The organism is Blastococcus sp. SYSU DS0552 (genome assembly GCF_054050815.1).
In genome coordinates this window covers 1-57671 of the sequence record NZ_JBJHAB010000009.1, presented here as the reverse complement: position 1 = coordinate 57671, position 57671 = coordinate 1, and the positions used below count along the sequence as shown (strand labels likewise).

General features: G+C 73.7%; 51 protein-coding genes (1 of these 51 running past the window's edge). 17 read left to right on the top strand and 34 right to left on the bottom strand.

Annotated features, from left to right (window positions below):
• Positions 1-252: the end of a helix-turn-helix domain-containing protein gene (locus tag ACI8AG_RS11050; protein WP_456597084.1), read on the top strand. Its footprint begins 594 nt before the window's first position; only the last 252 of its 846 coding nucleotides appear in the window; the start codon falls outside the window, past its left edge; it ends in the stop codon at positions 250-252.
• A gap of 340 nt (positions 253-592) precedes the next feature.
• Here ACI8AG_RS11050 and ACI8AG_RS11045 read toward each other — a convergent pair whose 3' ends face one another.
• From ACI8AG_RS11045 to ACI8AG_RS11015, 7 genes are all read right to left on the bottom strand, one after another.
• The gene (locus tag ACI8AG_RS11045; RefSeq protein ID WP_456597083.1) at positions 593-1516 is read right to left on the bottom strand and encodes a GmrSD restriction endonuclease domain-containing protein; all 924 of its coding nucleotides are present in this window, start codon (positions 1514-1516) and stop codon (positions 593-595) included.
• 91 nt (positions 1517-1607) lie between these two features.
• Positions 1608-2783 (bottom strand): mannose-6-phosphate isomerase, class I, encoded by a 1176-nt coding sequence (gene manA, locus ACI8AG_RS11040; protein WP_456597082.1) that lies wholly within the window; start codon positions 2781-2783, stop codon positions 1608-1610.
• A 184-nt stretch (positions 2784-2967) separates the two neighbouring features.
• Entirely contained in the window at positions 2968-3912 is a 945-nt protein-coding gene (locus ACI8AG_RS11035; RefSeq protein ID WP_456589937.1) for a DUF808 domain-containing protein, read from the bottom strand.
• Positions 3913-3987: 75 nt separating this feature from the next.
• Positions 3988-5133, bottom strand: coding sequence for an SIS domain-containing protein (locus ACI8AG_RS11030; protein WP_456597081.1), 1146 nt, complete (start codon positions 5131-5133; stop codon positions 3988-3990).
• A complete protein-coding gene (locus ACI8AG_RS11025; protein WP_456597080.1) occupies positions 5130-5342 on the bottom strand; it encodes a Trm112 family protein in 213 nt (70 codons plus the stop codon). Before ACI8AG_RS11025 ends, ACI8AG_RS11030 begins: the two co-directional genes overlap by 4 nt.
• A complete protein-coding gene (locus ACI8AG_RS11020) occupies positions 5339-6718 on the bottom strand; it encodes a phosphomannomutase/phosphoglucomutase (RefSeq protein WP_456597079.1) in 1380 nt (459 codons plus the stop codon). Before ACI8AG_RS11020 ends, ACI8AG_RS11025 begins: the two co-directional genes overlap by 4 nt.
• A gap of 96 nt (positions 6719-6814) precedes the next feature.
• Positions 6815-7165: a DUF3499 domain-containing protein gene (locus ACI8AG_RS11015; protein WP_456589941.1), complete on the bottom strand. Its 351-nt coding sequence runs from the start codon at positions 7163-7165 to the stop codon at positions 6815-6817.
• 220 nt (positions 7166-7385) lie between these two features.
• Between ACI8AG_RS11015 and ACI8AG_RS11010 the strand changes: the two genes are divergently transcribed.
• Both ACI8AG_RS11010 and ACI8AG_RS11005 read left to right on the top strand, forming a co-directional pair.
• A complete protein-coding gene (locus ACI8AG_RS11010; protein WP_456589942.1) occupies positions 7386-7853 on the top strand; it encodes a metallopeptidase family protein in 468 nt (155 codons plus the stop codon).
• A 13-nt stretch (positions 7854-7866) separates the two neighbouring features.
• Complete coding sequence (locus ACI8AG_RS11005) at positions 7867-8757, top strand: hypothetical protein (RefSeq protein ID WP_456597078.1); 891 nt, start codon at positions 7867-7869, stop codon at positions 8755-8757.
• 3 nt (positions 8758-8760) lie between these two features.
• Here ACI8AG_RS11005 and ACI8AG_RS11000 read toward each other — a convergent pair whose 3' ends face one another.
• Together ACI8AG_RS11000 and ACI8AG_RS10995 are read right to left on the bottom strand one after the other, a co-directional pair.
• Positions 8761-9573: a GNAT family N-acetyltransferase gene (locus ACI8AG_RS11000; RefSeq protein ID WP_456597077.1), complete on the bottom strand. Its 813-nt coding sequence runs from the start codon at positions 9571-9573 to the stop codon at positions 8761-8763.
• 115 nt (positions 9574-9688) lie between these two features.
• A complete protein-coding gene (locus ACI8AG_RS10995) occupies positions 9689-9919 on the bottom strand; it encodes a WhiB family transcriptional regulator (RefSeq protein ID WP_456589959.1) in 231 nt (76 codons plus the stop codon).
• 382 nt (positions 9920-10301) lie between these two features.
• Here ACI8AG_RS10995 and cofD point away from each other — a divergent pair, with 382 nt between their 5' ends.
• Genes cofD through rfbA form a run of 3 tightly spaced genes read left to right on the top strand, consistent with a single transcriptional unit; the run spans position 10302 to position 13256 of the window.
• On the top strand, positions 10302-11249 hold the full coding sequence (gene cofD / locus ACI8AG_RS10990) for a 2-phospho-L-lactate transferase (protein WP_456597076.1): 948 nt from the start codon (positions 10302-10304) through the stop codon (positions 11247-11249).
• Positions 11250-11307: 58 nt separating this feature from the next.
• Positions 11308-12360 (top strand): coenzyme F420-0:L-glutamate ligase, encoded by a 1053-nt coding sequence (locus ACI8AG_RS10985; protein WP_456597075.1) that lies wholly within the window; start codon positions 11308-11310, stop codon positions 12358-12360.
• Positions 12361-12389: 29 nt separating this feature from the next.
• Positions 12390-13256, top strand: coding sequence for a glucose-1-phosphate thymidylyltransferase RfbA (gene rfbA, locus ACI8AG_RS10980; RefSeq protein ID WP_456589947.1), 867 nt, complete (start codon positions 12390-12392; stop codon positions 13254-13256).
• Here the strand turns inward: rfbA and ACI8AG_RS10975 are convergent.
• The 4 genes from ACI8AG_RS10975 to ACI8AG_RS10960 all read right to left on the bottom strand — a co-directional run bounded on the left by ACI8AG_RS10975 (position 13253) and on the right by ACI8AG_RS10960 (position 17101).
• Positions 13253-14119, bottom strand: a complete 867-nt coding sequence (locus ACI8AG_RS10975) for a DNA-3-methyladenine glycosylase family protein (protein ID WP_456597074.1) — start codon at positions 14117-14119, stop codon at positions 13253-13255. The two genes, rfbA and ACI8AG_RS10975, sit on opposite strands and share 4 nt — an antisense overlap.
• Before the next feature lie 83 nt (positions 14120-14202).
• On the bottom strand, positions 14203-14973 hold the full coding sequence (locus ACI8AG_RS10970; RefSeq protein ID WP_456589949.1) for an SDR family NAD(P)-dependent oxidoreductase: 771 nt from the start codon (positions 14971-14973) through the stop codon (positions 14203-14205).
• A gap of 81 nt (positions 14974-15054) precedes the next feature.
• Positions 15055-16155, bottom strand: a complete 1101-nt coding sequence (locus tag ACI8AG_RS10965; protein ID WP_456597073.1) for a mannose-1-phosphate guanylyltransferase — start codon at positions 16153-16155, stop codon at positions 15055-15057.
• Between the two features lies 1 nt (position 16156).
• Positions 16157-17101, bottom strand: a complete 945-nt coding sequence (locus ACI8AG_RS10960) for a glycosyltransferase (RefSeq protein WP_456597072.1) — start codon at positions 17099-17101, stop codon at positions 16157-16159.
• A 160-nt stretch (positions 17102-17261) separates the two neighbouring features.
• On the opposite strand from ACI8AG_RS10960, the gene glf reads away from it, so the two are divergent.
• Both glf and ACI8AG_RS10950 read left to right on the top strand, forming a co-directional pair.
• A complete protein-coding gene (glf, locus tag ACI8AG_RS10955; RefSeq protein WP_456589952.1) occupies positions 17262-18449 on the top strand; it encodes a UDP-galactopyranose mutase in 1188 nt (395 codons plus the stop codon).
• Between the two features lie 7 nt (positions 18450-18456).
• Entirely contained in the window at positions 18457-20406 is a 1950-nt protein-coding gene (locus ACI8AG_RS10950; RefSeq protein WP_456597071.1) for a glycosyltransferase, read from the top strand.
• Here the strand turns inward: ACI8AG_RS10950 and glfT1 are convergent.
• The 5 genes from glfT1 to ACI8AG_RS10925 all read right to left on the bottom strand — a co-directional run bounded on the left by glfT1 (position 20390) and on the right by ACI8AG_RS10925 (position 26429).
• Complete coding sequence (gene glfT1 / locus ACI8AG_RS10945) at positions 20390-21295, bottom strand: galactofuranosyltransferase GlfT1 (protein ID WP_456597070.1); 906 nt, start codon at positions 21293-21295, stop codon at positions 20390-20392. The two genes, ACI8AG_RS10950 and glfT1, sit on opposite strands and share 17 nt — an antisense overlap.
• Positions 21292-22056, bottom strand: coding sequence for a galactan export ABC transporter ATP-binding subunit Wzt/RfbE (wzt, locus tag ACI8AG_RS10940; protein ID WP_456597069.1), 765 nt, complete (start codon positions 22054-22056; stop codon positions 21292-21294). Before wzt ends, glfT1 begins: the two co-directional genes overlap by 4 nt.
• A 2-nt stretch (positions 22057-22058) precedes the next feature.
• A complete protein-coding gene (gene wzm / locus ACI8AG_RS10935; RefSeq protein ID WP_456589956.1) occupies positions 22059-22892 on the bottom strand; it encodes a galactan export ABC transporter permease subunit Wzm/RfbD in 834 nt (277 codons plus the stop codon).
• Between the two features lie 100 nt (positions 22893-22992).
• Positions 22993-25827, bottom strand: coding sequence for a hypothetical protein (locus ACI8AG_RS10930; protein ID WP_456597068.1), 2835 nt, complete (start codon positions 25825-25827; stop codon positions 22993-22995).
• Complete coding sequence (locus tag ACI8AG_RS10925) at positions 25824-26429, bottom strand: hypothetical protein (RefSeq protein WP_456597067.1); 606 nt, start codon at positions 26427-26429, stop codon at positions 25824-25826. Before ACI8AG_RS10925 ends, ACI8AG_RS10930 begins: the two co-directional genes overlap by 4 nt.
• A 1380-nt stretch (positions 26430-27809) precedes the next feature.
• On the opposite strand from ACI8AG_RS10925, the gene ACI8AG_RS10920 reads away from it, so the two are divergent.
• Together ACI8AG_RS10920 and ACI8AG_RS10915 are read left to right on the top strand one after the other, a co-directional pair.
• On the top strand, positions 27810-29369 hold the full coding sequence (locus ACI8AG_RS10920; RefSeq protein WP_456597066.1) for an LCP family protein: 1560 nt from the start codon (positions 27810-27812) through the stop codon (positions 29367-29369).
• Positions 29370-29437: 68 nt separating this feature from the next.
• Positions 29438-30235 (top strand): TIGR03089 family protein, encoded by a 798-nt coding sequence (locus ACI8AG_RS10915; protein ID WP_456597065.1) that lies wholly within the window; start codon positions 29438-29440, stop codon positions 30233-30235.
• 115 nt (positions 30236-30350) lie between these two features.
• Here the strand turns inward: ACI8AG_RS10915 and ACI8AG_RS10910 are convergent, their stop codons facing one another.
• From ACI8AG_RS10910 to ACI8AG_RS10895, 4 genes are all read right to left on the bottom strand, one after another.
• Positions 30351-31616, bottom strand: a complete 1266-nt coding sequence (locus tag ACI8AG_RS10910) for an NAD(P)/FAD-dependent oxidoreductase (RefSeq protein ID WP_456597064.1) — start codon at positions 31614-31616, stop codon at positions 30351-30353.
• The gene (locus ACI8AG_RS10905; RefSeq protein ID WP_456597063.1) at positions 31613-32032 is read right to left on the bottom strand and encodes a GtrA family protein; all 420 of its coding nucleotides are present in this window, start codon (positions 32030-32032) and stop codon (positions 31613-31615) included. The genes ACI8AG_RS10910 and ACI8AG_RS10905 overlap by 4 nt, the downstream gene beginning before the upstream one ends.
• Positions 31992-33026, bottom strand: coding sequence for a glycosyltransferase family 2 protein (locus ACI8AG_RS10900; protein ID WP_456597062.1), 1035 nt, complete (start codon positions 33024-33026; stop codon positions 31992-31994). Before ACI8AG_RS10900 ends, ACI8AG_RS10905 begins: the two co-directional genes overlap by 41 nt.
• 132 nt (positions 33027-33158) lie before the next feature.
• A complete protein-coding gene (locus ACI8AG_RS10895) occupies positions 33159-36239 on the bottom strand; it encodes an arabinosyltransferase domain-containing protein (RefSeq protein ID WP_456597061.1) in 3081 nt (1026 codons plus the stop codon).
• A gap of 406 nt (positions 36240-36645) precedes the next feature.
• Here ACI8AG_RS10895 and ACI8AG_RS10890 point away from each other — a divergent pair, with 406 nt between their 5' ends.
• Positions 36646-37467, top strand: coding sequence for a DUF1028 domain-containing protein (locus tag ACI8AG_RS10890; RefSeq protein WP_456597060.1), 822 nt, complete (start codon positions 36646-36648; stop codon positions 37465-37467).
• A gap of 15 nt (positions 37468-37482) precedes the next feature.
• Here the strand turns inward: ACI8AG_RS10890 and ACI8AG_RS10885 are convergent, their stop codons facing one another.
• Both ACI8AG_RS10885 and ACI8AG_RS10880 read right to left on the bottom strand, forming a co-directional pair.
• Positions 37483-37893: a hypothetical protein gene (locus ACI8AG_RS10885; RefSeq protein WP_456597059.1), complete on the bottom strand. Its 411-nt coding sequence runs from the start codon at positions 37891-37893 to the stop codon at positions 37483-37485.
• Between the two features lie 215 nt (positions 37894-38108).
• Positions 38109-38486, bottom strand: coding sequence for an ArsR/SmtB family transcription factor (locus ACI8AG_RS10880; RefSeq protein WP_456597058.1), 378 nt, complete (start codon positions 38484-38486; stop codon positions 38109-38111).
• A gap of 258 nt (positions 38487-38744) precedes the next feature.
• Here ACI8AG_RS10880 and ACI8AG_RS10875 point away from each other — a divergent pair, with 258 nt between their 5' ends.
• On the top strand, positions 38745-39341 hold the full coding sequence (locus ACI8AG_RS10875) for a DUF305 domain-containing protein (protein WP_456597057.1): 597 nt from the start codon (positions 38745-38747) through the stop codon (positions 39339-39341).
• A 67-nt stretch (positions 39342-39408) separates the two neighbouring features.
• On the opposite strand, the gene ACI8AG_RS10870 is transcribed toward ACI8AG_RS10875, so the two are convergent.
• From ACI8AG_RS10870 to ACI8AG_RS10825, 10 genes are all read right to left on the bottom strand, one after another.
• Complete coding sequence (locus ACI8AG_RS10870; RefSeq protein WP_456597056.1) at positions 39409-40563, bottom strand: acyl-CoA dehydrogenase family protein; 1155 nt, start codon at positions 40561-40563, stop codon at positions 39409-39411.
• 36 nt (positions 40564-40599) lie between these two features.
• Positions 40600-41766, bottom strand: coding sequence for a polysaccharide pyruvyl transferase family protein (locus ACI8AG_RS10865; RefSeq protein WP_456597055.1), 1167 nt, complete (start codon positions 41764-41766; stop codon positions 40600-40602).
• Positions 41767-41849: 83 nt separating this feature from the next.
• Positions 41850-42380 carry a 5-(carboxyamino)imidazole ribonucleotide mutase gene (purE, locus tag ACI8AG_RS10860; protein WP_456597054.1) on the bottom strand — a complete coding sequence of 177 codons (531 nt, stop codon included), beginning with the start codon at positions 42378-42380 and terminating at the stop codon, positions 41850-41852.
• Between the two features lie 10 nt (positions 42381-42390).
• Positions 42391-43602: a 5-(carboxyamino)imidazole ribonucleotide synthase gene (locus ACI8AG_RS10855; protein ID WP_456597053.1), complete on the bottom strand. Its 1212-nt coding sequence runs from the start codon at positions 43600-43602 to the stop codon at positions 42391-42393.
• A 29-nt stretch (positions 43603-43631) separates the two neighbouring features.
• Positions 43632-44354, bottom strand: coding sequence for an SGNH/GDSL hydrolase family protein (locus ACI8AG_RS10850; protein ID WP_456597052.1), 723 nt, complete (start codon positions 44352-44354; stop codon positions 43632-43634).
• A gap of 71 nt (positions 44355-44425) precedes the next feature.
• Complete coding sequence (locus ACI8AG_RS10845) at positions 44426-47386, bottom strand: AAA family ATPase (RefSeq protein WP_456597051.1); 2961 nt, start codon at positions 47384-47386, stop codon at positions 44426-44428.
• Positions 47383-48531, bottom strand: coding sequence for an exonuclease SbcCD subunit D (locus tag ACI8AG_RS10840; protein WP_456597050.1), 1149 nt, complete (start codon positions 48529-48531; stop codon positions 47383-47385). Before ACI8AG_RS10840 ends, ACI8AG_RS10845 begins: the two co-directional genes overlap by 4 nt.
• A 76-nt stretch (positions 48532-48607) precedes the next feature.
• On the bottom strand, positions 48608-49183 hold the full coding sequence (locus ACI8AG_RS10835; RefSeq protein ID WP_456597049.1) for a PH domain-containing protein: 576 nt from the start codon (positions 49181-49183) through the stop codon (positions 48608-48610).
• Positions 49184-49229: 46 nt separating this feature from the next.
• Positions 49230-50654, bottom strand: coding sequence for an acyltransferase family protein (locus ACI8AG_RS10830; RefSeq protein ID WP_456597048.1), 1425 nt, complete (start codon positions 50652-50654; stop codon positions 49230-49232).
• Positions 50655-50772: 118 nt separating this feature from the next.
• Entirely contained in the window at positions 50773-51630 is an 858-nt protein-coding gene (locus ACI8AG_RS10825) for a biotin--[acetyl-CoA-carboxylase] ligase (protein ID WP_456597047.1), read from the bottom strand.
• A 185-nt stretch (positions 51631-51815) separates the two neighbouring features.
• On the opposite strand from ACI8AG_RS10825, the gene ACI8AG_RS10820 reads away from it, so the two are divergent.
• The 5 genes from ACI8AG_RS10820 to ACI8AG_RS10800 all read left to right on the top strand — a co-directional run bounded on the left by ACI8AG_RS10820 (position 51816) and on the right by ACI8AG_RS10800 (position 57548).
• A complete protein-coding gene (locus ACI8AG_RS10820; protein WP_456597046.1) occupies positions 51816-53444 on the top strand; it encodes an acyl-CoA carboxylase subunit beta in 1629 nt (542 codons plus the stop codon).
• On the top strand, positions 53441-53722 hold the full coding sequence (locus tag ACI8AG_RS10815) for an acyl-CoA carboxylase subunit epsilon (protein WP_456591145.1): 282 nt from the start codon (positions 53441-53443) through the stop codon (positions 53720-53722). Before ACI8AG_RS10820 ends, ACI8AG_RS10815 begins: the two co-directional genes overlap by 4 nt.
• Positions 53719-54327: a Maf family protein gene (locus ACI8AG_RS10810; RefSeq protein WP_456591146.1), complete on the top strand. Its 609-nt coding sequence runs from the start codon at positions 53719-53721 to the stop codon at positions 54325-54327. Before ACI8AG_RS10815 ends, ACI8AG_RS10810 begins: the two co-directional genes overlap by 4 nt.
• 82 nt (positions 54328-54409) lie before the next feature.
• Positions 54410-55693 (top strand): hypothetical protein, encoded by a 1284-nt coding sequence (locus tag ACI8AG_RS10805; protein WP_456597045.1) that lies wholly within the window; start codon positions 54410-54412, stop codon positions 55691-55693.
• 94 nt (positions 55694-55787) lie between these two features.
• Positions 55788-57548, top strand: coding sequence for an acetyl/propionyl/methylcrotonyl-CoA carboxylase subunit alpha (locus tag ACI8AG_RS10800; RefSeq protein ID WP_456597044.1), 1761 nt, complete (start codon positions 55788-55790; stop codon positions 57546-57548).
• Positions 57549-57671 lie beyond the last annotated feature (123 nt).

Here is a 57671-nt window from a genome sequence, read left to right as displayed (position 1 = left end):
AGCTCCGCGTTCCGCCACCTGTGGGCCAAGCACGACGTACGCGGCAAGACGCACGACTCCAAGGCGTTCCGCCACCGCGACGTCGGCGACCTCGTCCTCGACTACCACACGCTCGACGTCAAGGGCTCACCCGGCCGCCAGCTCATCGTCTACCACGCCGCGCCCGGCTCGCCCAGCGCGGACAGGCTGCAGCTGCTCGCCTCCCTGCACGCCACGCCTTTGGCAGCGCCCGCGACCCCGGACGCCCCGTAGGCAGGCCAACCGTCCTCACCCCGACAGCACACCCAGCACCGGTCCCCACGGGTTCGGGGCCGGGCCGGTGCGCCCGGAGCTCCTGCGCCAGCCCGGTCGCGCCTTCGGCTCGCCGTCCTGAACCACCCGCGAGACGTTCACCTGGCCCGAAGCCGACAGGGCCGCGTGGATGCCTCAGTGGCACGCCGACTGCAGCCCCGGCTCGACATCGAGGAACCGCGCCCGACCGGCGTGAGCCTCGTGGAGTGGCCTGCAGTGCTCGACGCGCCGCGAGCGGCGCGCCGGGCACGCGACGTCCCGGGAGCCAGGCGGCGGGCCCACCGGATCGTCGCGGCACACGTCAGGACTCGCAGCCCACCCCGTCCCCGTCGCCGTCGAACGCCTCCGAGAAGCCGGGCTCACCCCGGTGGATGGGCGCCGCTCCGGCGGCCCGTACCGCCGCGCAGTCGGCGTAGCGGGGCGCCGACGCGGACCGCGGGTCGGCTTCGGGAACGGTCGCCGCCGGCTGCGGGACGGGCAGCGGTGAATGGTCGGCGGACGGCAGCGGCTCGTCCGGACACCCCGCGAGCACCCCGGCCATGGCGTCGTGCTCGGCCGGAGTCACCCAGAGCCCGTGCGCGGCCTTCACGGCGATCTGCCGGGCCACGTAGGCGCACCGGTAGCCGCGGTCCGGCGGCAGCCAGGTGGCGGCGTCGCCGTCGCCCTTCTGCATGTTGAGCGGGCCGTCGACGGCGAGCAGGTTGAGCGGGTCGTTGGCGAACCGGACCCGCCGTGGCTCGTCCCAGCCCTGGGCGCCCTTCTGCCACGCGTCGGAGAGCGCGACCACGTGGTCGATCTGCACGTCGGCGCTGGTGTCCTGGCCGCGGAGGAAGGGGATCGTCTCCCCCGAGTAGGGGTCGGCGAGGGTGCCGGTGGCGACGACGCAGTCCCGGGTACCCGGCTGGAAGGTCTCCCCGGTCAGATCCCGGGCCAGGACGTCGTTGCGCGTGTCGCAGCCGTTGCGGTCGGTGTCGACCCAGCCCGCGCCGAACTGGTCCCGGTCGTAGCCGGTCTTCGGGGCGCGGCCCTTGACGTCCAGCTCGTCCAGCGCGGCGAGCGCGGCGAGCGCGGAGCCGGTGACGAGCGCGGGCGCCGCCGTGGCCTCCGTGCGGTCGGCGCCCTCGCCGACGTCCACCGCCTCGCAGCCGGCCGACGCCATCGCCACGCCGAACGCGAGGACCGCACCGGCGAGCCGACGGGACCGGGAACCGGGTCGTACGTGCACGCAACTCCCCCACCAGCCGGACGGCGACCGGCTCGACGCTAGGCCGCGGCTGCCGGACCCCGTCGGCGCAACGCCGGGGCCGGCCGGCGTCTCACGAGATGGCGGTGGTGGCCCGGTAGAGCACCGCCGGGCCGCGAGCGGCGACCGGCGCACCGGCGGGGACGAACGCCGCGCGGCCCTTCGCCAGGGTCAGCTCTCCGTCGACCGACGCCAGCACCGCGGTGCCCTCCGTGCACAGCAGGAGCTGCGGTCCGCGCGTGGTCAGCGTGCCCGCCTGCTCGTCGAGCTGGCAGCGGGTGAGGTCGAAGTCCTGCACCGGCACCGGGTAGCGCAGGCCGCCCGGCCCGAGCACCGGGTGGATCACCGGCACCCGCCCGTCGGAGAAGTCCAGGACCTCGATCAGCGCCGCGAGGTCGACGTGCTTGGCGGTCAGCCCGCCGCGCAGCACGTTGTCGGAGCTGGCCATCACCTCGACACCGGCACCCGACAGGTAGGCGTGCAGGTTGCCCGCGGGGAGGAACACCGCCTCTCCCGGGGCCAGCTTGAGGTGGTTGCACATCAGCGAGATGACGACGCCCGGGTCGCCGGGGTAGGTCTCGGCGAGGGTCGCCGCCCACCGGTAGGTGTTGATGAACTCCGGGTCGTGCGCCGCCACGAACCTGCCCGCCGCGGTGGCCACGGCGGCCACGAGCTCCGTCCGGCGCTCCCCGGGCAGCGCCAGCAGCTGCGGGATCGCCGCGCGCAGGCCGCCGCGCGCCAGGGCGGCGATGGTGGGCTTGAGCTCAGGCACCTGCAGCTTGGCCAGGCAGTGCAGCGACTCCTCCACCGGGCGGAACCCGCACAGCGCTTCGAACGTGGTGAGCGCGAGCAGCAGCTCGGGCTTGTGGAAGGGGTCCTTGAACGTCCGCGTCGGGTCGTCGTGCGGGATGCCGGCGGCCTCCTCGGCGGCGTAGCCGGCCTCGGCCTGCTCCGTCGTGGGGTGCGCCTGCAGCGACAGCGGGGTCTCGGCGGCGAGCACCTTCATCAGGAAGGGCAGCCGCGCCCCGAAGCGCTCCACCACCGGGGTGCCCAGCAGCTCGGCGGGCTCCTCGGCGATCGCCTTGTCCAGCGGGCGCCCGTCGGCCAGGACGCTGGGCTCGTCGGGGTGGGCCCCGATCCACAGCTCCGCGTGCGGCCGCTCCGCGGGCACGGGCTCACCGAGGAGCTCGGGGATCACGGTGCGGCTCCCCCACGGGTAGAACCGCACACCGTTGCTCAGCTGCCACATGGTCTGGGCAGATTACGGCCCGACCGCGTCCCCGGGAACGAACCTCACCCCCGCGGGGCGGGTCGCCCCCTGGTCACACCGCGGGACGGCCCCGCGGCGCCCGGGGCGGGGATCTCCCGGGACGGTGGCCTTCTCCCCCGCCCCGGCGACCGGGGCACGGGTGCGGCGCCGCCGGCGCCGCGTCTCAGTGCGCCCCGGCCCCGGCCTTGCCCCGGTGCACCGTGAGGTTCATGACCAGGACCACCACGGCCCCCACGACCAGCCCGAGCAGCGCGCTGCCCAGCGTGTTGACCAGCCAGCCCACGACCCCGCCGAGAGCGCCGGTGGCGTCGTGCGCCGCCTCCTCCAGGTGGTGCACGAACTCGTAGAGCGGGTGGAAGCCCAGCTCGTCGGTGCCCACCAGGATGATGTGCCCACCGACCCACAGCATGGCGACGGTGCCGACGACGGTGAGGGCGGACAGCAGCTTCGGCATGCCCTTCACCAGGCCGCGGCCGAACGCGGCGAGCCCCTTCGAGGTCCGCTGCGACAGGTTCAGCCCGACGTCGTCCATCTTCACGATGACGCCGACGACGCCGTACACCAGCACGGTGATGCCGAGCGCGACGACCACCAGGATGGCCGCCCGGGACAGGAAGCCCTCGCTCGCCACCTCGTTGAGGCTGATCACCATGATCTCGGCCGAGAGGATGAAGTCGGTGCGCACGGCCCCGGACACGATCGTGCTCTCGTCCGGGAGCGCGTCCTCCACCGTGGCGTGCGCCTCTGCGTGGCCGCTCACCCGGTGCCAGATCTTCTCCGCTCCCTCGTAGCAGAGGTAGGCACCACCGATCATCAGGATGGGGGTGAGCAGGAACGGCAGGAACTGGCTGAGCAGCAGGATCGCCGGCAGGATGATCAGGAGCTTGTTCCGGAGCGATCCGACGGCGATCTTCCGGATGATCGGCAGCTCGCGGTCGGCGTTCAGCCCGTGCACGTACTGCGGCGTGACGGCGGTGTCGTCGACGACGACGCCGGCCGCCTTGATGCTGGCCCGCCCGGCAGCCGCCCCGATGTCGTCGATCGAGGCCGCGGCCGCGCGCGCCAGCACCGCCACGTCGTCGAGCAGGGCTACGAGTCCACCCGCCAAGGGAGTTCCTTCCGATCGGTCAGCACCGGCGTGCTGTCGCCATGATGGTGGACCCGCCACGGGCCGCGCGCGCACTCAGCGAGGTCGGGCCCGCTCGGTGTCGAGGGCGAGCGCCAGGTAGACGGCGCTGAAGTCGGCGACGGCCAGCTGCCGGGCCAGGCGGGGCAGCCGAGCGAACCGCTCCGGCTCCCCGTGCTCGGCCAGGCCGCTGACCGGCACGCTGTGCGCCGCGGCGGTGCTCAGCACCTGCTGCATCGCCTCGGCCGCCGAGCGTGGCTCCCGCTCCCCCGCGCCGTCGTGCCCGCCGGCGTCGCTGTCGCGGATCGTCAGCAGCCGCAGCCGCCGGCCGCTGTCGGCGACGCGGTCCCGGAAGAAGTCGTCGGCCGCGTCCTGCGGCGCGAGCGGCCCGCCCAGGACGGCGCAGGCGGCAACCCGCTGGTCCGGCAGCCGGAAGTCGGCGACCGGGAGCCCCGCGAGCGTGGCCAGCTGGTCGGCGACGCGGGTCGCCGCCGCCCCGGCGAGCGGCCCTTCCCAGGCGATCACCGGGAGCGCGTCGAGCAGCTCCAGCGCCAGGCTCTTGGCCGGGTTGACGAACGACTCCCGCGCCGGGCCGCACTCCTCGGCCACCTGGTCCAGAGCCCCCGCCACCGCCTCGGTGTCGGCCACGCCGTCGGCCAGCAGCCTCAGGTCGGCCGCCAGGCGAAGCATCGGCGTGAGCAGCGACCAGAGGGTCGTGTGGCGGACGCGGCTCGCCGGCAGCGCGACGTAGGGCGCCCGGGCCGAGGAACACACGCCGCGCAGCGGCGCGTCCTCGGCGCCGATCCCGACCAGCGCGACCCCCCGGCGGGCGGCCTCGTAGGCCGGCGCGAGGGCGTACGCGCCCGCACCGGTGCGCGTGGCCACGACCGCGACGTCGCTGGGGCCGGTCCACACGGGCAGCGCGGGACCGGGGACGACGTCGACGGTGACCGGGCTGGCGGGGCCGAGGAGTGCCCGCAGCACCGACGCGGCCACGGCGCCCTCCCGCCGGGCGACGATGACGAGCCCGCGGGGCCGGCCGCCCTCGGTGACCCGGTCCAGCCCGGCCTCCTCGGTCAGCCGCGCGGTCTCCCGGACCTGCGCACCGGACCCGGCCACGGCCGGCAGCAGCCCGCGCGGATCCCGCGCGCGCAGCAGCTCGAGGTCGTCGAGGACCTCCTCGGCCAGCTCGGGCGAGGTCATGACGAGCGGTGCCGTGCCTCGTCGAGCAGCAGCACGGGGATGCCGTCACGGACCGGGAACGCCCGGTCGCAGGTGCCGCAGACCAGTTCACCGGCCGCCTCGTCGACGGCCAGCGGGCTGTGGTGGCTGTCCGGGCAGGCGAGGATGGCCAGCAGTTCCGGGTCCAGGCCGAGCGGGCCGCTCGGGGCGCCGCTCCGGGGTGTGGTCACTTCGACTCCTGTTCCGCGCGCACGGTGCGGAGCACCCGGTCGCGCACCTCGCTCATCCGCGCCTCGTCCGGCGCCTCCACGTTCAGCCGCAGTAGCGGCTCGGTGTTGCTGGCCCGCAGGTTGAACCACGCGCCGTCGGGCAGCTCGACGGTCAGGCCGTCGAGCTCGTCGACCGTCGCGCCCTCCTCCTTCTCGAAGACCTCCCGCACCGCCGCCATCCGCTCCCCCGCGTCGGCCACCGTGGAGTTGATCTCGCCGGAGGCGGCGTAGCGCGCGTAGGCGGCGGTCAGCTCCGACAGCGGCCGGCCCTGCTCCCCCAGCGCGGCCAGGACGTGCATGGCCGCGAGCATGCCGGTGTCGGCCCGCCAGAAGTCGCGGAAGTAGTAGTGCGCGGAGTGCTCGCCACCGAAGACCGCGTCGGTGCGGGCCATCTCGGCCTTGATGAACGAGTGCCCCACGCGCGTGCGCACCGGCTGCCCGCCGTGCTCGCGCACGATCTCCGGCACGGCCCGGGAGGTGATCAGGTTGTGGATGATCGTCGTCCCGCGCCCCTTGGCCAGCTCGCGCACCGCGACCAGGGCGGTGATGGCCGAGGGGCTCACCGGCTCGCCCCGCTCGTCGATGACGAAGACCCGGTCGGCGTCGCCGTCGAACGCCAGGCCGATGTCGGCGCCGTGCTCGACGACGGCGCGCTGCAGGTCGACCAGGTTCGCCGGGTCCAGGGGGTTGGCCTCGTGGTTGGGGAACGACCCGTCCAGCTCGAAGTACAGCGGCACGATCTCCAGCGGCAGCCCGGCGAGGACCACCGGGACCGTGTGCCCGCCCATGCCGTTGCCCGCGTCGACCACGACGCGGAGCGGCCGGATCGTGGCGAGGTCGACCAGCGAGCGCAGGTGCGCGGCGTAGTCGGCGAGGACGTCGCGGGCGGTGACGGTGCCGACCCGTTCCGGCACGCGCTCGTAGGTGTCGCGCTCGGCCCACTCGCGGATGGTGACCAGCCCGGAGTCCTGCCCGATGGGGGCGGCCCCGGCACGGCACATCTTGATCCCGTTGTACTGCGCGGGGTTGTGGCTGGCGGTGAACATCGCCCCGGGCACGTCGAGCGATCCGGCGGCGAAGTACAGCAGGTCGGTGGAGCCCAGCCCGGCCTCGACGACGTCGACGCCGCGGCCGATGACGCCTTCGGCGAAGGCGCGGGAGAGCGGGACGGAGGTCTCGCGCATGTCGTGCGCGGTGACCACGGCGGTCGCACCGCTCTCGGCGAGGACGAACTCGGCGAACGCCGCCCCGATCGCCCGCGCGACGTCCTCGTCCCACTGGTCGGGGACCACCCCGCGGACGTCGTAGGCCTTGATCAGGGCCGAGAGATCACGCACGCCGCGACACTATCGGCGCGCCCCGCCACGCGCTGGAACGGCCACCCTTCCGGGGCTCGCGCCGAGCTTGCGAGGCGTGGGGGAAGGGTGGTCCTTCTAGGGGAGGTCGGGAAGCACCCGCAGGTGCCCGCGCCGGATGCCGCTGCCGTCGTCCGCGGGAGCGCGCGGCGGCTCGGGGCGGGCGGCCTCGCGGACGGCGTCGGCCAGGGCCAGCAGGTCGTCCCCCGTCGGCCCGGCGTCCTCGACGTCGATCTCGTGCCGCACGACCTCCCAGCCGCGCGGGACCGTCAGCCGCTCCGCGTGGAACTCGCACAGGTCGTAGCTGTGCGGCTCGGAGTACGTCGCCAAGGGGCCCACGACAGCGGTCGACTCCGCGTAGACGTAGGTCAGGGTCGCCGCTGCCGGTTGCGCGCAGCCGCTGCGCGAGCAGCGCCGTGACTGCCTCACCACCGGTTCCTCACGCACGGCACAGTAATCCCGCCCGGCGGTGCGCGACAGCAGGCACACCGGGAAACCGGCTGTGGCGCACCATCCTGCACGATGACCCCGTGGGCATCGTCACCGGTCGGGCGCGGGTTCGGGACCGGCGCGGCTCGACGTGGGAGAACGCCCGGCGAGCCGTCCCGGGGCCCGGCGTGTCGCGGGTCGCCGTACCCTTCGGGCAGTCATGAGCCATCCTCCGCGCCGCCGCGCCCGCTCCCGTCGCGACCGCCACGGTCGTGGCCTGCGCGGGCGCCTCGCCCCTGCCGAGGTGCCGCTGTCGCGCAGCCGGGCCGAGCTGTTCGACGACCTGGTCCTGGACGCCGTCGAGGACCTGGAACGCCGCTGGGAGCGCGAGCTGGCCGGGGTGGAGTTCGCCGTCGAGGACGTGCCCTGGGTCGAGCACACCGATCCCGACGAGGCGCTGCTGGACGCCGACGTCCTCGACGACGCGGGCGTCCCGCTGGCCCGGCTGCTGCCGGCCCGGCGCGAACAGGGCCAGGAGGTCCCGCCGCGGATCGTGGTCTACCGCCGGCCGCTGGAGCTGCGCGCGCACGACCGGGAGGACCTCGCCGATCTGGTGCGCGACGTGGTCGTCGACCAGGTCGCCACCCTGCTGGGCCGGGATCCCGAGGAGATCGACCCCACCCGCTGACATGCTGGACGGGATGGACGCCGCCGCCACCACCGCCTGGCTGGTCACCGGCGTGGTCCTGGGCGTCCTGGCCGTGGCGGCCCTGGTCGCCGCCACGGCCGTCGTCCGGGCGCGCCGGTCCCGCGCGACCGGCGCACCGGATCCCGTCGACGACCTGGCCGACTTCCACGAGCACCCACCGGGCACCCGGCCGGAGCCGCCGTCCCCCGCCGGCTGGGCGACGCTGGCCCCGCCGTCGGTGGCGCCCGCTCTTCCCGGCGAGGACCACGGGCAGGGCCGCGCCGTCCTGGCCGCGCTCTGCGTCGTCGCCCTGGCGGTCGTCGGCACCGCCGCCGCGGTCGCGGCCGGCCGGCTCGCGGCGAGCGGGCCCGCCGGCGGGCCCGGGACCGACGATCGGGGGACGCCGGGTCCCGCGCCGACCTCGGACGCCGGGGCACCCGACGCCCTGGTCGCCGACCTGGTCGCCGGCGGGCTCGTCCTGGAGCCGCGGGCGGTGGGCGTCACCGCGGCCTACCCCGAGGCGCGGCTCACCGCCTCCGCCGGCACGGCCCGGCTGGAGCTGCGGCTGCCCACCTACAACTGCCTGGCCGCCGAGGCCCCGGCCGACCCGGTCGCCGCCGGGTGCACCGCCACGCCCGTCGAGCACGCCGTCGTCGAGGGTGAGGACCTGGTCGTCTCCCGCGACGGCGAGCGGTGGACCGTGCGCGGGCGCGCCCCGACGGTCCTCCGGCCGGGCGGCTCGGCCCCGGAGCCGACCGGCCGGGTCTACCCGCTGGAGCTCACCCTCGTGCCCCAGGGCGCACCGGCTGCCGACAGCGCCCGGGCCGCCACCGGGGAGCTGCGCCTCGGCACGGGCAGCGCCCCGCTCCTGCCCGAGCGCAGCCGGGTCCACCTCCCCGGCTGAGCCTCAACGGGGCCAGCGCCGCACCGGCACGGAGAGGGTGCTCGCCGGTGCGCCCATCACCGTGCGGGGACCGCCGTCGCCGTCGATGCCCCACCACGGCCAGCGGTTCCCGCCGTCGACGAGGGTGAGCAGCCCGGCACGCGGCCGGTCGCCCTCCGCGACGACCGCCACCTCCAGGCGGCCGACGGCCGCGTGCAGCCGGGCCGCGGCCCGCAGGAACTCCCGCGCCCGCCGATCGGGCGCGGCGGCGAGGAACGCGGGGAGCCAGCGCTCGAGGTGCCGGTGGTCGTGCGTGCGCTCCACGGGCCCGACCCGGTCGAGCGCGTCGACCAGCAGCGCGGTGCGGGCGTTGGCCAGGACGGCGGTGGGCAGCCGGGCAGCCAGCGCGCGGGCGGTGGGATCACCCAGGGGGAGCCCGGTCAGGTGCAGCGCCCAGGGCCCGCGCAGCGAGCCCAGGAGGCCGAGCACCCCTTCGGCGAGGCGCCCGGCGGCCTCGTCGTCACGGGCCAGCAGGCGCGCGGTGGGGCGGCCACCGGGCAGCGGCCGGGTCGCCTGGCCCAGCACGGTCACCTGGGTGAGCACCCCGCGCCGGCGCAGCTCCAGGAAGGCGGCGGCGCGCGGCGTGCCGTCGCTGTGCCCCGGGACGACGACGGCGGCGGGGCGGGTCGGCAGCGGGCGCGCGGCGCCGTGGTTGAGCACCGCGGTCAGCCACGGCGCGCGGGCGGTCAGCGGCGCAGCCAGCGCCTCCGCCAGCGGCTCCGCGGCCCGGACCTCGCGGACCACGTGCGCTCGACCGAGGGCGACGCGGGCGACCATGCCCGAACAGAACCACAGCCGCCGGCGAGGGGCGCCGGCGGCTGGGGTGAGAGTGCTGGATCGGCCCCTGCAGGGATCCGCCGCGAGCTCGCGAGCGGTGGGGAGCAGGGGGTCCTTAGACCGCTCGGCGGCGGAGCCGGCGTCGTTCGCGCTCGGAGAGGCCACCCCAGATGCCGAAGCGCTCGTCGTTGGCCAGCGCGTACTCGAGGCACTCGGCCTTGACCTCGCAGCCGGTGCAGATCTTCTTCGCCTCGCGGGTGGAGCCGCCCTTCTCGGGGAAGAACGCCTCGGGGTCGGTCTCGGCGCACAGCGCCTGCTCCTGCCAGGACTGGGTGTCCGGCTCCAGCCCGAAGCCGAGGAAGCCGACGAACGGCTGCCCCGTCCCCTGGCCCACGGCCTGGCCCGTGGCATGCCCGGTGACCGGCAGCCGGTCGGCCGACCGCTCCGACCCGTTGACGTAGTCGCTCAACCACGACACCTCTGCCATGACGGTGCGTCCCCTCTCGCTCTCGTCCCGGTGCGCGGCCGGCAGGACGTTCCCGGGCCGATCAGCACTCGTTGACACCGCCGGAATTACACGCGTGTCGTTGCCCAGGCGTCAACTTCGCCCGGTGTAAGCGACACGCCACACCAGCCCCATCCGTCACGGGGCCTTCGTCACATCTCGTGGTAGCCCTCGACACGCCCGGCGAACAGTCGACAAGTGCTCATCGGGCACCATGCGTTTCGTGCAGATCGTCGTGCTGGCAGGTGGGACCGGAGGGGCTCGATTTCTGCGCGGGGTCCGCGCCGCGGCCCCCGAGGCGGAGATCACGGCCGTGGTCAACACCGGGGACGACGTGACGCTGCACGGGCTGCGCATCTGCCCGGACCTGGACACGGTCGTCTACACCCTCGGCGGCGGCATCGACGAGGAGCGCGGCTGGGGCCGGGCCGGCGAGTCGTGGACGGTCAAGGAGGAGCTCGCCGCCTACGGCGCCGACCCCGCCTGGTTCGGCCTCGGTGACCGCGATCTGGCCACGCACCTGATCCGCACCCGGATGCTCGACGCCGGCTACCCGCTCTCGCAGGTCACGGCGGCGCTCGCGGAGCGCTGGCGGCCCGGGGTGACCGTGCTGCCGATGAGCGACCAGCGGGTGGAGACCCACGTCGTCGTCACCGACCCCGAGGACGGCCGGTCGCGCGCGATCCACTTCCAGGAGTGGTGGGTGCGCCACCGGGCCGGGCTCGACCCCTCGGCCTTCGTCCAGGTGGGCGTGGACGGTGCCCGCCCCGCACCCGGCGTCGTGGAGGCGTTCGCCTCCGCCGACGCCGTCCTGCTCGCCCCCTCCAACCCCGTGGTCTCGATCGGCACGGTCCTCGGCGTGCCCGGGCTGCGCGACGCCCTGCGGTCCTCACCGGCCCGGATCGCCGGGGTCTCGCCGATCGTGGGCGGCGCGGTCGTGCGCGGCATGGCCGACCGCTGCCTGCCCGTGCTGGGCATCGAGGTGAGCGCCGAGGGGGTCGGCCGGCACTACGGCGCCCGCGCCGACGGTGGGCTGCTCGACGCCTGGCTGGTCGCCGAGGACGACCCCGCCGACGTGCCCGGCGTCGACGTCCGGCGGCTGCCGCTGCTCATGTCCACCCCCGAGGCCACCACGGCCCTGGCCCGCGCCGCGCTCGATGCCTGTGCCTGAAGAAGGACCCCGCCCTCCGCACGGCTCGCACGATCGCCGCGCGCCTCTGGACGGGGCCGTGCCATCCGGTGTCTCGATCCACCCGGTCGCCGGGCTGCCGGAGTTCGCCGCCGGTGACGACCTGGCCGCGGCCATCGCGCGCGCCGCGCCCTGGCTCGCCGACGGCGACGTCGTCGTGGTCACCTCCAAGGTGGTCTCGAAGGTGGAGGGCCGACTGGTCCGCCTGGAGCCCGGGACCGACCGGGAGACCGCCCGCCAGCGGGCGATCGATGCGGAGACGGTGCGGGTGGTCGCCCGCCGCGGGCCGCTGAAGATCGTGCAGACCCGGCAGGGCTGGGTCGTCGCCGCCGCCGGCATCGACGCCTCGAACGTCTCCGCCGACGCGCTGGTCCTGCTGCCCGAGGACGCCGACGCCTCCGCCCGGCGGCTGCGGGCCCGGCTGCGGGAGCTGGCCGGGGTGGAGGTCGCGGTGGTGGTCAGCGACACCTTCGGCCGGACCTGGCGCGAGGGGCTCACCGACGTCGCGGTCGGGGCCGCCGGGATCGTCGCGCTCGAGGACCTCCGCGGGGCGGTGGACGCCCACGGCAACCGGCTGGAGACCACCCGGGTCGCCGTCGTCGACGAGCTCGCCTCCGCCGCGGACCTGGTGAAGGGCAAGCTGGCCGGCGTTCCGGTCGCGGTCGTCCGCGGGCTGCCGGCGCGACGGCCGGCCGACGACGCCGACGAGGGCACGCGGCCGCTCGTGCGGCTGCCCGGCGAGGACCTCTTCCCCTACGGGTCGCGCGACGTGGTGGCGTCCCGCTCCCCCGCGACCGACCTCGTGCCCCGGCCCGACGAGCTCGGCGCCGTCGCGGAGGCGTTCCGCGTCGCGGCCGCCGCCCTCCCGGAGTTCCCGGTCGTGCTGCGCCACGGCGGCGACGGCGACGGCGTCGTCGACCTCCACCTCTCCGACACCGTCACCCTCACCACCGCGCTGAACCTCGGCGCGGTGATCGGCGCCGCGCTCGTGCAGCTGCACGCCATGGGCTGGTCGACGCGGTGGGAGCCGGTCGGCTCCCCCGGAGGGACCTCACTCGTCGGGAGGCTGTGGCTGGGCGGTCCGGCGCTGTAGAGCCGGAGCGCTCGGTACGGTTCGTCCCCATGCGCGGGATCATCCTGGCCGGTGGCACGGGGAGCCGTCTGTTCCCCATCACCCAGGCGGTGAGCAAGCAGCTCATGCCGGTCTACGACAAGCCGATGATCTACTACCCGCTCTCCACGCTGATGATGGCGGGGATCCGCGAGGTGCTGGTCATCACGACCCCGGCGGACCAGGCCGCGTTCCGCGCCCTCCTCGGTGACGGCAGCCGGCTGGGCATGCGGATCGAGTACGCGGCCCAGCCGCGACCCGAGGGCCTGGCCCAGGCGTTCCTCATCGGGGCGGAGTTCCTCGGCGGCGAGGCCGCGGCCCTGGTCCTCGGCGACAACATCTTCTACGGCGCCGGCCTGGGCACCGCGCTGTCCCGGCTGCCCGTGCCCGCCGGCGGGCACGTGTTCGCCTACCACGTGGCCAATCCGCGGGACTACGGCGTCGTGGAGTTCGACGACGCCGGCCGGGTGCTCTCGATCGAGGAGAAGCCGGTGCGCCCGAAGAGCGCCTACGCCGTCCCCGGGCTGTACTTCTACGCCGGGGACGTCGTCGAGGTGGCCCGCGGCATCACCCCGAGCGCGCGGGGCGAGCTGGAGATCACCGCGGTCAACGAGCACTACCTGCGGGAGGGCCGGCTGACCGTCACCGCGCTGGACCGCGGCACCGCCTGGCTGGACACCGGCACCTTCGCCTCGCTGCGCCAGGCGACCGAGTTCGTCTCCGTGGTCGAGGAGCGCCAGGGCCTGAAGATCGGCTGCATCGAGGAGGTGGCCTGGCGCAACGGCTGGCTGGACGACGAGGGGCTGCGCGCCATCGCCGAGCCGCTGGGGAAGAGCGGCTACGGCGCCTACCTGCTCGGCCTGCTCGCCGAGCGCTAACGGCGCCGGTTGTCCACCGGGGCGAACCGGGGCCCGCGCCGCGGCCGCCGGGGGCCGCCGGCCAGCAGCAGGCGCACCACCCGCTGCCGGTGCCCCCGCCACGGCTCCAGCAGCTCGAGCATGCCCTCGTCGTCGGTGTTCCGGCGGCCGGTGAGCGCGTAGCCCACCAGGTTCTTCAGGTGGTAGTCACCCACGCTGACGGCGTCCGGGTCACCGTGGACCCGCTGCGCCACCTCGGCCGCCGTCCAGATGCCGATCCCGGGGATCGAGCGCAGGCGCTGCTGCAGACCGCCGGAGTCCCCGGCCCGCTCGGGCTCCAGGGCGGCGGCCACCGTCGCGGCGGCGCGCAGCGCCCGGCGGCGCGCACCGTCGAGCCCGCAGCGGTGCCACTCCCAGTCGGTCACCTCGAGCACGCGCTGCGCCGAGGGCACCACGCGCATCCCCTCGGGTGCGGGGCCGGGCGCGGGCTCGCCCGCCAGCCGGAGCAGCTCCCGCCACACCCGGTGGGCCTCGACGACGGTCACCTTCTGCTCCAGCACCGCCGGGACGAGCGCGTCCCAGGTGCGACCGGTCCGCCCCAGCCGCAGCCACGGCGTCGTGCGGTGCAGCTCGGCCACCGTCGGGTGGTGGCCGGGGCGGAACTGCTCGGGGTTATCGGCGGCGCCCAGCCACTCGGGCACGGCGACCCCCGCGCACTCCGCGCCGGGGCCCCACGCGCTGATGGCCACCCCCGCGGCCGTGCGGACCAGCCGCACCGTGGCCGCGCCCGCCGGGGTCGACGTCGTGCGCCAGAACCCGGAGTCGGCCAGCCGCAGCGCGGGGTCGCCCGGCCCGCGGCGGTGCGGAGCCAGGGTCCGGCCCACGTCGAGGGGCCAGTCCGGCGTCCACACCGCCGCGTAGGCGGGGGCGTCCAGGGCGGTGCTCAGCAGGTGCTCCGGGGGGAAGGTCAGCGGGGTGCCATGCGCAGCGCGCCGTCCATCCGGACGACCTCGCCGTTGAGGTAGCCGTTCTCGACGATCGCGAGCGCCAGCTCGGCGAAGTCGGCCGGGCGGCCGAGCCGCTTGGGGAAGGGTATGCCCGCCGAGAGGGCGGCCCGCGCCTCCTCGGGGAGCGAGCCCAGCAGGGGCGTGTCCACCAGCCCGGGGGCGATGGTGCAGACGCGGACGCCCACGCTGGACAGGTCGCGGGCCGCGGGCAGGGTCATGCCGACGACACCGCCCTTCGACGCCGAGTACGCCAGCTGGCCGATCTGGCCGTCGAAGGCGGCGATGGAGGCGGTGTTGACGACGACGCCGCGCTCGCCCTCCTCCCCCGGCTCGGTCTGCGACATCGCCGCCGCGGCCAGGCGCAGGACGTTGAACGTGCCGACCAGGTTGACGGCCAGCACCTTCTGGAACCCGCCGAGCTCGTGCGGCTCGCCGTTGCGGCCCACCGTGCGCTGGGCCAGCCCGATGCCGGCGCAGCTGACCGCGATCCGCAGCGGGCGGTCCTTGCCGGTGGCCTCGGCGACCGCGGCCTGCACCGAGGCCTCGTCGGTCACGTCGGTGCGGACGAACGTGGTGTGCCCGCCCAGCTCGGCGGCGAGCGCCTGCCCGCGCTCCTCGTTGAGGTCCATGATGGTGACCGCGGCCCCACGGGCGGCCAGTGCCCGGGTGGTGGCCTCCCCGAGCCCGGAGGCGCCCCCGCTGACCACTGCTGCGACGTCGAAGTTCTTCATGCCCGCAAGCTATCCCGGACGGCCTCCCCGCAGGGCCCCCGGGACGAGCTCGCGAGCGCTGGGGAGCAGAGGCGTCCTCCGTCAGGCGAAACGGCCGCCGTGGCTCTCCTGCACCGCGGCGAGCAGCTGCTTCACCCGCTCGGCGTCGGCGACCGGGCAGACCATGGTGACGTCGGCGGTGTGCACCACGACGCTGTCCCGCACGCCCACGAGGGCGACCAGGTGCCGCGGGTCGTCGCTGAACACGATGTTCCCCGCCCCGTCGAGCACGACGGCGAGGCCGCGGACGGCGTTGCCCGCGCCGTCGTGGTCCAGCGTGTGCGCCAGCGCCGGCCACGAGCCGACGTCCAGCCAGGCCACGTCCAGGTCGACCACGAGCACCCGTCCGGGCTCGGCGGCGGCCGGCTCGAGGACGGCGTAGTCGACGCTGATCTTCGGCAGGGTCGGGAAGACGTCGGCCAGCACCGCGTCCCGGCCCGGCCCGGCGGGCGCCGCGACGATCCGGGCGAGCCCCTCCGCCGACGCGGGGAGGTGGTCGGCGAGGGCGTCGAGCACCGTGCGGGCGCGCCAGACGAACATGCCCGAGTTCCACAGGTACTGCCCGGACGCCAGGTACCGCTCGGCGGTGGCGCGGTCGGGCTTCTCCCGGAACGACGCCGCCTCGGCCACGCCCGGCTGCCCGGTGGGCGCGCCACGCTGCACGTAGCCGAACCCGGTGGCCGGCGCGGTGGGCCGGATGCCGAGGGTGACCAGCGACCGGGGGCGGGTGGCGAGGGCGTCGTAGGCGGTGCGCAGCGCGTCGGCGAAGCGCTCCACCGGCCGGATCACGTGGTCGGCGCTGACGACGGCGAGCTCGGCGTCCGGGTCGACGTCCGCGACCAGCGCCGCCGTCAGCCCGACGGCGTTCGCGGTGTCGCGGGCGACCGGCTCGAGCACCAGCCGGTCGGCCCGCAGCTCCGGCAGCGCCGCCCGGCCCTGCCCGGCGTAGCGGGCCGCGGTGCACACCCAGATGCGCTCCGCGGGCAGCACCGCGCGCAGCCGGTCCCAGGCCTCCGCCAGCAGGCTGCGCGGCGCACCGTCCGGGCCGGCGACGACGTCGAGCAGCTGCTTGGGCCGGCCTTCCCGCGACAACGGCCACAGCCGCGTGCCCGAGCCGCCGGCCATGATCACCGCGTGGCGCACGTCAGCCCCCCTCGGCGCCGGTGCGCCGCGGGTCGGGCACGGCTGCCAGGTCGCGGGCCCGGCGCTGGAACCGGGCACCGGCCGCGACGCGCCCGCTGACGTAGGAGACCAGCATCCGGCCGCCGAGACCGGCGCGGAGGGCGGCGCGCAGCGGGGCGTGCCGCCGGCGTGGGTACTGCCCGGAGAGGTACCGCAGCGCGCTGGTGTGGTGCACCCGCTGCATCCGGTGCGGCTCCCGCCGGGTCGCGTGCCCGCCCTCGTGCTCGACGACGGCCGTGGGCACGTAGACGTGCAGCCACCCGGCGCGGGTGAGCCGCTCCGCGAGGTCGACGTCCTCGAAGTACATGAAGTAGCCGGGGTCGAACCCGCCCACCGACCAGAACGCCTCGAGGTCGACGAGCAGGCAGGAGCCGCTGAGCCAGCCGGCGGTCCGCTCCCGGGGGGCTTCGCGCTCGCGCCGGTATCGGGCGGTCCACGGGTTGCCCGGCCAGGCCCAGCCCAGCAGGGCGTGCCCCGCGCCGGTGGACAGCCGCGGCAGGTCGCGGGCCGAGGGGTACAGCTCACCCGCCGGCGTCATGATCGCCGGCCCGAGCGTGGCCGCCCGCGGCCAGCGGTCGGCCGCGGCGAGCAGTTCGTCCACCGACCCGGGCGAGAAGCGCAGGTCGGGGTTGGCGATCAGCGCCCGTCCGCTGCGGGCGTCGGCGAGCCCGGCGTTCGCCGCTGCCCCGTAGCCGATGTTCCCGCCGGTGCGCAGCACGCGTACGTGCGGGTACCGGGCCGCGGCGCGCTCCGGTGCCCCGTCGGTCGAGCCGTTGTCGGCCAGCACCACCTCGACCGGCCGTGTGGTGGCACCCGCCAGCGACGCCACGAAGTCCTCGAGCGCCGCGCCCGGCGAGTAGGTGACGGCGACGACGCGCAGGGGCGACGAGCCGGAGGCAGACGACACGGAGGACCACCCTAGGCACTGACCGCGGGCGAGCGCGGATGCGCGCCGCGGAGCGGTCTCCGGGGTGCGTGTGGTCAGTGTGACGGAACGGGTCGCTACGGCCGGGAAACCGCCGCTCCGTGGTCGTGCCCCTCCGGACCGACAGGTACCGTCGAGACCCGTGACCACCACAGGACCTGACCTCGTCGTCGTCGGCTCCGGCTTCTTCGGCCTCACCGTCGCAGAGCGGGTGGCCAGCCAGCTCGACAAGCGAGTGCTGGTCATCGACCGCCGCGACCACATCGGCGGCAACGCCTACTCCGCGCCCGAGCCGGAGACCGGCATCGAGGTGCACGTCTACGGCGCCCACCTGTTCCACACGTCCAACGAGCGGGTCTGGCAGTACGTCAACCGGTTCACCGAGTTCACGAACTACCAGCACAAGGTCTACTCGATCTACCAGGGCCAGACCTACTCCCTCCCGATGAACCTGGCCACCATCTGCCAGTACTTCGGCAAGAGCTTCTCCCCCTCCGAGGCGCGGGCCCTCGTGGCGGAGCAGGCCGGCGAGTTCGACACCGGCGAGGCGAAGAACCTCGAGGAGAAGGCGATCTCGCTGATCGGCCGCCCGCTGTACGAGGCGTTCATCCGCGGCTACACGAAGAAGCAGTGGCAGACCGACCCGACCGAGCTGCCCGCCGCCGTCATCGCCCGTCTGCCGGTGCGGTACACCTTCGACAACCGGTACTTCAACGACGCGTACGAGGGCCTGCCCAAGGACGGGTACACGGCCTGGCTCCAGCGGATGGCCGACCACCCGAACATCGAGGTGCGGCTGAACACCGACTACTTCGACGTCCGCGACGAGCTGCCCCGTGACGTCCCCACCGTGTTCACCGGGCCGATCGACAAGTACTTCGACTACGAGGCCGGGGAACTGGGCTGGCGGACGCTGGACTTCGAGACCGAGGTCCTCCCGATCGGCGACTTCCAGGGCACCTCCGTCATGAACTACGCCGACGAGGACGTCCCCTTCACCCGGATCCACGAGTTCCGCCACTTCCACCCCGAGCGGGACTACCCCACGGACAAGACCGTGGTCGTGCGGGAGTTCTCGCGGTTCGCGCAGACCGGCGACGAGCCCTACTACCCGATCAACACCCCCGAGGACCGCGCCAAGCTGGAGCGCTACCGCGAGCTCGCGGCCAAGGAGGCCGCCGAGAAGCGCGTTCTCTTCGGCGGTCGGCTGGGCACCTACAAGTACCTGGACATGCACATGGCCATCGGGTCGGCGCTGACCATGTTCGACAACCGCATCCGCCCCTTCTTCGACCAGGGCGGCGCCCTCGACGGCCGCCTGGAGGACTGAGCACCACATGACGACAACACATCAGACGGTGTCCCCGGAGCGGGTCAGCGAACCGACCGCCGCGGATCTGGCCGAGGGCAAGGCCGTCACGCTCCTCCAGCGCGTCATCATGCCGCGCCCGGGTGACCCGCTGAAGGTCCGCAGCCTCTACGTCGACGAGGAGCGGAACAAGCGGGTCAAGTCCACCACCCGCTCGGACGCGACCGTGGCCGCGGGCAGCGAGGTCTCCTTCGCGACCTACTTCAACGCCTTCCCGGCGAGCTACTGGCGCCGCTGGACGGTCCTGGAGCAGGTCGTCCTGCGCATGCGGCTCTCCGGCCCCGGCCGCGTCGACGTCTACCGCTCCAAGGCCGACGGCAGCATCATCCACGTCACCGGCACGACGACCACGGGCGAGGACCGCGCGCTCGAGTTCGAGCTGGAGCTCACCCCGTTCGAGGACGGCGGCTGGTACTGGTTCGACGTCACCGCCGACGACGCGCCGGTGACGGTGCACGAGGCCGACTGGTCCGCCGCGCGCGAGCCGGCCCACGAGACGCGCCTGTCGATCGGCATCTGCACCTTCAACCGGCCCGACGACTGTGTCTCCGCGCTCGCCGCGCTGGCCGGCGACCCCGTCGTCGACGGGCTGATCTCGCGCGTCATCGTCGCCGACCAGGGCACCAAGAAGGTCCGCGACGCGGGCGGCTTCGCCGACGCGGCCGCCGCCCTGGGCGACCGGCTGCTGCTGGTCGAGCAGCCCAACCTCGGCGGCAGCGGCGGGTTCTCCCGCACCATGCACGAGGCGCTGACCTCCACGGACGCGACGCACCACATCCTGCTCGACGACGACGTGCAGCTCGAGCCCGACAGCATCGCGCGGATGTTCGCCTTCGCCCGCTTCACCAAGAAGCCGATGCTGGTGGGCGGCCAGATGCTGGCCCTGCAGGACCGCTCGGTGCTGCACACCATGGGCGAGGTCGTCGCGCCGGACAAGTTCTTCTGGCGTGCGGCACCCAACACCGAGTACGCCCACGACTTCGCCAGGCGGAGCCTGCGGTCGACCCCCGCCCTGCACCGGCGGATCGACGTGGACTACACCGGGTGGTGGATGTGCCTGATCCCGCGCCAGGTCATGCAGGAGCTGGGCTTCGCTCTGCCGGTCTTCATCAAGTGGGACGACGCCGAGTACGGCATCCGCGCCGGAGAGCACGGCTACCCGACCGCGACGCTGCCGGGCGCGGCGGTGTGGCACCTGTCCTGGAGCGACAAGGACGACACCGCGGGGTGGCAGGCCTACTTCCACACCCGAAACCGGCTGGTCGCCGCGGCGCTGCACAGCCAGTACAAGCGGGGTGGCACGCTGCTGCGGGACACCTTCAAGTTCGACCTGAAGTTCCTGATCATGCTGCAGTACGCCACCGCGGCGCTGCACCACCGGGCGTACGACGACTTCCTCGCCGGCCCCGAGCGGCTCTTCCCGCTGCTGCCCACGGCCCTGCCGACGGCGCTGCGGCACCAGGGCGACTACCCCGACGGCCAGGTCATCGGCTCCTCGTCCGACCTGCCCCTGCCCTCGATGAGCCCGACGAAGGCCGAGCGGTTCATGAAGCCGCCGACGACGCCGACGACCATCACCCGCACCCTGGCCGCGGCGCTCGCCCACAACCTGCGCAGGCCGAAGCCGGACGCCGCCGAGCGCCCGCAGATGAACATCTCGGCGCAGGACGCCCGCTGGTTCCTGCTCGCCCGGCTCGACAGCGCGACGGTCGGGACCGCGGACGGTCGCGGGGTCACCTTCCGCCGCCGGGAGCCGGGGACGTTCTGGCAGATGCTGCGGCACTCGATCCGGGTGCACGTCAAGCTCTACCGCGAGTTCCCCCGGCTGTCCAAGCAGTACCGGGCGCACATGGAGCAGCTGACCAGCCAGCAGAGCTGGTCGAAGGCGTTCGACGGGGAGTTCACGCCGGGCGCGTGAGCTCCTCCCGCCGGCCGGCCCGGGTGAGGCGGCGCCATTCGCGCCACCCACCCGGGTCGCGGCGGGACACCAGGAAGAACCAGCCGAAGCGCACGGTCTCCAGCGGGCGCAGCCAGCGCATCCCCGGCTGAGCCATCAGGTACCCGCGGTTGCGGTAGGTGAAGTACCGCTTGACCTCGTTGCCCGGGTACTGCGCGGAGAGCTTCCCGCGCAGGATAGGCACGAACTCCGTCGTTCCCTCGGGGTGCAGGTAGGCCGCGGCGGTGCAGGTGCCGAACGGCAGCCCCGAGCGGAGCAGGCGACGGTGGATCTCCGTCTCGTCGCCGCGGAAGAACAGCCGGTAGTCGGGCACGCCCACCACGTCCAGCGCCTCGGCCCGGAACAGCGCGCCGTTGAAGAGCGAGGCGTAGCGGGGCAGCACCTCGATGCCGTCGAAGTCGCTGCGGCGGCGTCGCCACCGCAGCCCCCGGCGCAGCGGGAACGCCAGCCTCTCCGGGTCGGCGAGGTCGGTCACCAACGGCGACACCTCGGCCAGCCCGTGCTCGTGAGCCGTGGTCATCAGCGTGTCCAGCACGGTCCCGTCCGCCGGGCGGCCGTCGTCGTCGGCGCACCACACCCAGTCGGCCCCCAGCGCCAGGGCCTGCAGCATGCCGAGCGCGAAGCCGCCGGCCCCGCCCAGGTTGCGCTCGCTGGGCAGGTAGGTCGCCGGCAGCCCGCTGGCGCGCACGACCTCCGCCACGGCCCGGTCGGGCCCGTTGTCGACGACCACGACGTGGTCGACCGGCCGGCGCTGGCCCGCCAGCGCGGCCAGGCTCTCGGCCAGCAGCTCGGGCCGGTGCCGCGTGACGACGACGGCGACGACCTTCTCCGTCCCGGACCCGGCCGTCATGCCCGCTGCCCCTTGTAGGCCCGCAGGACGTCGTCCAGCTGCCCCTGCTGCTTGATCTGGCCGTGCTCCATCCAGATCGCGGTGTCGCAGAGCTCGCGGAGGAACTCGTCGGAGTGCGAGGCGAAGACCAGCAGACCGGAACGCTCCACCAGCTGCACCAGCCGCTGCTTGCTCTTCTCCAGGAAGGCCGCGTCCACCGCACCGATGCCCTCGTCGAGCAGCAGGATCTCCGGGTCGATGCTCGTGACGACCCCGAGAGCCAGGCGCACCCGCATACCAGTGGAGTACGTGCGCAGCGGCATGCGGAGGAAGTCGCCGAGCTCGGTGAAGTCGGCGATGTCGTCGACCCGGGCCTCCATCTGCTTGCGCGTCATGCCCAGGAAGAGGCCGCGGACCATGATGTTCTCGAGCCCGGAGATCTCCGGGTCCATGCCCACCCCGAGGTCGAAGACCGGCGCCACGCGCCCCCGGACCTCGGCGACACCGCGGGTCGGTTCGTAGATGCCCGACAGCAGTCGCAGCAGGGTGGACTTGCCGGCCCCGTTGTGGCCGACGAGCCCGACGCGGGCGCCGTGCTCGAGGGTGACGGTGATGTCGCGGAGGGCCTCGATGACGGGCACCTTGGCGGCGCTGTCGATGTGCCCGCCGACCACGCCCATGACGGTGTTCTTCAGCGACCGGCTCTTCGCGTCGAAGATCGGGAAGTCGACGCAGGCGTCCTTCGTGACGATGCTGACCGGGCCGGGTTTGATCTGGGACACGCTCACACCCAATAGGAGACGCGGGACCGGTAGCGGCGCAGCACGAACATCGTCAGCGCCCAGCCGACCACGGTGATGGCGAGGACGACCAGCCAGTACCGCAGCTGCTGGTCCTGACCGAGCAGCGGACGGCGGACGATCTCGAGGAAGTGCAGGAAGGGGTTGAACTCGGCCAGCCTGGCCCGCTCGGCGATGGCGGGGTTGGGGCTGTTGATCAGCTCGTCGTAGATCCAGACGATCGGCGTGAGGAAGAACATCAGCTGGACGATGCTCTGGGTGATCGGCAGGATGTCGCGGAACCGCGCCGTGACGACGCCGACGGCGAGGGCGACCCAGGCGCCGTTGAGGGCGAGCAGCACGAAGGCCGGCACGACGGCGAGCACCGTCCAGTGCAGCGGCTGCGGGAAGAACAGCAGCATGATCAGGTAGACGATCAGGTTGTGGGCGAGGAAGAGCGTCTGGCGCCAGATCAGCCGGTACACGTGGGTGGACAGCGGTGCCGGGAGGTGCTTGATCAGGCCCTCGTTGGCGATGAACACCTCCGACCCCTCGGTGATGCAGCCGCTGATGAAGCCCCACACGATGAAGCCCACGAGCACGTGCGGCAGCAACCGCTCCAGCGGGATGTCGAACAGCCCCGAGTAGAGGATCCCGAGCGCGACGGCCGTGACGGCCATGCTGATGGTGATCCAGACCGGCCCGAGGACCGAGCGCCGGTAGCGCTGCCGGATGTCCTGCCAACCGAGGTACCCCCACAGCGGCCGCTGCTCCCACCCGCGCCGGAGATCGGCAACGGCGGCAGACAGAGTCCGCCCGGTCGGTTGTGCCACTGTCACGAGCAGTCACGGTACCTGCGCACCGGAGCGGAACGGCGTCGGCTCGCGAGGCCGACGGGACCTGTTCGTCACACCCGTCCCGCCGGCCCCGCGCCTGTCGCTACGGCGCCGTGAGCACCCCGTTCTGGAACTCGGCCCGCTGCTGCGCCCCCACGACGACGGTGTCGGAGATCGGGTACCCCAGCGGCCCGGTCGTGCCGCCCTGCGCGAGGTAGGCGGCGTTCAGCTCGGTCCTCAGCACCCGCGCCTGGGTGGTTGCGGACCAGTAGATGGTGCCGCCCTGGAAGGAGGTCATGTAGCCCTGACCGCCGGGCGCCCGGGCGTCGCTCGTCGTCGGGAAGCCCAGAACTGCGGGGCCACCGGCCGCCCGGTAGGCGTCGAGGATGGCGCCGCGGACGATCTTCGTGCCTGTCGCCGGCGACCAGTACACCGCGCCGTACTCGAAGTCGACGACGTAGCCGCCGCCGCCGGGCACCAGCGCGTCACTCGTCCTCGGATAACCCAGTGAGCCGCGGACCCCACCGTTGTCCATCCAGGTGCTGTGGATCGCGCCGCGGACCACGTGCGCCCCCGTCGTGGCCGACCAGTAGATCTCGGCGTACTGGAACGCCGTCTTGTAGCCGCGGCCGTCCCCAGCCGGGGCGTCGTTGCCGGTCGGGAAGCCGAGCGCCTGCGGTCCGCCCGCCGCCCGGTACGTGGCCAGGATCGCGCCGCGCACGACCTTGGTCCCCGCCGCCGGCGACCAGTAGAGCGACCCGCCCTCGAAATCGACGACGTAGCCACCGCCACCGGGCGCGAGGGCATCGCTCGTGATCGGGTAGCCGAGGTAGCCCTTGGAGCCGCCCAGCTGCATCCAGGTGGTGTGGATGGCGCCGCGCACCACGTGAGCACCGGTGGTCGACGACCAGAAGATGTCGGCGTACTGGAAGGTGGTCTTGAACCCGCGACCGTCACCGGCCGGGCTGTCGTTTCCGGTCGGGTACCCGAGTGCGGGAGGACCGCCGGCCGCCCGGTACGTCGCCAGGATCGCCCCGCGCACGATCTTGGCCTGGGTCGCGGCCGACCAGTACACCGAGCCGCCTTGGAAGTCGACGACGAAGCCCTTGCCGCCGGGGGCGAGGGCGTCATCCGTCGTCGGGAAGCCCAGGTAGCCGGTGGCACCGCCTGCCGCCTTCCAGGTGTCCAGGATCGCCCCGCGGACGATCCTGGCGCCGGTCGCGGCGGACCAGTACAGCTCACCGCGCTGGAAGGCGCCCGTCTCGCCGTTGCCGATCGTCCGGGAGTCGCTGGTCGGGTAGCCGTACCCGCGTGGTCCGCCGGCCGCCTTCCACGAGGTGAGGATCTGGCCACGGAGGATCCGAGCATCGGTCGCCGCCGACCAGTAGATCTCGCCCCGCTCGAACGGGGTCATGAACCCACCGCCGGCGGCCGGCTGGTCGTCGCCGGTCGGGTAGCCGAGCGCGGCCGGGCCGCCGGCCTTCTTGTAGGCGGCCAGGATGGCACCCTTCACGACCTTGACCTCGTGGGCCGCCGACCAGTACAGGTCGCCCCACTCGAACGGCGTCATGAACCCGCCGCCGGCCGCGCTCTGGTCGTCGCCGGTCGGGTAGCCGAGCCCCTGGGGGCCGCCGAGCGCCCGGTAGCGGGCCAGCAGCGCACCGCGGACGACGTGGGCACCGGTGTTCGGCGACCAGTAGAGCGAGCCGTGCTGGAAGTCGACGACGAAGCCCCGTCCGCCGGGGGCGAGGGCGTCGGTCGAAGAGGGGTAACCGAGAGAACCGGTCGGCCCGCCCATGGCGTACCACTTGGCGAGGATCTCCCCGCGCACGATCTGCGCGCCGGTGCTGGGGGACCAGTAGATGTCCCCCCACTGGAACGTCGTCAGGTAGCCGCCACCGCCGGGCGCCAGGGCGTCGTCACCGGTGGGGTAGCCGTTGCCGCCGGGGCCCCCGGCACGCAGGTAGCGGTCCAGGATCGCCCCCCGGACCACGCGGGCACCGGTGACGGGGTGCCAGAAGATGTGGCCGCCCTGATAGGGCCGCCAGCAGCCACCGTAGGGCTGGTCGCAGAGCGCATCACCGGTCGACGCCCCGAGATCGACGCCGATGGCCTTCAGGGCGTTGTACTTATCGACGATCTGCGAGCCGCCCGAGGACTGGGTCGAGCCGAACCAGTCGACGAAGTACTGGTAGAAGTTCCGGTTGCCATAGGCCGAGCACACGTCGCCGGTGCCGTAGCCAGCGCGCAGCGCGGCGTCGTTCGGAACGTAGGGCGTGTAGTTGTACAGGCCGGCGGTCGCCTGGTTCTCGATGAACACCGACGCCTTGCCGCACCCGGCATTGTTGGCCTGGTAGGAGATGTAGTTCGTCCGGCCCGCCACGTAGCCGTACTTGGTCGGGTTGGCCTGGTAGAGCTTGAACTGGCGCGAGGCCATGTACACCTGGTTGAAGAAGCCGTTCCAGGTGGCATCGCAACCGGCCGGGGTGTCGGGGCAGCCGTACCCCATGGCCTTGCGCAACTGGTCGTGGGACGGGGTCGCATCGGTGACCAGCCCCTGCTCCTTCTGCAGGATCACCAGAAGGGCCTGCGGATTGATGCCGCAGGCCTTGGCGACCTTGTAGATGACCCACGCCGCGGTCTCCTGACCACCACCGTGGTACGTGCCGCACGGGCTGGAGGTGCGGGTGAAGGTGTCCACCCGGAGGCTGCGCAGGCCGGAGTTCTTGCTGGTGAGGAAAGCCTGGATCTGGTCGGCGCTCATCGTCGAGGTGTCGTAGAAGACGCCGTCGCTGACGATGTTGCCGGCGTTGAAGCGTTTGAGGTCGGCCGCCTCCCGCAACTGGGTGTCGGCCGGCCCGACGAGGGAGCCGCCGAGGACGGCGGCAAGGCCGAGGACAAACAGGGCGACGACGCCCGTGCGGAGCCGGGTGATCACGGGACCACCACCGTGAAAGTCGCCGACTCGCCGGCCGAGGTCGGCGAGCGGTAGGTCAGGGTCGCCGACCACTCGCCAGAGGACAGCCGGTCCCCGGGCACGCGGATCTCACCGCAACTGGTGGTGCGGGCATCGGGCACACCGTCGGAGCTGCCCTCGGCCGAGACGCCGTTCCTCGTCAGCGTGGCGGTGCAGGTGCCGCCGCCCTCGATCACGCCACTCACGACCCCGCCGACGACCACCCCCGCGGTCGGTCGGTCCCAGCCCGAGTACGTGGGACTCACGTCGACTGCGCGCGGCGCCGCCGACGGCGTGGCGGCAGGGGTGGGGGGCGCGGCCGATGGAACCGGGGTCGTTTCGCCGTCGTGCTCGTCCTGGTCGCCCCCGCCATCCACCGGGTCGCCCGCCACGGTGCCCCCGCCGTCCATCGACCCGTCGTAGCGCGGATCAGCGGCTGCGTTCGCCTCGGCCTCGGACGTCCCGTTCGGCTGGGCGCCCCCGGAGCGCAGCCAGACCCAGGCCCCGCCGGCGATGACGAGGACCAGGACCAGGACCAGGACCAGGAGACTGGGCAGGCTGAGGCGCATGGCGGTACGGGACATGACAACTCCCAGAGCGACCGACGGTGGTGCCGGTCATCGGCGTCGAGACGGTCCATGTGCGCGGCTCGCGCCGACGACTATCAGAACGTGATCAGTAAATTACCTGGCGTGACAGAGTAGTGGTGGGAGCGACGCCGGCCGCACCGGTCGCGTGTCGCCCAGGAGGTGCTTCTGCTGCCACCCGTCGCAGTGGTGCAGGAATGCCGCCGCGCGACCAGTAGGCGGCGGCAATCGGGGCCACCATCGCCTGGGGCTCGTTCGCGGCCGACCAGTGGATGTCGCCACCTTGGACCGGACCGATGCGCCACGGCCGCCCCTGGTCCATGCGTCACTCGTGGTCGGAAGCGCAACGGCCGGGAGTTCCCCCACTGGCTCAGAGATGGTCGACAGGGAGGCCCGACGACCTGGGTTCCGGCGGCGGGTGCCCAGCAAACGCTGCCGTGCTGGAACTTCCAGCAGACGCTGCCGTGCTGGAACGAGACGAAGAACTCGACTCCACTCGGGTGTGCGGGTGCGGGCACCGTCGGAGGCGCACCGAGGGCCGCAGGCCCGCTCATCGCCAGGTAGGTGGAGGACCCATCCGCGCACCACCGGACGGCGCCGACGGCCGAGGAGTACAACCGCGCGCCGGTGCAGCCGCCCGCCGACCCCAGCCGGGAGGCGACCAGGGCGCGGATCTCGGGCATCCGGGGGAAGCCGGCGTCACCCGGGCAGGGCCTCCTCTGCGTCCTCCGGTGAGCGCCGATCGTCGCCACGGGCACCCGGACGCCGCAGGTGCACCGGCCGTGCTCTCCCACCAGAGGTCAGCTGCCCCCAGCGGCCTCAAGCAGGCGGGGCCGTACCGCAGTCGCCGATCATCGAGCTGCCGAACGTCCCGTTGTCGGCTTCCACCGGCGTGGGCACCGACAACAGGGCGCGCAGGGCCGCCCTACCTCCCCTGCGCCGGCGCAGGGCGTCAGGGACTCGGCACGAGCACGATGATGGACCACCCGGACGGGGCGGCGAAGGTCGCCAGGACGGACGGGAGTCGGCGCACGGCGCGGTTCCCTCTTGCACCACGCACATCCCATCGGCGGCCGACGACGCGTCCTCCTCGGCCCATCGTCAACAGCACCCGTCCCTTCGAGCCGGCGCCGCCGCTTTCGGCAGCCGACGAGATCAGGGGGTGTGTGACAGGTGCGGCTGGTGCTCAGCGCGAGACGAGGCGGGCGGCACGTGCTGCGGAGATGGCACTTCTTGCGTGTCGGAGAGCTGAGCGACTCATGGAGCGCGCCTACCGTTGCCAACGTCGACGCGCAGAGCGCCACAACCTGACCAACCCGGCGTCCACGGGGCGCCCGCGCCCTCGGACCGGCGCACAACACCCGCAGTGAGGACCACGTGAGCCGAGACCGGAACGAGCACGGCCGACCAGCAGGCCGACCGCTGCCCCCGCGCCTCGACCCCCGCGCGGGCCAGCCACGCCGTCCGCGGGCGACCGCGGCCCCGGAGGGCTACGGGGCCGACGCCCAGCCTCCCCGACGCCGTGGCCACCGTGCCGCGGTCGCCGCGCGCGCCATCGCCGGGGTCCTCGCAGTCAGCCTGCTCGCCGGGTCCGGCTGGGGCTGGTACCTCGGCCAGGTGGCGTCCGCGACGGTGAACCGCACCGATGCCATCCCCAGCGAGGGCAACGAGGGCAACGGCGGCGCCGGCGAGGCCATGAACCTGCTGCTCGTCGGCAACGACAGCCGGGCCGCGCTGACCGAGCAGCAGCTGACCGACCTCAACGCAGGCATCGACTCGGGCATCAATACCGACACGATGATCCTGGTTCACGTGCCGGCCGACGGATCCCGCGCCTCGTTCGTCTCCTTCCCCCGCGACTCGTACGTGAAGATTCCCGGCCACGGCTGGGACCGGCTGAACGCCGCATACGCCTACGGCCGGATGAACGCCCCTTCCGGCGCCTCCGAGGAAGCCCGCTCCGCACAGGGCTCCCAGCTGCTGGTGCAGACCATCAGCGGGCTCACCGGTCTGCAGATCGACCACTACGCCGAGGTCGACCTGCTCGGCTTCTTCGAGCTGTCCAACGTCGTCGGTGGTGTCGAGATCAACCTGTGCAAGGCGGTCGACGACCGCGAGTGGTCGGGGGCGTACTTCCCGGCCGGGGTGCAGACGATCAGCGGCGCCGACGCGTTGAAGTTCGTCCGGCAGCGGCACGGCTTCGGACCCCAGGGCCGAGGTGACTTCGACCGGATCGTCCGCCAGCAGGTGTTCCTCGGCGGGGTGCTGCGGAAGATGCTGTCCGAGGACGTCCTGCTCGACCTGGGCAAGCAGCGTGCCCTCGTGCAGGCCGCAGCCGACGCGCTGACCGTCGACCGGGACCTGGACCTGCTGCAGCTGGCCCAGCAGATGCAGTCGGTGACCGCCGACAGCATCGAGTTCCAGACCGTGCCGAACCGCGGGACCGGCGAGGAGGACGGCAAGTCGATCGTCCGGCTGGAGGACGAGGCCGCGCTGCACAGGTTCTTCGCCGACCTCTCGGCCGAACCCGAGCCCGAGACCGCCGCCACCCCCGAGGCCCCGCAGACGGTCGCCCCCGCCGCGGTGACGGTCGACGTCTACAACGGGTCGGGCACCTCAGGCCTGGCAGCGACAGCCGCCTCGGCCCTGACCACGGCCGGCTTCCTGGTGGGCACGACCGGCAACGCCTCGTCGATGGACCACGAGCAGACCGAGATCCGGTTCGCCGCCGGGGACGAGGCCCTGGCCACCACCGTCGCCGCCGCGATCCCGGGCGCGGTGAGCAAGATGAGCGACGACGCGACCAGCGGCACCGTGCAGCTGGTCCTGGGCAGCGACTTCAACGGCGTGGGTCAGGCGGTCACCCCACCGGCCCCTGCCCCGGTGGTCGAGGGCCAGGACGCCCGGACCGCGGCGGACACCACCTGCATCAACTGACGTCGCCGCCGTGCCGCCCCTTCCGGGGACCCCGAGCGCCACGGCAGGTCCGGTGACACGCTGGGACCGTGCCCGCCACCCTGCCAGCTGACCTGCTCACCTCCGTCGTCCGACGGGACGGCGCCGCCCCCCTGCTGACGCAGTACGACGACGCCACCGGGGAGCGGGTGGAGCTCTCGGCGATCACCCTTGCGAACTGGGTGGCCAAGACCGCCAACCTCCTCCAGGAGGAGTTCGACGTGGCACCCGGCAGCAGGGTGGCGGTGGCACTGCCGGTGCACTGGCAGACCGCGGCCGTCCTGCTGGCCGCCTGGAACTGCGGTGCAACCGTCGTCGAGACCGCGGCGGAGGACGACGGCCGGCTGGACGACACCGACGTCGTCCTGGCCGCGCAGGACCGGCTGCCGGCTCTGGAGGAGCTGGACCTGCCAGAACTGCTGGGCCTGTCGCTCCACCCGCTCGGCATGGGCATGTCCGGCTACGCCGGGCCTGCCCGGGACTTCGCCCTCGAGGTGCGTGCACACGGGGACGTCTTCCACCCGTGGCAGGAACCCGACCCAGCCACCCCGGGGCTGCGCGCCGGCGGCCTGGAGCTGACCCTCGGCGGCGTGGTCGAGGCCGCTGGGGAGCTGGCCGACCGCCTGGGCCTGCGTGCGGGCGACCGCATCCTCGTCGACGAGGCGACCGCCACGGAGACCGGCCCGGTCGCCTGGCTCCTGGCCCCGCTCGCCGCCGGGGCCTCGATCGTGCTGGTCCGCGCCCCGGACCCCGCGCTGCTGCCGGCCCGCGCGGCCGCCGAGCGGATCACCGCGACGCTGGGGCCGAAGGTCGACGGCGTCCGCGAGCTGGGCCGGCCGCCCGCCTGACCGCGTCGCGACCGGCTGCCCGCGCCTGTGGACGCAGCGCCCCGGAACAGCAGTGGCCACGACGCCGGGAGGACGTCGTGGCCACTGCCCCCGGGAGATCAGCCGGGCGGACGGTTCAGCGGAAGTACTGCTGCACGACCCGCCGGGCCATCGCGACGGCGTAGCTCTGCCCCCGGTCCTGCGGGTAGATCTGCGACATCGTGGCGAGGACGACCCCGGGCATCGATGTCTCGTGCGGCGGGATCGATTCCCGGTAGTCCGGGGTGACGACGGGCTGGGCGAAGGGCGCGCGCGAGAAGTGCCAGTCCTTCACCCACGACAGGTCGAAGTCCGGGTTCAGCTTGCGCAGCCACGGCTCGTACTGCTTCAGCAGCTCGGCGGGGTCGGTGGTGTAGCGCCAGTCGTCGCGCGGCACGTAGTTGCCGACGTACACGACGTGCCGGCCGCCGTAGTCGGACCTGGAGACCATGTTGGTGTGCTCGACGACGGCCAGGAACGGGAACGAGGTGTCGTTGACGTTCAGCCAGTAGTACGGGATCACGCTGCGGTCGCACTCGAGCACGAAGCAGGTGGCGCCGAGGTACTCCGCCCGCTGGAGGGCATCCTCCGGTGCAGCGCCCGCGGCCTGCGCGAACACCGGCTGGGGGACGGTCACCAGGACCTTGTCGTACTCGTACTGCGCGCCGTCCTCCGTCCGGACCTGGACGGGGCCGGCCGGGTCGGGCTGCGCGATGTGCGCCAGCCGCTTGCCGAGCTCCACCTTGCCGCCCCGCTGCTCCACCGCCTGCAGCAGCCCGTCGTACACCTGGTGGAACCCGCCGTCCATGTAGCCCAGCTTGAACGTGCGGTAGTGGATGCGGGCCCACAGCCAGGCCATGGAGATCTCCGACGCCCGCGACCCGAACTTGCCGGTGAGCAGGGGCTCCCAGATCACCTCGCTGGCCCGTCGGCCGGCCCAGCGGTGCACCCAGTCGAGCGCGCGGCGGTCGCCCAGGCGCTCGCCGTTCCGGATGACCTTCAGCATCGCCGACGACGCACCGAAGCGGACGCGGTCGATCAACCGCAGCGGCGGGAACTTCAGCATCTCCAGGGGCGTGGAGAAGTCGTGCAGCCGGCCGTCGTGGTAGATGCCGGTCGTGGTCGAGTGGAACGTCAGCTTCGGCCCCAGCCCGAGCTCCTCGATCAGGTCGATCATGGCGCGGTCGGTCTCGAAGATGTGGTGGTAGTAGCGCTCCAGGGGCGTGCCCTGCACCACCAGCGAACCGGCCAGCCCGCCGATCTCGTCCGCGCCCTCGAGGACGGTGACGTCGTGCCCGTCCTTGACCAGGTCGTACGCCGCGGTGAGGCCCGTGGCGCCGGCACCGATGATGCCGATCTTCATCCGAAACTCCATCTCTTGTTGAGGACGAACTGGAAGATCGCGACGATCGGCATCGAGACGACCTTGACGATGTTCGCGTCCACCCCCAGCCAGGTGTGGAAGGCCAGGAGCAGCACCGCGACGAGCGCGATGCCGAGCAGGCCCACCGAGTAGAACCGGGCGAACCGGCGGAGCATCCCGTCCCGCTTGCGGAAGTTCAGGTAGCTGTTGAGCAGGAAGTTGTTCGTGATGCCCGCCGAGGTGCTCAACGCCGTCGCGAGCTGCTCGTGCATCCCCACCACGTTGTAGAGGACGAGGAAGAGGACCAGGTCGAGCAGGACGCCCGAGACCCCGATCAGCTGGTAGACGAAGAACTGCCGGTGGCGCTGCCAGAGCTCACGCGCCGGCGCGCGAAGCCTGCTGTCCGCCGTCGCCATGGTCCACCACCTTCTCCACGATGTAGAGCGGGCGTGCCTGCACCTCGGTGTAGATGCGTCCGACGTAGGAGCCGATGACCCCCAGCGACAGCATCTGCACCCCGCCCAGGAAGAGCACCATGATCATCAGGAGGGTCCAGCCGGGGACCGAGACGTCGGGGAAGAACAGCCGCAACCCGACTGCGTAGAGGATGCCGAGGACGGCGAGGACGACCGTGCCCAGGCCGAGCCGGGTGATCATCTTCAGCGGGACCGTGGAGAAGCTGGTGACGCCGTCGGCGGCGAGCCGGAGCATCTTCGGCAGCGGGTAGTTCGTCTCGCCCGACGTCCGCTCGTCGCGGTCGAAGGGCACGGCCGCCTGCTTGAAGCCCAGCGAGGCCACCAGCCCGCGCACGAAGCGGTTGCGCTCCCGGTGCGAGCGCAGCAGGTCCGTGGTTGCCCGGTCCATCAGCCGGAAGTCGCCGGTGTCCACCGGGATCTCGATGTCGGCGAACCGGTGCAGGAGCCGGTAGTAGGCGTGCGCCGTGAAGCGCTTCATCGGCGTGTCCTTGCGACTGCGCCGCTGCGCGTACACGATCTGGGCGCCGCCCTCCCACGCCTTGATGAGCTCCAGGCTCACCTCGGGCGGGTCCTGCAGGTCGGTGTCCATGACGATGATCGCGTCGCCCCGGGCGTAGTCGAGGCCCGCCGTGATCGCCATCTGGTGGCCGAAGTTGCGGGAGAAGTTGACCACCCGGACCTGCTCGCAGGACTCGGCGATCTTCTCCAGGATCTCCAGCGACGCGTCCCGGGAGCCGTCGTTCACGTAGACGAACTCGAAGTCCAGGTCCGGCCGTTCCCGCGAGGCGGCGAACAGCCGGTCGTGGAACTTCTCGATCCCGTCGGCCTCGTTGTAGACGGGGAGCACGTAGGAGACGAGCCGTCGGTGCGGTGGTTCCGTCACCACGGCCCGGGCCTCAGGTGTGTGGTCGGGTTCGATGACAGGGGTCGCCATTGCGGCCTTCCGTGGTCGTGTCGTCGCCCGGCGTAGCCGGGTCGTTCGATCGTCGCAGCTGAGCAGGAAGCCGTTCGGGGTCAGCAGCGGCTCCGTCCGGCGGCGCTCAGCGCGGGAAGAGGTGCGCCCATGTCAGCGGTCACCTTCCCAGCCCCAGAGCGAAATCTGCTCCGTCGCTCGGTCGTAGAGGTCCCGGCCGAGAGGGTAGTCGAGCTCGAGCACGTGGCCCCATTCCCGCTGCGGGGCACCGACCAGCCGGCTCGGAACCTCCCGCGCCTGGGCCATGGACACCCCGGCGAAGCTGCCGCCCTGCTCGGGGAGGTAGGCGATCGACGCCAGATCGGCGTAGCCACCGGGGGCGGCGATCACGACGGTCGGCGTCTGCGCCAGGCCGTCGGCCACCACCGGGAAGTTCCCCACGCACGGCACGTGCCAAGCCAGCGGCCAGTCCGGCAACACCGGGCCCCGGCCGTCGAGGAAGGCCTGCAGGCTCTCCGCGGCGCGGACCCGCGGCCCGGTGACCGCGAGCCAGCCGCCGATGTCCGTGGTGGCGTCGACGGCCCGCACCCGCACCCGGTCGGCGCCGGCCGGGACGTCGGCCGCGGCGACGGACAACGGACGCCACGTGGGCTGGTCGCCACCCTGGCCGATCACCTGGGTGCCGAGCGGGGTGTTGCTCGATCCGTCACCGGACCGGCCGAACTCCAGCTCGACGAGGTTCCCGCCGCCGGTCCGCCCGGCTGCACTGACCGCCACGTCCTGGCCGTCGGCCAGTTCCGGCAGGCCGAACCAGGGGCTGACGAGCTCGCCGGTGGTCCGCTCGCCACGGTCCAGGCTGCCCCATGTGTAGGTCGCCGGCCCCGAGCCGGCACCGCCCGGCGGCGGGGACAGGTAGCCGGCGCCGGGGACGAATCCGCCGGCGGGCTCGTCCTCGGGCCCGCCGTCGTCCCGCACCGGCTCCAGCGGCCCGTCGGGGTCGTCGATCAGAACCTCGACCGCTTCGGGGATGCCGCATCCCCCGCCGGTCAGGGCCTCCAGGTTCGTGCCGGCCAACGAGTAGCTCCCGGCCTCGGCCTGCCGCAGCGGGGCGAGGCTGAACCCGGCCAGTAGCAGCACGACCGACGCTCCGGCGGCTGTGACGCAGACGAGCGCGGGCGCCGCCACCAGGACCGGCACCCCACCCGTGCCCGCCTTGCGCGCGCCCAGCCACAGCAGGCCCGCTCCGCCGGCCGCCACCAGGAGCCAGACCACCGGGTTGCCGAGCGGCCCGACCGGGCGGTCGGAGAAGGGCAGGCCGTACTCGTCGTAGAGCAGCCAGGCGTTGGCGCCGGAGAAGGCCAGCGCGGCGGCTAGCGCCAGGACACCCGCGCCGGCGAGCGCGGTCGCGACCGTGACGCGGTCGCGCGCCCGCACTCGGACGAGCTGCACCACCACCAGCGAGCCGAGGGTCAGGAACACCGCGCCTACCCCGGCGAGGGAGCCGAAGTGGTGGGACCACTTCGACGGGGTCACGAACAGCAGCACGAAGCCCAGCGCCATCGTGCCGGTGAGCAGGTGCGCCGATGGGAACGCGCGCAAGGCAGGCAGCCGGCGCACGAGCAGCGCGACGACGACGAGGAGCATCCCAATGGTCAGCAGCACCGCCAGGCGCTTGGTGGCCGTGCCCTGGATGCCCACCCCCATCAGGAAGCTGTAGCGCTCCATCTCCTGGTACCACTCCAGGTTGGGGCCGATCTGGGTGTGCAGCTCCGTGGCCTTGGCGACGCCGTGCCAGGACTGGTCGGCGAACATCACGACCAGTCCGGTGCTCGCCAGGCCCCCCAGCAGCGCCACGACGCCCACCGTCGTCCACCACGAGGGGCGCACCGCGGGATCGGCGGGCCGCAGCACCCGCCAGATGCGCGGGAACAGGGCGAGCACCGGCGCCAGGGCCAGTACACCGGACGGGGTGACCGAGGCGCAGATGCCCACGACCAGCGCCGCGGCACCGATGAGCAGCAGCGGACGGCGAGCCGTGGGGGCGGTCCCGCGCAGCAGGAGCGCCAGCACGGTGACCACGCCGAGCGCGACGAACGGCTCCGGTCGCAGCCCGAGGTTGAACGGCAGCCACCAGGCCAGGAAGAACACCGCCGCAAGCACCGATGCCAGGCGCCGCAGGGACGACCGCGGGACCACGACCGGCAGCACCCCTCTGCTGACGACGAACCACGCGAGGATGCCGATCAGGTAGCTGGGCAGGCGCAGCCACAGCGGGGCGGCGGAGACGGCGGCCAACGGCTGGACGACGTGCTGCACCAGCGTGAACGGCGCTTCCGCGGCGTTGAACCAGTGGTAGTAGTTGCCGATGTCCCCGCTCACCAGGCCGTTGCGGATGGTCATCAAGGCGTAGCCGTCGTCCGCGGTCTGCGGCGCGATCACCGCCCAGAGCGTGAGCGCGAGCACCACCGCGGCGTCGCAGCCCAGGACCAGCAGCCGGCCCCGCAGGGGCGTCGCAGGGCGGGTCCGCTCCGTGCCGGAGGGCCGCACGAGCCACCGCGACAGGAGCACCAGCGACAGCAGCCCCAGTGCGATCTGGGCACCGATCATCCCGAGCTTGAGCGCGCTCGGCACGCTCTCGAACCACGTGCGGGTGCGCGCGGTGACCGTCGTCCCCTCCGCGTCCTCGGGCGACAGATCGGTGGTGAACGCGGAGACCTCGGGAACCGGCTCGCTCCCCAGCACGGTCGGTGGGCCGTCCCCGACGGTGACGGTGGTGCCGGCGTCGTCGGAGGCGACCCGGACGTCGCAGTCGGCCCCGTCGGGCGTCGTGGAATGCACCACCCTCCCGTTGACCGCCACCCGCAGCCGCCCGGACTCCGTGTCGACCACCAGCCCCGACGCCGGGCCGTCGTCCCGGACCAGCGACGTCGCCAGCAGCGTCGTCCGGTCATCGGTGTCGAGCGCCGTCCGCACCGCCGCGCAGGGCACCTTGGCCTGCAGCTCGGCGGGGCGGTACGGCACGAACATCGCGGTGGTGGAGGTCGGTTGCTCACCCGCCGACGGCCAGCTCACCTCGGTGCGGTCGGCCACGACCGGCGCGAAGGGCACCGCCACGGCCAGGCCCATGCCCAGCAGACCGACCAGCAGCGCGGCGACGCCCCGCAGGCGTCCCCTCCGGCCGGACGGTGCGGGCGCAGCGGGACCCGGCCCGGCCTGCAAGAGCGTCGTCGACACGTGGCGCCTCTCGATTGCCCGGGGCCTCTGTGCCGCAGCGAGCTTGATGGTGCGTCTGAGCGGGGGGAGGGCGGCCGGGCGAGCGCGGGCTCGGTGGCGACCTGCCGGACCAGGCCCGGGACCACTCCCCGGGCACCGAGCGTAGCCCACATCGGCACCCCCTCCGAGGCGCCAGGGACGGCCGAGCGCTGGTGAGCGACACGTCTCGGAAGTGACTGGTGGGACGGACCGGTCCGGGTATGCGGCGGCTATCCTCGGCGCCGGGACGGAGCGCGCCGGGACCCGTGGCGCAGCACCCGGCGGCCCCTCCGGTCACCGTCGGGCGGGAGGACGGAGCGCCTGGTCACGTGCTCAGCGAGGAGGCGGCGACGCCGCGCCGCCGTGTCTCTCACCCGGCAGGGCCACGGTGACCTTCTCCGTCCTCGCCCGCGACCCGGGCTCCGGGGACCTCGGCGTCGCCGTCTCCTCCTGCATCCTCGCGGTGGGCCGGGCGGTGCCCAGCGCGCATCCGGGGCTGGGCGTGGTCGCCGCGCAGGCGCGCAGCCGCCGCGGTCTGGGACGGTCGCTGCTGAGCGGGCTGGCCGACGGCGGTGCGCCGGCCGCGCTCGTGCGCCGGGCGGCGCACAGCGCCGAGGACGCCGACCGGCAGATCGCTGTCCTCGATGCCACCGGCCGAGTGGCCGCCGACACCGGCCGGGGGTGCTTCCCGGTCAGCGGCCACCTGCTGGGCGACGGGTTCAGCGTGCAGGGCAACATGCTCGCCTCGGACGCCGTGCTCCCCGCGATGGCCGAGGCGTTCACGGCCGGCGGCGGGGACCTCGCCGACCGGCTCCTGGCCGCGCTCACCGCCGGGCAGGAGGCGGGGGGCGACCTGCGCGGCCGTCAGTCGGCCGCGCTGCTGGTGGTCAGCGGCGAGCACCCGTCCGACGACGACGACGGCGTGCGCATCGACCTGCGGGTCGACGACTCCGGCCACCCGGTGCGCCAGCTGCGCATGCTGCGCAACCTGCAGCGGGCCTACGACGAGCGGGACTACGAGTACCTCGCCCTGTTCGCACCGGAGGGCGCGCGCGACCTGTACGCCGCGCTCGCCGCCTCCGGGCGGGGCGACCGCGAGGCGGCCCGTCAGGCGCTGGAGGCGATGCGGGCCCGCCCCGACTGGTCGGCGTGGCTGAGCGCCATGGCCGGTGACGCGCGCCTGTCGGCGGTGTCCCGGCTGCTCGACTGACCGGGACCGACCGGCTCAGGGTGTCCGGCCGCATCCGCGCCAGCACGACGGGTGGATCTCCCGGGGTGCGTCCCCAGCCCTTTCCGTCCACGGCCCGGGGAACTCGTCCCGGCTCAGGTAGGCCAGGTCCGCGTCGTCGTGTGGTAGCGGGCGCCCCGCGCGGACCGGGCGCAGGAGGGTGCCGCCGGTGACGGAGACGACCGGCCCGAGCTCGAAATCCAGCAGCCCGCGGATGGCGGTCATGGGGTCGCGCATCCGCTCGACCGGACCCGGCGCCGCATCGGCGAAGGTTTGCCCCCAGCCGGCCCCACCCGCTGACCACCGGGGGCTGCCGTACTGGTCGACGAGGTCCAGCGGCCCCGTCCCGCTGTCCAGGCCGACGGTCGCCTTCGGACCGGTCCCGGTGCCGCTGACACACGACCGCATGTGGAAGGTGCCCGGAGGCGCCAGGGCAGCGCCTCCGCCGCGGCTCGAACCGCAGCGCGCCGTCCTCGAACTCGGTGTACCGGAGGTGGGCGGGCACGTCGTCGGAGGCGATGGCGGCCGACGACGCCCGGAAGGAGAGGATTCGCCGCCCGTCGAGGTCGACATCGAGGGGCTGGTCGAGCACCGGCTGCTCACCGAATCCGTCGTCGCCGTCGTCAGTCGTCCTCGGGCGCCGCCTCCGCGAGCACGACCAGCCGACGCAGGCAGTGCTCCCGCAGCGGCGCGGGGAACCCGTCCGCCAGCCGGTAGTACACGACGCGCCCCTGCTTCCGGTTCGTCACGAGACCCGCCGTGCGCAGCAGCCGCAGGGCGTAGCCGACGGCGTCCTCGTTGACCTCCAGGGCCAGGGCGAGGTCGCCGACGCAGAGCTCCTCCACCACGTCGAGCGCGAACAGCACCCGGGCTCGGGTGGGGTCGGCCATCAAGCTCAGCACGCTGGTCAGCCGGGCGGCCTCCTCCCGGCCGGGGAGCCGCGCGCGGGCATGGGCCGTCCGCTCGGGGTCGACCGGCTGGGCGTGCAGGGAGCCAGGCATCGGCGGGCACCTCCGCGGACGCCCTACCCGTACGGATCCACGGGCACGCCGCCGTCCCGGGCTCGCGGCCGGGCCCCGTCCGCGTTTGCCCGTACGACCGTACGGGCATGCGGACCGTCGCCTCGATCCCGCGACGCCGTCGTCCCGCACGTCAGCACCGGGGGATCACCGTGGGACGAGAGCGCAGCCGTCGCGGCGGCTGCGTGGACGACGCGCGCGGCTGCGCGCACGGGCGACGGAGAGACGGAGAGCGGATCCATGGCGACGAAGCGGAACCACGACGGCGACGAGCACGATCAGGGCGGCGGCATGTCCCACGAGACGAAGATGTACCTGCGCTTCGCGGCCATGATCAGCACGTCCATGGTGGTCATGTACTTCACCATGTTCGCCGGCACGTGGGAGTGGAGCCACGTCCGGTTCAGCGAGAGCCGCGTGTTCATGGCGCTCACCATGGGCGGGACCATGGGGCTGGTCATGCTCGCCTGGATGCTCTCCATGTACAAGAACGTGAAGGGCAACATCGCCATCGTGGCGGCGAGCCTCCTGCTGCTGGGCGGCGGGATCTTCCTCGACCGCAGCCAGGTCACCGTGGACGACGTCAACTGGATGAGCGCGATGATCCCGCACCACTCGCTGGCCATCACCCGCTCCGAGCGCGCCGAGATCACCGACGTCCGGGTGTGCCAGCTGGCCGTCGAGATCATCGAGGCCCAGGAGCGGGAGATCGCTGAGATGGAGTGGCTGATCCAGGACATCCAGGAGAACGGTGAGGCCGAGACCCTCGAGGAGGCGCAGGCCCGGCCCGTTCCGGAGTTCACCGGCTCCGCCCTGCGCGACTGCCCGACGGGCTGATCCGGGGGACGTTCTCCGCGTCGAGGACCCGCCGGTGAGGGCCCGGGCAGCCGGGCCCTCGCGGTGGCTACTTCAGCAGGCTCCGGGCGATCACCATGCGCTGCACCTGGTTGGTGCCCTCGTAGATCTGGGTGATCTTCGCGTCGCGCATCATGCGCTCGACCGGGAAGTCCTGGGTGTACCCGGCACCGCCGAAGAGCTGGACGGCGTCGGTGGTCACGTGCATGGCGACGTCGGAGGCGAACGCCTTGGCCGAGGCCGAGACGCGGGTGACGTCGGGCCGCCCCTGCTCCCCCGCGGCGGCGGCGACGTAGACCAGCTGCCGGGCGGCCTGGATCTTCATCTCCATGTCGGCGAGCATGAACTGCACGCCCTGGAACTCCCCGATGGCCTTGCCGAACTGCTTGCGCTCCTTGACGTAGGCCACGGAGGCGTCGAGCGCGCCCTGCGCGATGCCGACGGCCTGCGCGCCGATGGTCGGCCGGGTGAAGTCCAGCGTCCGCAGCGCGGTCTTGAACCCGGTGCCGGGCGCGCCGATGATCCGGTCGGCCGGGATGGTGCAGTCGGTGAAGTAGAGCTCGCAGGTGGGCGAGCCCTTGATGCCCATCTTCCGTTCCTTGGGGCCGACGGCGAAGCCCGGGTCGTCGCGGTGCACCGCGAAGGCGGAGATGCCGTTGGCACCCTTCTCCGGGTCGGTGACGGCCATGACCGTGTACCACTCGGAGATGCCGGAGTTGGTGATCCAGGCCTTGGTGCCGTTGAGCACCCAGGAGTTGCCGTCGAGGCGGGCGCGGGTCTTCATCGCGGCGGCGTCGGAGCCGGCCTCCCGCTCGGAGAGGCCGTAGCTGATCATCGCGTCACCCGAGGCGATCGAGGGCAGCACCTTCTGCTTCACGACCTCGGACCCGGACAGGATGATCGGCATCGAGCCGAGCTTGTTGACCGCGGGGATCAGCGAGGCGCTGACGTCGACCCGCGCGACCTCTTCGATCACGATGCAGGTCGCGATCGCGTCCGCGCCCTCGCCGCCGTACTCCTCGGGGATGTGGGTGGCGTGGAAGCCGGCGGCCGTCAGGGCTTTCTGCGCCTCGACGGGGTACCGGGAGTCGGCGTCCACCTCGGCCGCGTGCGGCGCGATCTCCCGCTCGGCGATGTCACGCACCGCCGACCGGATCGCCTCGTGCTCCTCGGTCAGTTCGTACAGACCGCCTCTGCTACTCACGGGTAGAGGATACGCCGACCGTCCACCGCGTCCGGCTCATGCGGTAGCCGCTCGCCGGGTGTCGCCGGCCATGACCGACGGGGCCCAGCCGTACAACGTGCGGGCGATCTCGAGCTTTCGGGCGCGCACCCGCTCTCCGGTCGCCGCCACGCCCACCGGCGACCGTTCCGGGCGGCCGAGGTCGTCGAGTTCGGGCGCGCCCGCCGGCAGCAGACGCCAGCCCGAGCCCGCCTCGAGCAGCGAACCGTGCTTGACGTCGTAGTAACCCGGGCGCACGGGGACGGCGACCCCGCGTGCACCCGCCCACGCGGCGACCAGGTGGGGGTGGAACCGGGTGCTGAACCAGCGCTGGTGCGGCCCGGCCGGAAAGCCCCGCTCAAGGACGTCGATCCAGGGCACGAAGTGCAGTTCCGGAACCAGGTGCCGCAGCCGGTCGAAGACGATCCGGTCCACCCGCGGGATGCACTCGACGATCGCCGTGCGTCCGGCCCTCACCCCCCAGTGCCGCAGGTGCCGGAGGCACTGATCGATCAGAGCGTCGATGTCCACCTCGAGCATGTCACCCTGCACGCACACCACAGCGTCGAAGTCGCGAGCCCGTTCGACATCGACCAGTGAATCCAGGTCCGCCAGCCACAGGTCGTCGCCGCTGTGGCTTGACGGGCGGTCGATCAACCGCGCGCTCACTTCGTCGCGCACGTCGACCACATCGACGTCGGCGAGCAGGTGTCGGACGAGCGAGGCGTTGCCGTCGCTCAGGGGCGCGAACCCCTGACCGGTGACCCCGGTGCGGGCCCCTCGACGCGCCGCCCAGTGGAGCGCTGCCAGGAGACCCAGGTGGCGCGGCCACACGTCGTTGATGTAGCCGCCTCCCACGACGTGAACGGTGGCAGCGCGGCCGAACAACCCCAGGCCTGGCAGCCAGCGCGGGGCCAGGCCGTGCTCGTCGAGCGCGGAGCCGACGAACTCGGCGACCTGCCATGGTGAGTCCGACGGGGCTTCCCAGCACAGCCGGTAGAGGGTGTCCACGCACCGGAGCCGAGGGTGCGCATCTGCCAGGAGAGCCTGCGCCCCTGACGGGTTGGCGCAATCGAGCCACACATCGGTGTCGGGATCACGCTCAGCGAGCAACCGCAGCCAGGTCCGAGTGATCAACTCGTCGCCCACATTGGGGTGACCGGCCGTACCGATGAGGTAGTGCATCCGCGAGGCCCTCCGTCCGCGGCAGCGCATCAGACCAGAGGCGCCGCCTGTCCCCGGACAGGAAACCACGCCACAGCGTCAGGTCACGAACTCGTGCGGGACGGCCCGGACCCGTCCGCGACCAATCGGTGCTGCAGTGTCCGGTCGCGGGCGACGACCGTCTCGGCGAGATCGGCCTGGAACCGCTCGACCCGGCTGCGCAGCTCCTCGTCGCCCGCGGCCAGGATGCGCACCGCCAGCAGCCCGGCGTTGCGGCCGCCCCCGATGCCGACGGTCGCCACCGGCACGCCGGCCGGCATCTGCACGATCGACAGGAGGCTGTCCAGCCCGTCGAGCCGGTCCAGCGGGCGGGGCACGCCGATGACCGGCAACGGCGTGGCCGCGGCCACCATCCCCGGCAGGTGCGCCGCGCCCCCGGCGCCGGCGACGATCACCCGCAGCCCGCGGCCGGCGGCCTGCTCGGCGTAGTCGAGCATCCGCCGGGGCGTGCGGTGCGCGGAGAGCACGTGGGCCTCCCACGGGACGTCGAACTCCGCGAGCGCCTCGGCGGCCGGCTGCATCATCGGCCAGTCCGAGTCGCTGCCCATCACGATGCCGACGACGGGGTCGCTCATACCCTGCTCCTCAGTGCTCGTGGTCGTGCGCGAAGGCGAAGGCCGGGTCGACGACGCCGTCGGCGAGGTAGCGGGCGGCCGCCACCGCTCGCGCCCGCACCTCCTCGAGGTCGGCCCCGAGGGCGGTCACGTGGCCGAGCTTGCGGCCCGGCCGCTGGGTCTTGCCGTACCAGTGCAGCTTCACGTCGGGCCAGTGCGCCATGAGGTGGTGGATCCGCTCGTCCAGCGCCGGCCCCGACCAGCCCTCCGCCGCGGCGGCACCGCCGAGCACGTTGGCCATCACCGCGACCGGGGCGACCATCTGCGTCGAGCCCAGCGGGTAGTCCAGGACGGCGCGCAGGTGCTGCTCGAACTGGCTGGTGCGGGCGCCCTCGATGGTCCAGTGCCCCGAGTTGTGCGGGCGCATGGCCAGCTCGTTGACCAGGACCCCCTCGGCGGTCTCGAACAGCTCGACCGCGAGCATGCCGACGACGCCCAGCCGGTCGGCGATGCGGACGGCCAGCTCCTGCGCCGCGGTGGCCAGCGCGGCGGAGAGCCCGGGGGCGGGGGCGTACACCTCGGCGCAGACGCCGTCGCGCTGCACGGTCTCGACCACCGGCCACACCGCGACCTGGCCGAACGGCGAGCGGGCCACCTGTGCCGACAGCTCACGCACCATGGCCACCCGCTGCTCCGCCAGCAGGGTGCCGTGCCGCTCGACGAGCTCCGCGGCGGCCCCGGCGTCGCCGACGACGAACACGCCCTTGCCGTCGTAGCCACCACGGGGGGTCTTGAGCACGACCGGCCAACCGTGCGCCTCGGCAAAAGCGGCGACGTCGGCCGCCGCGCGGACCTCCGCCCAGGCCGGCTGCGGCTCCCCCGCAGCGGCCAGCGCTCGGCGGAGCACGAGCTTGTCCTGCGCGTGCACCAGGGCCTCCGGACCGGGGGCCACGCGGGTGCCCTCCGCCACCAGGGCGTGCAGGTGCTCGGTGGGCACGTGCTCGTGGTCGAAGGTGACCACCGTGGCCCCGTCGGCCAGCGCCCGCAGATCCGCCAGGTCGCGGTGGTCGCCGATCCGGACGTCCGCGGTCACCAGCGCGGCGGACTCCCCCGGGTCTGCGGCCAGCACACGCAGCGACTGGCCCAGCGCGACGGCGGCCTGGTGCGTCATGCGCGCCAGCTGTCCACCCCCGACCATCGCCACGAGGGGCAGTCGGGTGCGTGGGTCCAGAGGAGCGGCCATCGGGGCAGAGGCTAGCGACACCGGGCCGGTCAGCCCTCGGTGGCCTCCAGGACGGCCTCCCGGATCCGCTCGCCGGCCTGGTCGGCCACGGCCGGGACCGGATGGACGCCGTCCTCGCTCGCCCCGTCGACGTAGGCCCCGTCCTGCCGGACCTCCGTCCACGGGTCCACGTAGGTCCACCCCGAGCGTCCGGCCAGCTCCTCCAAACGGTGGTTGTGCTCGACGGCCTGCGCCGGCAGAGAGTTCAGTGGGGGCACGGCGGCGAGGATGACCTCGTCGATGCCGACAGCCTCGACGATCTCTCGCAGGTTCCGTTCGCTCACGTCCCAGGGCACGGAGGCGTGGAGGTCATTGGTCCCGCCCATCAGCACCAGGACATCCGCCTGGTAGGCGGTCACCCCTTCCCGCATGTCCTCGATCGTCGCGCCTGGCGTGGCCCAGCCCCCGAGGAACGTCAACGGCTCACCGACCGCGGCGGGCACCCAGGACCTGGGTGCGTCGACGTCCGATCCGCGGAGCGCCTCCTCGATGCCTGCGGTGATGGAGTCACCGACGACCACGAAGGTCCGGTCGTGGGAGGGGGCGGCACTCGCCTCCTGCCCTCCCTGCTCCGCCTGCCCTCCCTGCCCCGCCGGCTCCCCTTCCCGCGCCTGCCTCTCCGGCGCGCTGGACGCCCCGCACCCCGCCAGCCAGGACGCGGCCAGGAGCATGGCGAGCAAGCGGCGGAGCTGCGCGTGGCGGGGGGAAGGCACCGCCCAATCGTGCCTCACCCCGTCGACGACCGATCCGCAGGACAGGGCGGGTCGCCCGAAGCCCGGATAGTTCAGCCGGCCAGGCGGGAGCCGTTCCTGCCGGCGATCACCTCGAGCCGGGTCGGGATGCGGGTGCGCAGCTCCTCCAGGTGGCTGATGACGCCCACCGTGCGTCCGCCCCGGCGGAGCTCGTCCAGGACCGTCATCACCGCGTCCAGGGCCTGCGCATCGAGGGTGCCGAACCCCTCGTCCACGAACAGGGTGTCGATCCGGACGCCGCCGGTCTCCGCGGTGACGACGTCGGCCAGCCCCAGCGCCAGCGCCAGCGATGCCATGAAGCTCTCCCCGCCCGAGAGTGTCTTCGTGGGGCGGCGGGCGCCGGTGTACTCGTCGAACACGTCCAGCCCCAGACCACCGCGGGCGCCGTGTCGCCCCTGCGCGTCGCTGTGCAGGAACGTGTACCGACCCCCCGACATGTCCAGCAGCCGCCGGCTGGCCACCTCGGCCACCTGCTCGAGGCGCGCGGCGAGCACGAACGACTGCAGTCGCATCTTTCGTGTGTTCGCCCCCCGGCCGTGGGCTAGGTCGGCCAGCCCGGTGACCTGGTCGGCCCAGGCGCGCAGCTCGGCCAGGGTCAGCTCCGCCGCGGTCACCTTCCCGACCAGGTCGTCGAGCGCACTGGTGCAGCGGCGCGCCTGCTCGAGCGTGGCCACGGCCTCCTCCCGCCGGCGGGTGCCTCCCGCGCAGCGGTCCTCGAGCGCGGCGAGATCGGGCCGGTCGGGGAGGTCGGCGAGCTCCGGGGCGGCCAGCTGGGCGCGCAGCACGGCGACGCGCTGGTCGTGCTCGTCGAGCTGCCGATCCAGCTGCGCCAGACGGCCCGCGCCGGCGAGGGCGGCCGCCGCGGCCTGGACGTCGCGGAAACCTGCGGCCCCGGCGCGCTCCTCCGCCGTCCGGCGGGCCGACTCGGCCTCGGCGCGGGCACGCAGCTTCTCGACCTCGGCGGCCACCACCGCCTCGCACGCCTCCGCGGCGGCCGACAGCCGGGCAACCCGGGCGGCCAGGTCTGCGTCGCCGCCGCGGGCTGCGTCCAGCCGGCTGCCGAGCTCGGCGAGGCCGGTCGTCAGCGCGTCGCGCTCGGCGGTGCGGGCCCGGAGCTCCTCGCGGTCGACGGCGAGCCGCCCGGCCGCCTCCTCGCGCTGGTCGAGGAGCCGCTGGAGGCGCGCCTCGGCCGGCGGGAGCCCGGCGGCCAGCCCGGCCGCGACGCGCTCGGCCGCCGCCAGTTCCGCGACGCGCGCGGCCTGCTCGTCCACCGGCAGTTCCCCGGCCCGCGCCCGCAGGCCGGCGAGCTCGCGCTCGACGGCCTCCAGCCGGCCGGCGGCCCCGGTGAACGCGGCCTCGGCTGCATCGGCGAGCGCCCGCGCGGCGTCCTCGTCGGCCGCGGTGACCCGTTCGCCGCCCAGCTCCGCCGGCCGAGGGTGCTCGGTGGAGCCGCAGACCGGGCAGTCGGCGCCGTCGATGAGCCCGGCGGCGAGCTCGGCGGCCATCCCGTCCAGCCGCCGGGCGCGCAGGTCCAGCCACCGTTCCCGGGCGTCGGCGCGGGCGTCCCGCGCCCGGGCGACGTCCTCGCGCAGCGACCGCAGCGTGCGGTCCAGCTCCCCGGCCGCTCGTCCCGCGGCGAGAGCCGCCTCCGCGGACTCCAGGGCGGCGCGCAGGCCCGGCAGCTCCGCGGCGGCCGACCGTGCCGCTCCCACCTCCTGCTCCTGCTCGGCCAGCAGCCCCGGCAGCGCGGCGACGGCCTCCTCTCCCGCGCGGCACCGGTCGGCCAGCTCGCGGGCCTGCCGGTCGAGCGCGGCGATCGACCGCTCCAGGGCGCGGGCGCGCTCCACCTCGGGCAGCAGTGAGCGCGCCTCGGCGGCCTGGTCGCGCAGCTCGCGCGCGACCACACCGTCGGCGCGGCGGCCCCCGGCGACCGGCTGCCAGGCCGCCACGGCGCCGGCCAGGTCGTCCGCGGCCCGCTCTGCCGCCCGCCCGGCCGAACGGGCCGCGGCGAGCACGTCGCGCAACGGCTCGGCCCGGCGGGCGGCGTCGCGCTCGGCCCGCAGCGGCGCGAGCTCCGGCTCCCGCCGCTCCAGCGCCGCGAGCTCCGCGGTGGCCTGGTCGCGCCGGTCGTGCCGTCCCGCCAGCGCGCGGGCGGCCGTCAGCTCGGCGTCCGCGGTGGCCGTCTCGGCGGCGGCCGCATCGGCCCGCGCGGTGGCCGTCGCCAGGCGCCCGGCCGCGGTGGCCCGCACCTCCGCCACCCAGCGCAGCACTCCCCCGCCCGCCCCCGCGCCCACCAGCTCCGGGGCGAGCTCCTCGGGCACCTCGACGTCGGCGATCTGGGCGACCCGGTCGAGCAGCGTGCCCAGCTGGTAGCGCGCGTCTTCGGTGCGTGCGCGGGCCGCCGCACGCTCCTCTGCCAGCCACTCCTCGGCCCGGGCGAAGCGGTCGACGTCGAACAGCGTGCGCAGCAGCTCGGTGCGGTGCTCCGGCTCCGCGCGCAGGAACCGCGCGAAGTCGCCCTGCGGGAGCAGCACCACCTGGCAGAACTGGTGCACGTCGAGCCCGAGCCGCGTGCGCAGGTGCTCGGACCCCTCGTCGATGCGCGTGCTGACCGGCTCCCACCCGCCGTCGGTGAGCCGGGAGACCACCAGCTTGGCCTGCTCGGTCGCCCAGCCCTCGCCGCGCTTCTTGGGCCGCTGCTGCTCCGGCCGCCGGACGACGCGCAACCGCTCGTCGCCGAGGGTCAGCTCGCAGCTGACCTCGGTCCGCGTGACGGCATCCGCGTGGTCGCTGCGCAGCCGCTTCTCCTCGCCGCGCGCGCCCGGGACGCGGCCGTAGAGGGCGAACACGACGGCGTCCAGCAGCGTGGTCTTGCCCGCCCCGGTCGGACCCCACAGCAGGAACAGCCCGTCGCGCCCCACCTCATCGAGGTCGACCTCGACGGTGCCGGCGAAGGGCCCGAAGGCGGTCAGCGACAGCCGGTGCAGCCTCATCGGGCGGCGTCCTCGCGGTCGGCGGCCCCGAGCGCCCGCGACAGCAGCTCACGTTCGGCCGCGCCGGCCGGCACGCCCCGCACCGCGCTGACGAACTCGTCGGCGATCTCCAGCGCGCTACGCCCGCGCATCCGCTCCTGGTAGCTGCCGCGCTCGATCACCGCGCCGGCACCGGTCCAGTCCAGGTGCACGCAGTGCGGGAACCGGGTCTGCAGGCGGCGCATGGGGTCCGCGGGTCGCGTCGGGTCGGTCAGCCGAGCGGAGACGAAGTGCTGCCCGGCCGGCTCGTGCGCCGGCTCGGCCAGCAGCTCCTCGAGCGTGCCGGTGAGCACGCTGAGCGGCCGCGCGGTGGGCAGCGGGACCGCCCGGACGCCGGCCAGCCCGCCTGCGTCGAGCTCGACCAGCCAGGCCTGCTTCTGCTGCCCGGCCTCGCCGAAGGAGTAGGCCAGCGGCGAGCCGCTGTAACGCACCCGCGGGCTGAGCGTCTGCGGGCGGTGCAGGTGGCCGAGCGCGACGTAGTCGACGCCGTCGAAGACCGACGCCGGCACCAGGTCGACGCCGCCGACGCAGATGTCCCGCTCGCTGTCGCTCGCCACGCCGCCACCGACGAAGGCGTGCGCGAGCACCACCGAGCGCGCCCCCGGCCGGAGGAAGAGATCGGCGCGCACGCGGTCCATCGCCTCCCGCAGCACCGCCTCGTGCCCACGGGCGCCGGGGACGCCGAGCTCGTGCCGGGCCACCTCGGGCTCCAGGTAGGGGATGCCGTAGATCGCGACCTCGCCATGCTCGTCGGCCAGCAGCACCGGTTCGTCGAGCCGCGGGGTCGCCGCTCGGACGTGCAGGCCCGCGGCGCTGAGTAGACCGGAGAAGGTGCCCAGCCGGCGAGCGGAGTCGTGGTTGCCGGGGGTGAGCACCACGCGGGCCCCGGTGGCCAGCAGCCGGCCGACGACCCGGTCGAGCACGGCGGTGGCGTCGGCCGAGGGCACCGCCCGGTCGTAGACGTCACCGGCGACGACGACGACGTCGACGCCTTCGTACGCGACCACCGTGGCCAGCTCGCTCAGGACCTCTTCCTGCTCGGCGAGCAGATCGGTGCCGTGCAGGGTGCGGCCGATGTGCCAGTCGGAGGTGTGCAGCAGCCGCATAGCCGCAGAAGGTAGGGAGGGGGTACGACAGAACCGCCGAGGCGCGCCGTGACGGACCCGTCACATCCGGTGGACGTCAGAGGATCTCGGTGGAGCGCCACCCCTCCGGCGGCGGCCACCCCTCCTCGCCGCGGACGTAACCGGCGTTCTCCCGGGCCCGGCGCTCCGCGTCCTCCTCGATCATGACGTTGAGCAGCTGCTGCACCCCGTCGCTGTCGGGGATCTGCCGCAGCACGGTGGGGCCGCCGTCGCCGGCGGTCTCGATGGTGAGCGTGCCGGAGCGGACGATCCGCTCCCAGAGCGTCTGCCGGTACGACACGTCCGTGATCCGCGACAGCCCGAGGTCGCGGCCGCGGCGGGCGAGGATCCCCTCGCGGAACAGCAGCCGGTGGGTGGTCACCACGTAGTGCGTCGTCCGCCACCGCAGCAGGGGGACGACGACGAGCCACACGAGGAGCAGGACGGCGAGGCCCACGATCGCCAGCCGGTAGATGCCCTGCTGGCGCCCCGGGGGGATCAGGGCGGCGCCGAAGGACGCGCCCCCGATGACGAGCAGGAAGACCACGACCGGCCAGAAGATCGTCAGCCAGTGCGGGTGCAGGTGGCGCACGACCTCTTCGTCGTCGGCGAGGAGCTTGTCGGGGTAGGCCACCGTGCCAGGATGGCCGACCCGCGCCCCGACGTCACGTAGCCGCCGGTCAGTGCTGCGCCGCGTGCCGGACTCGGTCCGCCGTCTCCGGCGCGTCGCTCCGCGGAACGGGCAGGGGCATGGGCGCGAGAGGGGGAACGGGGTCGGCCATGTCATCGGCGACGCCGGAACGCGTCAGCGCGTACTGGCCGGCCCCTCCGTCGACCGTGGCACCGGCGCGCGGCAGCAGCGGCTGCTCCCCCGGCGGCGGGGTCGCAGGCGCTGCCGGGGACGTGCCGCCCGGGCTAGTGATGCCCTGACGCGTCCCCAGCCAGCGCGCCGGCCCGCGCCCACGCAGCCACAGACGCGAGGGCTCCTCGACGAACCTGTACATCAGGTGCGCCAGCAGCAGGGTGCCCACCAGCACGTGCGGAATCAGGAAAGTGCCGATCGCACTGCCCGGCGCCAACGCCGACTCCCAGCCCATCGCGGTCCAGAAGATCTCGAAGACCGGGACGTGCACCAGGTAGAGGCTGAAGGAGATGCGGCCGCCGTGCACCATCGCGTCGGTCGACAGCGCCCGCGACAGACCACGCCGGGACAGGGCGAGCGAACCGACCAGCACCGGGAAGGCGAGGACCACGACGCCGCCGTACTCCGCTTCGCCCTGACCACGCCAGAACCCCCACCACAGGCCTACGAGGATCTCCACCAGGGCCAAGGCCGCGACCACGGCCGCGATCCCCTCGGCGCGGGGGGTGATGCGGATCTTCCGCACCGCCAGACACGTCAGCGCACCCGAGAGGAAGCCTGCGCCGATCCGGGCGGCCCAGCTCCAGTCGTAGTACGGGTTGCCCGTGCGATAGCAGACGTAGGCCATGGGGACCATGCAACCGATGGCGAGCAGGCCGGCGATCCACGCCGGGAGGCGGCGGAGCCGCCAGAGCACCAGCACGACGAGGGGGAACGCCACATAGGCCAGCCACTCGGCGCTGATCGACCACGCAGGCCCGACCCACGACGCCCCGGCGAAGTGCGGCTGGTCCCAGAGCTGAACCATCGCCAGCTGGGTGAGCCAGCTGGACACGCTGACCTCGGGCTGGACCCCCTGCCAGACGAGGAATCCGTCGGTCACCCGGGTGCTCTTGTAGATGATCCAGCCGCCGAAGAGCGTGGTGACCAGGGCGTACACCGGCCAGATCCGGCAGATGCGCGCCCACCAGAACAGGATCGCGCCGCGGGCGCTCGGTCGACGACCCAGCTTGTCGAGGTACGTCAACGTGATGACGAAGCCGCTGAGCACGTAGAAGAGGTCCACGCCGAGCGCGCCGGTCTGCACCACGGGGCGCAGCGGCTCCCAGAAGCGGGTGTAGGCATCACCCGGAGTGAACATGAAGTGGAAGACGACCACCCACGCGGCAGCCACGATGCGCAGCCCGGTGAGCGGCCGGATCTCTCCGGACAGGGTGGCGGGTGCTTCGACGGTCGAGGTCACGAAATTCCCCAGCGTTGCGGCGGAGTCGGAGTCGGCTCCGCGGTGGGGGGAAACTACCGTGGCGGACCGGTCCGCCGGGGCCGACGCGCGATGCGTGACGCCTCGCCCGCGCCTCCAGTCACACCCGTCCCTCACGACTCCTGCGGACGTGTCGGACGTCGCCGCTCGCGAGCTCGACCTGCCCCTCGGCGGTGTCCAGGACCAGCCGGCCGTCCCAGTCGATCGCACGGGCGGTGCCGACCATCACGGACCCGTCCGGCATCGTCACCTCGACCGTGCTGCCCACCGTCGACGACCACGACAGGTAGTCGCGGGCGAGACCCGAGACGACCGGGTCACCCAGCGCATCGCGCCAGCCCAGGTAGCGCCGCTCGACGGCCCGCAGGAAGCCCAGCAGCACCGGGCCGCGGTCCACGGTCGCGCCGGTGACGACCGACAGCGACGTACCCGTTCCAGGGAGCTCAGCCTCCGACGTCGACACGTTCAGCCCCACGCCGACGACGACCCCGGACGGCTGCCCTGCTCCACCGACCGACTCGGCCAGGATGCCCGCCAGCTTGCGCCCGTCCCGGGCGAGCAGGTCGTTGGGCCACTTCACGGTCGAGAGCACGCCGGCCACCTCCCGCACCGACTCCGCCAGCGCCACCCCGGTCAGCAGCGGCAGCCAGCCACGGCGGGCGGCGGGCACGTCCGGGCGGAGGAGGAAGGAGACGGTCAGGCCGGCGCGCGGCGGCGACGTCCACACCCGGTCGAGCCGCCCGCGGCCGGTGACCTGGTGCTCGGCCACGAGCACGGTGCCCTCGGGGGCGCCGTCCGCGGCCGCGGCGGCCAGCGCGGCATTGGTCGAACCGATCTCGTCGACCACCTCGACCGAGCGCCACAGGGCGGTGTCGCGGGTCAGGGCGGCCTGCAGCGCGGAGGCGTCGAGCGCGGGACGCTCGAGGTCCGACCAGCGCGAGGAAGGTGTGTCGGGCACGGAGGAGACGGTAGCCACGCGCCGCCGCGGGGTGCGCGCTCGCACCGTGGGCGGGACTCCGGAAGGAAGGGGACGAGCGGCTCCCCTACGCTACGGATCCCGTGGCCCCGCATGCGCGGCCACGCCCCGTGCACAGCAGCGCCGCCACGGCGGCCGACGAGCGCCAGCGAGGAGAACGAGGACGCGTGAGTGCCGCCGAACTGGAGAGCGCCGGGGAGCAGGTCCCCGACGACGTCGACATCCACACGACCGCCGGGAAGCTCGCTGACTTCGAGCGCCGGGTGCAGGAGGCCGTCCACGCGGGCTCCGAGCGCGCGGTCGAGAAGCAGCACGCGGCCGGCAAGATGACCGCCCGCGAGCGGATCGAGGCGCTGCTGGACCCGGGCTCGTTCACCGAGTTCGACGAGTTCGCCCGGCACCGGTCGACGAACTTCGGGATGGCCGACAAGCGCCCCTTCGGCGACGGCGTCGTCACCGGGTACGGCACCGTCGACGGCCGCCCGGTGGCGATCTTCTCCCAGGACGTCACGGTCTTCGGCGGCAGCCTCGGCGAGGTCTACGGCGAGAAGATCGTCAAGGTGCAGGACTTCGCCATCAAGAACGGCTGCCCGGTCATCGGCATCAACGAGGGCGGGGGCGCCCGCATCCAGGAGGGCGTGGTCTCCCTCGGCCTCTACGGCGAGATCTTCCAGCGGAACGTGCACGCCTCCGGCGTGATCCCGCAGATCTCGCTGGTCATGGGCCCGGCCGCGGGTGGGCACGTCTACTCCCCCGCGCTCACCGACTTCGTCGTCATGGTCGACAAGACCAGCCAGATGTTCATCACCGGCCCCGACGTGGTGAAGACGGTCACCGGTGAGGACGTCACGCTCGAGGAGCTCGGCGGCGCCCGCACGCACAACACGAAGTCCGGCGTCGCGCACTACCTGGCCGAGGACGAGAACGATGCGCTCGACTACGTCAAGGCGCTGCTGTCCTACCTGCCGAGCAACAACCTCGACCCGCTGCCGGCCGTCGAGATGGCGCCGGTCGAGACCGTCCTCCCGGACGCGCTGACCGACGAGGACCGGGAGCTCGACACCTTCATCCCCGACTCGGCGAACACCCCCTACGACATGCACGCGGTCATCGAGCACGTGCTCGACGACGGTGAGTTCCTCGAGGTGCAGCCGCTGTTCGCGCCGAACATCCTCATCGGCTTCGGCCGGGTCGAGGGCCGACCGGTCGGCGTCGTGGCCAACCAGCCCACCCAGTTCGCCGGCACGCTGGACATCGATGCCAGCGAGAAGGCCGCGCGGTTCGTGCGCACCTGCGACGCCTTCAACATCCCGGTGCTCACCTTCGTCGACGTGCCGGGCTTCCTCCCGGGCACGTCGCAGGAGTGGGAGGGCATCATCCGCCGCGGCGCCAAGCTGATCTACGCGTACGCGGAGGCCACCGTCCCGAAGGTCACGGTCATCACCCGCAAGGCCTACGGCGGCGCCTACGACGTCATGGGCTCCAAGCACCTGGGCGCCGACGTGAACCTGGCGTGGCCCACCGCGCAGATCGCCGTGGTCGGGGCGCAGGGCGCGGTCGGGATCCTCTACCGCAAGGAGCTCGCGACCGCCGAGGACCCCGACGCCCGCCGCGCCGAGCTCATCGCGGAGTACGAGGACACGCTCGCCAACCCCTACATCGCCGCCGACCGCGGGTACGTGGACGCCGTGATCCCGCCGTCGCACACCCGCGTCCAGGTGACGAAGGCGCTACGGGTGCTGGCCAACAAGCGCCAGACGCTGCCGCCCAAGAAGCACGGGAACATCCCGCTGTGAAGGCGACCGATGAGGGCGGCCCCCTGCAGGGTGCCCGCCGCGAGCCTGCGAGTGGTGGGGAGCAGGGAGTCCTTCCTCCGCTGCTGCGCGTCGTCAAGGGTGAGCCGACGCCTGCCGAACTCGCCGCCCTCACCGTTGTGGTGGCCGCCCTCTCACAGCGCCGCACCCGCCGCCGGCCTCCCGCGCCGGTCGGCGCGTGGGCGTCCTACGGGCGCACCCACCGCCGTCCGCTGCAGGCCGGCCCCGGTGGGTGGCGCGCGGCCGGGAGCCCGGCATGAGCGCCGACCGCAGGCTGGTCCTGGGCTCGGCCTCACCGGCCCGGCTGTCGCTGCTGCGCCAGGCCGGCCTCGCCCCCGAGGTCGTCGTCAGCGAGGTGGACGAGTCGGCGCACTCCGCCCCCCGGGTCGCCGAGACCGTCGCCCTGCTGGCCGCGGCCAAGGCGGCCGACGTCGCCAAGCGGGAGACCGACGCACTGGTGATCGGCGCGGACTCGCTGCTGGAGTTCGCCGGGAGGCCGCAGGGCAAGCCGGCCGACGCCGCCGAGGCCCGCGACCGCTGGCGGCGGATGGCCGGGCGTTCCGGCGTCCTGCACACCGGTCAGGCCCTGTTCGACGTCCGGGACGGGTCCGTGGTGAGCCGGGACATCGCGGTGGCCTCCACCGTCGTCTACTTCGCCGACCCGACCCCGCCGGAGGTGGAGGCCTACCTGGCCACCGGTGAGCCGCTCGCGGTGGCCGGCGCGTTCACCCTCGACGGGCTCGGCGCGCCCTTCGTCCGCCGGGTGGAGGGCGACCCGGCGGCCGTCGTGGGGCTGTCGCTGACGGTGCTGCGCACCCAGCTGGGCAAGCGGGGGCTGACCATCACCGACCTCTGGCGACGTTGATCGTCGGGCCGCGTGTGACAGGTGTGAAGGGATGGCACTCCCGGATGGCGATCACCGACGGCGACAGGTACCCATGGTGAGCATGAGTGCGCACCGGGTGATCGTTCATGTCGGTACACCGAAGTCCGGCACGACCTACCTGCAGGACCTGCTCTGGAACTCCCGGGCGGCCCTGGCCGACGCCGGGGTCCTCTACCCGGGCGACGCGCCCGAGGCGCACTTCCACGCCACGCTGGACCTGAAGCAGGAGGGCTTCAACGGCTGGGTCGACCCCGCGCTGGACGGGGCCTGGAACCGGCTGGTCGAGGCCGCGCGGGCGCACGAGGGCACCACGGTCATCTCCCACGAGCTCTTCGGCGACCTGCCCCCGGAGGCGATCGCGCGGGTCCACGCCGACCTCTCCTTCGCCGAGGTGCACGTGGTCGTCACCGCTCGCGACCTGTCCCGGCAGCTGCCCGCCGTCTGGCAGGAGGACGTCAAGAACCGGCACTACCTGCCCTTCGACGAGTGGCTCGCCACCGTGGGGTCCGGGGCCTGGAGCGACACCTGGTACGGCCGGGCGCTGTGGCTCCGCCAGGACCTCCCGGCGCTCGTGGAGCGGTGGGGGGCGGAGCTCCCGGCCACCCAGGTGCACCTGGTCACCGTCCCGCCGCGGGGGGCCGACCCCGCCACCCTGTGGCAGCGCTTCGCCCAGGTGGTCGGCGTCGACCCTGCCCTCGCCACCCCGCCGGACGGACGGCGCAACAAGTCGCTGGGCCGGGCGGAGGCCGAGCTCCTCCGCCGGCTCAACGAGCGGCTGGACTACGGCATCGACTGGCCGACCTACGCCGCCCGCATCACCCACCACGTGGCCGTCGACGTCCTGGCCGAGCGCCCGTCGTCCGGCTCGCTGACCGTGCCCGCGAGCGCCCGGCCGTGGGTGGTCGCCCGCGCCGCCGCGATGGTGGACGAGCTGCTCGCAGCCGGCTGCCAGGTGGTCGGGGAGCTCGACGAGCTCCGGGTGCCCCCGGCGGGGCCCGCCGAGGCGCCGGCACCCACGGCCGAGGAGATCCTCGATGCCGCCCTGGACGCGATCGTCGCGCTCATCCCCACGCACTCGGCGCCCGAGCCGGAGACCACCGACGCCGCGCCGGACCCGGGCGAGGAGGACGCCGCGGCACTCCCGGAGACGGCCCCGGACACCACCGCGCCCGCCCCGGCCGCGGGCCCGGAGTCCGCCGAGCCGGTGGATCCCCCGGTGGCCGCGGCCGTCGCCCCCGACGCGGACGACGCACAGCAGGACCCGGTCCGACGGCGGGTGCGGCAGCGAACGCAGCGGATGGTGCGCTTGACGCGCCGCCTCGCCGGGTCGCTCACCGCGAGCTGACCGGTACCGGTACCGGACGTCTGCAGCCCTGCCGCGGAGGCGACGCGGCCTGCTGGCTACAGTCCGAGCCGTCCGAACGAGAGGGAGAACACCGGTGCAGAAGGTTCTCATCGCCAACCGTGGCGAGATCGCGGTCCGCGTGGCCCGCGCCTGCAAGGACGCGGGTCTCACCAGCGTCGCGGTCTACGCCGAGCCCGACCGCGACGCGCTGCACGTACGCGTCGCCGACGAGGCCTTCGCGCTCGGCGGCACCACCCCGGGCGACTCCTACCTGGTGATCGAGAAGATCCTCGACGCGGCCCGGCAGTCCGGGGCCGACGCGATCCACCCCGGCTACGGCTTCCTCTCCGAGAACGCCGACTTCGCCCAGGCCGTCCTCGACGCGGGGCTGACCTGGATCGGCCCGTCGCCGCAGGCGATCGTCGACCTCGGCGACAAGGTCGCCGCCCGGCACATCGCCACCAAGGCCGGCGCCCCGCTGGTGCCCGGGACCAAGGACCCGGTCGGGGGCGCCGACGAGGTCGTGGCCTTCGCGCAAGCGCACGGTCTCCCGGTCGCCATCAAGGCGGCCTTCGGTGGCGGTGGCCGCGGGCTGAAGGTCGCCCGCACGATGGAGGAGATCCCGGAGCTGTTCGACTCGGCGGTTCGCGAGGCGGTCGCCGCCTTCGGCCGCGGCGAGTGCTTCGTCGAGCGATTCCTGGACAAGCCGCGGCACGTCGAGGCGCAGGTGCTCGCCGACACCCACGGCAACGTGATCGTCGTCGGCACCCGCGACTGCTCGCTGCAGCGGCGCAACCAGAAGCTGGTCGAGGAGGCGCCCGCGCCGTTCCTCACCGACGACCAGCGCGCCCGCATCCACTCCTCGGCGAAGGCGATCTGCAAGGAGGCCGGCTACCACGGCGCCGGCACCGTCGAGTACCTCGTGGGCGTCGACGGCTCGATCTCCTTCCTCGAGGTCAACACCCGCCTGCAGGTGGAGCACCCGGTCTCCGAGGAGACCAGCGGCATCGACCTGGTGCGCCAGCAGTTCCGCATCGCCGAGGGCCTGCCGCTGGAGATCACCGAGGACCCCGAGCCGCGGGGTCACAGCATCGAGTTCCGGATCAACGCCGAGGACGCCGGCCGCAACTTCATGCCGGCCCCGGGCCCGGTGAACCGGCTGGAGATCCCGCAGGGCCCCGGTGTGCGCTGGGACTCCGGCGTCGAGGCCGGCGGCGAGGTCGCCGGCGCGTTCGACTCGATGCTGGCCAAGCTGATCGTCACCGGCGCCACCCGCGAGGAGGCCCTGCAGCGGGCCCGCCGCGCGCTGGACGAGCTGGTGGTCGAGGGCATGCCCACGGTCATCCCGTTCCACCGGGCCGTGGTGCGCGACAAGGCGTTCACCAGCGAGCCGTTCACGGTGCACACCCGCTGGATCGAGACCGAGTGGGACAACCAGGTCCCGCCCTACGACGCCGTCCCGGCCGGGCAGGACGAGGAGGCGCCGCGGCAGACCGTCGTGGTGGAGGTCGGCGGCCGCCGCCTCGAGGTCTCCCTGCCCGCCGGGCTCGCCGCCGGCGGTGGCGGCGCGGCGCCCGGCGCGGCGGCCAAGCCCCGCAAGCGCGGCGGCGGGGGCGGCGGTGCCGCGGCCTCCGGTGACTCCCTCACCTCGCCGATGCAGGGCACCATCGTCAAGGTCGCCGTCGAGGACGGCGCCACCGTCGAGGCCGGTGACCTGGTCGTCGTCCTCGAGGCGATGAAGATGGAGCAGCCGATCACGGCGCACAAGGCCGGCACGATCTCCGGCCTGGCGGCCGAGGTCGGCGCCTCGGTCACCAGCGGCGCGGTCATCTGCACCATCGCCGACGCCGAGTAGGACCGCGCGTCGGGGGGGGGGGGGGGGGGGGGGGGGGGGGGGGGGGGGGGGGGGGGGGGGGGGGGGGGGGGGGGGGGCGGGGGGGGGGGGGGCGCGGGCGCGGGCGGGGGCCGCGCCCCCCCC

What these genes read in the sequence shown, in the direction of transcription:
- ACI8AG_RS10840 (WP_456597050.1), bottom strand. Translation starts at nt 48,531, where the DNA reads ATGCGGCTGCTGCACACCTCCGACTGGCACATCGGCCGCACCCTGCAC.
- rfbA (WP_456589947.1), top strand. Translation starts at nt 12,390, where the DNA reads ATGCGCGGGATCATCCTGGCCGGTGGCACGGGGAGCCGTCTGTTCCCC.
- manA (WP_456597082.1), bottom strand. Translation starts at nt 2,783, where the DNA reads ATGTGGCAGCTGAGCAACGGTGTGCGGTTCTACCCGTGGGGGAGCCGC.
- ACI8AG_RS10885 (WP_456597059.1), bottom strand. Translation starts at nt 37,893, where the DNA reads ATGCGGTCGTGTGTCAGCGGCACCGGGACCGGTCCGAAGGCGACCGTC.
- ACI8AG_RS10845 (WP_456597051.1), bottom strand. Translation starts at nt 47,386, where the DNA reads ATGAGGCTGCACCGGCTGTCGCTGACCGCCTTCGGGCCCTTCGCCGGC.
- ACI8AG_RS10950 (WP_456597071.1), top strand. Translation starts at nt 18,457, where the DNA reads ATGACGACAACACATCAGACGGTGTCCCCGGAGCGGGTCAGCGAACCG.
- ACI8AG_RS11005 (WP_456597078.1), top strand. Translation starts at nt 7,867, where the DNA reads ATGGACGCCGCCGCCACCACCGCCTGGCTGGTCACCGGCGTGGTCCTG.
- ACI8AG_RS11010 (WP_456589942.1), top strand. Translation starts at nt 7,386, where the DNA reads ATGAGCCATCCTCCGCGCCGCCGCGCCCGCTCCCGTCGCGACCGCCAC.
- glfT1 (WP_456597070.1), bottom strand. Translation starts at nt 21,295, where the DNA reads ATGACGGCCGGGTCCGGGACGGAGAAGGTCGTCGCCGTCGTCGTCACG.
- ACI8AG_RS10905 (WP_456597063.1), bottom strand. Translation starts at nt 32,032, where the DNA reads ATGGCGACGGCGGACAGCAGGCTTCGCGCGCCGGCGCGTGAGCTCTGG.
- ACI8AG_RS11030 (WP_456597081.1), bottom strand. Translation starts at nt 5,133, where the DNA reads ATGACCTCGCCCGAGCTGGCCGAGGAGGTCCTCGACGACCTCGAGCTG.
- ACI8AG_RS10805 (WP_456597045.1), top strand. Translation starts at nt 54,410, where the DNA reads ATGAGTGCGCACCGGGTGATCGTTCATGTCGGTACACCGAAGTCCGGC.
- ACI8AG_RS10880 (WP_456597058.1), bottom strand. Translation starts at nt 38,486, where the DNA reads ATGCCTGGCTCCCTGCACGCCCAGCCGGTCGACCCCGAGCGGACGGCC.
- ACI8AG_RS10855 (WP_456597053.1), bottom strand. Translation starts at nt 43,602, where the DNA reads ATGGCCGCTCCTCTGGACCCACGCACCCGACTGCCCCTCGTGGCGATG.
- ACI8AG_RS10875 (WP_456597057.1), top strand. Translation starts at nt 38,745, where the DNA reads ATGGCGACGAAGCGGAACCACGACGGCGACGAGCACGATCAGGGCGGC.
- ACI8AG_RS11000 (WP_456597077.1), bottom strand. Translation starts at nt 9,573, where the DNA reads ATGGTCGCCCGCGTCGCCCTCGGTCGAGCGCACGTGGTCCGCGAGGTC.
- ACI8AG_RS10865 (WP_456597055.1), bottom strand. Translation starts at nt 41,766, where the DNA reads ATGCACTACCTCATCGGTACGGCCGGTCACCCCAATGTGGGCGACGAG.
- ACI8AG_RS10810 (WP_456591146.1), top strand. Translation starts at nt 53,719, where the DNA reads ATGAGCGCCGACCGCAGGCTGGTCCTGGGCTCGGCCTCACCGGCCCGG.
- ACI8AG_RS10925 (WP_456597067.1), bottom strand. Translation starts at nt 26,429, where the DNA reads ATGTCCCGTACCGCCATGCGCCTCAGCCTGCCCAGTCTCCTGGTCCTG.
- ACI8AG_RS10900 (WP_456597062.1), bottom strand. Translation starts at nt 33,026, where the DNA reads ATGGCGACCCCTGTCATCGAACCCGACCACACACCTGAGGCCCGGGCC.
- ACI8AG_RS10910 (WP_456597064.1), bottom strand. Translation starts at nt 31,616, where the DNA reads ATGAAGATCGGCATCATCGGTGCCGGCGCCACGGGCCTCACCGCGGCG.
- purE (WP_456597054.1), bottom strand. Translation starts at nt 42,380, where the DNA reads ATGAGCGACCCCGTCGTCGGCATCGTGATGGGCAGCGACTCGGACTGG.
- ACI8AG_RS10970 (WP_456589949.1), bottom strand. Translation starts at nt 14,973, where the DNA reads ATGAAGAACTTCGACGTCGCAGCAGTGGTCAGCGGGGGCGCCTCCGGG.